At 71.2% G+C, this 55,336-nt stretch carries 57 protein-coding genes and 1 riboswitch (1 of these 58 running past the window's edge); of the genes, 32 read left to right on the top strand and 25 right to left on the bottom strand.

Translation table 11 applies throughout. The features are described from left to right. Positions 1–289, top strand: partial view of an NUDIX hydrolase gene (locus ABZ818_RS09675; RefSeq protein WP_361412662.1) — the 3' portion only. It extends 245 nt beyond the left edge of the window; only the last 289 of its 534 coding nucleotides appear in the window; its start codon lies beyond the left edge, outside the window; the stop codon is at positions 287–289. Here the strand turns inward: ABZ818_RS09675 and ABZ818_RS09680 are convergent. Further along, a complete protein-coding gene (locus ABZ818_RS09680) occupies positions 267–1,607 on the bottom strand; it encodes a helix-turn-helix transcriptional regulator (RefSeq protein WP_361412663.1) in 1,341 nt (446 codons plus the stop codon). The two genes, ABZ818_RS09675 and ABZ818_RS09680, sit on opposite strands and share 23 nt — an antisense overlap. 125 nt (positions 1,608–1,732) lie before the next feature. Between ABZ818_RS09680 and ABZ818_RS09685 the strand changes: the two genes are divergently transcribed. The 3 genes from ABZ818_RS09685 (at position 1,733) to ABZ818_RS09695 (ending at position 3,565) form a co-directional block, all read left to right on the top strand. After that, positions 1,733–1,963 (top strand): hypothetical protein, encoded by a 231-nt coding sequence (locus ABZ818_RS09685; protein WP_361412664.1) that lies wholly within the window; start codon positions 1,733–1,735, stop codon positions 1,961–1,963. A gap of 251 nt (positions 1,964–2,214) precedes the next feature. Then, positions 2,215–2,658 (top strand): hypothetical protein, encoded by a 444-nt coding sequence (locus ABZ818_RS09690; protein ID WP_361412665.1) that lies wholly within the window; start codon positions 2,215–2,217, stop codon positions 2,656–2,658. Positions 2,659–2,728: 70 nt separating this feature from the next. Then, the gene (locus ABZ818_RS09695; RefSeq protein ID WP_361412666.1) at positions 2,729–3,565 is read left to right on the top strand and encodes a protein kinase; all 837 of its coding nucleotides are present in this window, start codon (positions 2,729–2,731) and stop codon (positions 3,563–3,565) included. A 931-nt stretch (positions 3,566–4,496) separates the two neighbouring features. On the opposite strand, the gene ABZ818_RS09700 is transcribed toward ABZ818_RS09695, so the two are convergent. Beyond that, positions 4,497–4,982 (bottom strand): GntR family transcriptional regulator, encoded by a 486-nt coding sequence (locus ABZ818_RS09700; protein ID WP_361412667.1) that lies wholly within the window; start codon positions 4,980–4,982, stop codon positions 4,497–4,499. Positions 4,983–5,152: 170 nt separating this feature from the next. Between ABZ818_RS09700 and ABZ818_RS09705 the strand changes: the two genes are divergently transcribed. From ABZ818_RS09705 to ABZ818_RS09730, 6 genes are all read left to right on the top strand, one after another. Then, positions 5,153–5,500, top strand: a complete 348-nt coding sequence (locus ABZ818_RS09705) for a hypothetical protein (RefSeq protein ID WP_361412668.1) — start codon at positions 5,153–5,155, stop codon at positions 5,498–5,500. Between the two features lie 83 nt (positions 5,501–5,583). After that, complete coding sequence (locus ABZ818_RS09710; RefSeq protein ID WP_361412669.1) at positions 5,584–5,709, top strand: hypothetical protein; 126 nt, start codon at positions 5,584–5,586, stop codon at positions 5,707–5,709. After that, entirely contained in the window at positions 5,706–7,121 is a 1,416-nt protein-coding gene (locus ABZ818_RS09715; protein WP_361412670.1) for an FtsK/SpoIIIE domain-containing protein, read from the top strand. Before ABZ818_RS09710 ends, ABZ818_RS09715 begins: the two co-directional genes overlap by 4 nt. Before the next feature lie 48 nt (positions 7,122–7,169). Continuing rightward, positions 7,170–7,862: a DUF2637 domain-containing protein gene (locus ABZ818_RS09720; protein ID WP_361412671.1), complete on the top strand. Its 693-nt coding sequence runs from the start codon at positions 7,170–7,172 to the stop codon at positions 7,860–7,862. A 149-nt stretch (positions 7,863–8,011) separates the two neighbouring features. Continuing rightward, positions 8,012–9,469 carry a replication initiator gene (locus tag ABZ818_RS09725; RefSeq protein WP_361412672.1) on the top strand — a complete coding sequence of 486 codons (1,458 nt, stop codon included), beginning with the start codon at positions 8,012–8,014 and terminating at the stop codon, positions 9,467–9,469. Beyond that, a complete protein-coding gene (locus ABZ818_RS09730; protein ID WP_361412673.1) occupies positions 9,466–9,975 on the top strand; it encodes a hypothetical protein in 510 nt (169 codons plus the stop codon). Before ABZ818_RS09725 ends, ABZ818_RS09730 begins: the two co-directional genes overlap by 4 nt. Before the next feature lie 72 nt (positions 9,976–10,047). Here the strand turns inward: ABZ818_RS09730 and ABZ818_RS09735 are convergent, their stop codons facing one another. Then, positions 10,048–11,688, bottom strand: coding sequence for a recombinase family protein (locus ABZ818_RS09735; protein ID WP_361412674.1), 1,641 nt, complete (start codon positions 11,686–11,688; stop codon positions 10,048–10,050). A 27-nt stretch (positions 11,689–11,715) separates the two neighbouring features. Here ABZ818_RS09735 and ABZ818_RS09740 point away from each other — a divergent pair, with 27 nt between their 5' ends. Beyond that, positions 11,716–13,359, top strand: a complete 1,644-nt coding sequence (locus tag ABZ818_RS09740; RefSeq protein ID WP_361412675.1) for a DNA repair helicase XPB — start codon at positions 11,716–11,718, stop codon at positions 13,357–13,359. Here the strand turns inward: ABZ818_RS09740 and ABZ818_RS09745 are convergent. Further along, positions 13,314–14,504 carry a glycosyltransferase 87 family protein gene (locus tag ABZ818_RS09745; protein WP_361412676.1) on the bottom strand — a complete coding sequence of 397 codons (1,191 nt, stop codon included), beginning with the start codon at positions 14,502–14,504 and terminating at the stop codon, positions 13,314–13,316. The genes ABZ818_RS09740 and ABZ818_RS09745 overlap by 46 nt on opposite strands. A gap of 17 nt (positions 14,505–14,521) precedes the next feature. Then, positions 14,522–14,707 carry a hypothetical protein gene (locus ABZ818_RS09750; protein WP_361412677.1) on the bottom strand — a complete coding sequence of 62 codons (186 nt, stop codon included), beginning with the start codon at positions 14,705–14,707 and terminating at the stop codon, positions 14,522–14,524. Between the two features lie 455 nt (positions 14,708–15,162). Between ABZ818_RS09750 and ABZ818_RS09755 the strand changes: the two genes are divergently transcribed. Beyond that, entirely contained in the window at positions 15,163–17,136 is a 1,974-nt protein-coding gene (locus ABZ818_RS09755; RefSeq protein WP_361412720.1) for a UvrD-helicase domain-containing protein, read from the top strand. Here the strand turns inward: ABZ818_RS09755 and ABZ818_RS09760 are convergent. The 3 genes from ABZ818_RS09760 to ABZ818_RS09770 form a co-directional block, all read right to left on the bottom strand. Continuing rightward, positions 17,124–18,731, bottom strand: coding sequence for a CPBP family glutamic-type intramembrane protease (locus tag ABZ818_RS09760; protein WP_361412678.1), 1,608 nt, complete (start codon positions 18,729–18,731; stop codon positions 17,124–17,126). The genes ABZ818_RS09755 and ABZ818_RS09760 overlap by 13 nt on opposite strands. A gap of 94 nt (positions 18,732–18,825) precedes the next feature. After that, a complete protein-coding gene (locus ABZ818_RS09765) occupies positions 18,826–19,548 on the bottom strand; it encodes a copper homeostasis protein CutC (RefSeq protein WP_361412679.1) in 723 nt (240 codons plus the stop codon). Between the two features lie 89 nt (positions 19,549–19,637). Beyond that, entirely contained in the window at positions 19,638–20,318 is a 681-nt protein-coding gene (locus ABZ818_RS09770) for a maleylpyruvate isomerase family mycothiol-dependent enzyme (RefSeq protein ID WP_361412680.1), read from the bottom strand. Between the two features lie 70 nt (positions 20,319–20,388). Here ABZ818_RS09770 and ABZ818_RS09775 point away from each other — a divergent pair, with 70 nt between their 5' ends. Then, on the top strand, positions 20,389–21,033 hold the full coding sequence (locus tag ABZ818_RS09775) for a hypothetical protein (RefSeq protein WP_361412681.1): 645 nt from the start codon (positions 20,389–20,391) through the stop codon (positions 21,031–21,033). Between the two features lie 27 nt (positions 21,034–21,060). Then, complete coding sequence (locus ABZ818_RS09780) at positions 21,061–22,128, top strand: GNAT family N-acetyltransferase (RefSeq protein ID WP_361412682.1); 1,068 nt, start codon at positions 21,061–21,063, stop codon at positions 22,126–22,128. Here the strand turns inward: ABZ818_RS09780 and ABZ818_RS09785 are convergent. Together ABZ818_RS09785 and ABZ818_RS09790 are read right to left on the bottom strand one after the other, a co-directional pair. Next, positions 22,110–22,388: a DUF4031 domain-containing protein gene (locus ABZ818_RS09785; RefSeq protein ID WP_225074587.1), complete on the bottom strand. Its 279-nt coding sequence runs from the start codon at positions 22,386–22,388 to the stop codon at positions 22,110–22,112. The genes ABZ818_RS09780 and ABZ818_RS09785 overlap by 19 nt on opposite strands. 25 nt (positions 22,389–22,413) lie before the next feature. After that, positions 22,414–22,797, bottom strand: coding sequence for a hypothetical protein (locus ABZ818_RS09790; protein WP_361412683.1), 384 nt, complete (start codon positions 22,795–22,797; stop codon positions 22,414–22,416). 195 nt (positions 22,798–22,992) lie between these two features. On the opposite strand from ABZ818_RS09790, the gene ABZ818_RS09795 reads away from it, so the two are divergent. From ABZ818_RS09795 to murQ, 6 genes are all read left to right on the top strand, one after another. Then, positions 22,993–23,619 (top strand): DUF3887 domain-containing protein, encoded by a 627-nt coding sequence (locus ABZ818_RS09795; RefSeq protein ID WP_361412684.1) that lies wholly within the window; start codon positions 22,993–22,995, stop codon positions 23,617–23,619. 37 nt (positions 23,620–23,656) lie between these two features. Beyond that, entirely contained in the window at positions 23,657–23,875 is a 219-nt protein-coding gene (locus ABZ818_RS09800; RefSeq protein ID WP_361412685.1) for a PLD nuclease N-terminal domain-containing protein, read from the top strand. Further along, a complete protein-coding gene (locus ABZ818_RS09805; protein WP_361412686.1) occupies positions 23,872–24,879 on the top strand; it encodes an ABC transporter ATP-binding protein in 1,008 nt (335 codons plus the stop codon). Before ABZ818_RS09800 ends, ABZ818_RS09805 begins: the two co-directional genes overlap by 4 nt. Continuing rightward, on the top strand, positions 24,876–25,643 hold the full coding sequence (locus ABZ818_RS09810) for a hypothetical protein (RefSeq protein ID WP_361412687.1): 768 nt from the start codon (positions 24,876–24,878) through the stop codon (positions 25,641–25,643). The genes ABZ818_RS09805 and ABZ818_RS09810 overlap by 4 nt, the downstream gene beginning before the upstream one ends. Before the next feature lie 74 nt (positions 25,644–25,717). Next, the gene (locus ABZ818_RS09815; RefSeq protein ID WP_361412688.1) at positions 25,718–26,662 is read left to right on the top strand and encodes a MurR/RpiR family transcriptional regulator; all 945 of its coding nucleotides are present in this window, start codon (positions 25,718–25,720) and stop codon (positions 26,660–26,662) included. A gap of 96 nt (positions 26,663–26,758) precedes the next feature. Continuing rightward, positions 26,759–27,694: an N-acetylmuramic acid 6-phosphate etherase gene (gene murQ, locus ABZ818_RS09820; RefSeq protein ID WP_361412689.1), complete on the top strand. Its 936-nt coding sequence runs from the start codon at positions 26,759–26,761 to the stop codon at positions 27,692–27,694. 156 nt (positions 27,695–27,850) lie between these two features. Here the strand turns inward: murQ and ABZ818_RS09825 are convergent, their stop codons facing one another. Beyond that, positions 27,851–28,378, bottom strand: a complete 528-nt coding sequence (locus ABZ818_RS09825; protein WP_361412690.1) for a DUF6584 family protein — start codon at positions 28,376–28,378, stop codon at positions 27,851–27,853. Between the two features lie 139 nt (positions 28,379–28,517). Between ABZ818_RS09825 and ABZ818_RS09830 the strand changes: the two genes are divergently transcribed. After that, complete coding sequence (locus ABZ818_RS09830; protein ID WP_361412691.1) at positions 28,518–29,102, top strand: hypothetical protein; 585 nt, start codon at positions 28,518–28,520, stop codon at positions 29,100–29,102. A gap of 3 nt (positions 29,103–29,105) precedes the next feature. Here the strand turns inward: ABZ818_RS09830 and ABZ818_RS09835 are convergent, their stop codons facing one another. The 6 genes from ABZ818_RS09835 to thrC all read right to left on the bottom strand — a co-directional run bounded on the left by ABZ818_RS09835 (position 29,106) and on the right by thrC (position 36,335). Continuing rightward, complete coding sequence (locus ABZ818_RS09835) at positions 29,106–30,581, bottom strand: MFS transporter (RefSeq protein WP_361412692.1); 1,476 nt, start codon at positions 30,579–30,581, stop codon at positions 29,106–29,108. 225 nt (positions 30,582–30,806) lie between these two features. Next, a complete protein-coding gene (locus ABZ818_RS09840) occupies positions 30,807–31,949 on the bottom strand; it encodes an NADH:flavin oxidoreductase (protein ID WP_361412693.1) in 1,143 nt (380 codons plus the stop codon). A gap of 199 nt (positions 31,950–32,148) precedes the next feature. Further along, the gene (groL, locus tag ABZ818_RS09845) at positions 32,149–33,771 is read right to left on the bottom strand and encodes a chaperonin GroEL (protein ID WP_141360141.1); all 1,623 of its coding nucleotides are present in this window, start codon (positions 33,769–33,771) and stop codon (positions 32,149–32,151) included. 374 nt (positions 33,772–34,145) lie between these two features. Beyond that, positions 34,146–34,349 carry a cold-shock protein gene (locus tag ABZ818_RS09850; protein ID WP_004986573.1) on the bottom strand — a complete coding sequence of 68 codons (204 nt, stop codon included), beginning with the start codon at positions 34,347–34,349 and terminating at the stop codon, positions 34,146–34,148. 430 nt (positions 34,350–34,779) lie between these two features. Beyond that, positions 34,780–35,055: a MoaD/ThiS family protein gene (locus tag ABZ818_RS09855; protein ID WP_361412694.1), complete on the bottom strand. Its 276-nt coding sequence runs from the start codon at positions 35,053–35,055 to the stop codon at positions 34,780–34,782. Then, complete coding sequence (gene thrC, locus ABZ818_RS09860; protein WP_361412695.1) at positions 35,052–36,335, bottom strand: threonine synthase; 1,284 nt, start codon at positions 36,333–36,335, stop codon at positions 35,052–35,054. Before thrC ends, ABZ818_RS09855 begins: the two co-directional genes overlap by 4 nt. Positions 36,336–36,353: 18 nt before the next feature. After that, a riboswitch (SAM riboswitch) is annotated at positions 36,354–36,524 on the bottom strand. 130 nt (positions 36,525–36,654) lie between these two features. Here thrC and ABZ818_RS09865 point away from each other — a divergent pair. Next, the gene (locus ABZ818_RS09865; protein WP_361412696.1) at positions 36,655–37,662 is read left to right on the top strand and encodes a glucosyl-3-phosphoglycerate synthase; all 1,008 of its coding nucleotides are present in this window, start codon (positions 36,655–36,657) and stop codon (positions 37,660–37,662) included. A gap of 83 nt (positions 37,663–37,745) precedes the next feature. Next, positions 37,746–39,176, top strand: coding sequence for a trehalose-6-phosphate synthase (locus ABZ818_RS09870; RefSeq protein ID WP_361412697.1), 1,431 nt, complete (start codon positions 37,746–37,748; stop codon positions 39,174–39,176). 238 nt (positions 39,177–39,414) lie between these two features. Here ABZ818_RS09870 and otsB read toward each other — a convergent pair whose 3' ends face one another. Continuing rightward, positions 39,415–40,290: a trehalose-phosphatase gene (gene otsB / locus ABZ818_RS09875; protein WP_361412698.1), complete on the bottom strand. Its 876-nt coding sequence runs from the start codon at positions 40,288–40,290 to the stop codon at positions 39,415–39,417. A 53-nt stretch (positions 40,291–40,343) separates the two neighbouring features. Continuing rightward, positions 40,344–40,586 carry a DUF3263 domain-containing protein gene (locus tag ABZ818_RS09880; protein ID WP_361412699.1) on the bottom strand — a complete coding sequence of 81 codons (243 nt, stop codon included), beginning with the start codon at positions 40,584–40,586 and terminating at the stop codon, positions 40,344–40,346. 181 nt (positions 40,587–40,767) lie between these two features. Between ABZ818_RS09880 and ABZ818_RS09885 the strand changes: the two genes are divergently transcribed. The 3 genes from ABZ818_RS09885 to ABZ818_RS09895 all read left to right on the top strand — a co-directional run bounded on the left by ABZ818_RS09885 (position 40,768) and on the right by ABZ818_RS09895 (position 43,907). Then, complete coding sequence (locus ABZ818_RS09885) at positions 40,768–41,712, top strand: ROK family protein (RefSeq protein ID WP_361412700.1); 945 nt, start codon at positions 40,768–40,770, stop codon at positions 41,710–41,712. Next, on the top strand, positions 41,712–42,854 hold the full coding sequence (gene nagA / locus ABZ818_RS09890; RefSeq protein WP_361412701.1) for an N-acetylglucosamine-6-phosphate deacetylase: 1,143 nt from the start codon (positions 41,712–41,714) through the stop codon (positions 42,852–42,854). The genes ABZ818_RS09885 and nagA overlap by 1 nt, the downstream gene beginning before the upstream one ends. A 120-nt stretch (positions 42,855–42,974) precedes the next feature. Next, positions 42,975–43,907, top strand: coding sequence for a 1-phosphofructokinase family hexose kinase (locus ABZ818_RS09895; protein WP_361412721.1), 933 nt, complete (start codon positions 42,975–42,977; stop codon positions 43,905–43,907). Between the two features lie 3 nt (positions 43,908–43,910). Here the strand turns inward: ABZ818_RS09895 and ABZ818_RS09900 are convergent, their stop codons facing one another. Then, a complete protein-coding gene (locus ABZ818_RS09900; protein WP_361412702.1) occupies positions 43,911–44,819 on the bottom strand; it encodes a carbohydrate-binding protein in 909 nt (302 codons plus the stop codon). 117 nt (positions 44,820–44,936) lie between these two features. Further along, complete coding sequence (cdgB, locus tag ABZ818_RS09905) at positions 44,937–46,595, bottom strand: diguanylate cyclase CdgB (RefSeq protein ID WP_361412703.1); 1,659 nt, start codon at positions 46,593–46,595, stop codon at positions 44,937–44,939. A 417-nt stretch (positions 46,596–47,012) separates the two neighbouring features. On the opposite strand from cdgB, the gene ABZ818_RS09910 reads away from it, so the two are divergent. Beyond that, complete coding sequence (locus tag ABZ818_RS09910) at positions 47,013–47,531, top strand: flavin reductase family protein (protein WP_361412704.1); 519 nt, start codon at positions 47,013–47,015, stop codon at positions 47,529–47,531. A gap of 42 nt (positions 47,532–47,573) precedes the next feature. Here the strand turns inward: ABZ818_RS09910 and arfB are convergent, their stop codons facing one another. Next, complete coding sequence (gene arfB / locus ABZ818_RS09915) at positions 47,574–48,011, bottom strand: alternative ribosome rescue aminoacyl-tRNA hydrolase ArfB (RefSeq protein WP_361412705.1); 438 nt, start codon at positions 48,009–48,011, stop codon at positions 47,574–47,576. Positions 48,012–48,177: 166 nt separating this feature from the next. On the opposite strand from arfB, the gene ABZ818_RS09920 reads away from it, so the two are divergent. Further along, positions 48,178–48,753, top strand: a complete 576-nt coding sequence (locus tag ABZ818_RS09920; protein WP_361412706.1) for a TerD family protein — start codon at positions 48,178–48,180, stop codon at positions 48,751–48,753. A 133-nt stretch (positions 48,754–48,886) separates the two neighbouring features. Next, entirely contained in the window at positions 48,887–49,402 is a 516-nt protein-coding gene (locus tag ABZ818_RS09925; protein ID WP_361412707.1) for a GNAT family N-acetyltransferase, read from the top strand. A 36-nt stretch (positions 49,403–49,438) separates the two neighbouring features. On the opposite strand, the gene ABZ818_RS09930 is transcribed toward ABZ818_RS09925, so the two are convergent. Beyond that, positions 49,439–50,854, bottom strand: a complete 1,416-nt coding sequence (locus ABZ818_RS09930) for a M1 family metallopeptidase (RefSeq protein WP_361412708.1) — start codon at positions 50,852–50,854, stop codon at positions 49,439–49,441. A gap of 40 nt (positions 50,855–50,894) precedes the next feature. Here ABZ818_RS09930 and ABZ818_RS09935 point away from each other — a divergent pair, with 40 nt between their 5' ends. Continuing rightward, complete coding sequence (locus tag ABZ818_RS09935) at positions 50,895–51,395, top strand: hypothetical protein (protein WP_225074566.1); 501 nt, start codon at positions 50,895–50,897, stop codon at positions 51,393–51,395. A gap of 43 nt (positions 51,396–51,438) precedes the next feature. Here the strand turns inward: ABZ818_RS09935 and ABZ818_RS09940 are convergent, their stop codons facing one another. Further along, the gene (locus tag ABZ818_RS09940) at positions 51,439–52,116 is read right to left on the bottom strand and encodes a pentapeptide repeat-containing protein (protein WP_361412709.1); all 678 of its coding nucleotides are present in this window, start codon (positions 52,114–52,116) and stop codon (positions 51,439–51,441) included. 103 nt (positions 52,117–52,219) lie between these two features. Here ABZ818_RS09940 and ABZ818_RS09945 point away from each other — a divergent pair, with 103 nt between their 5' ends. Continuing rightward, positions 52,220–53,719 (top strand): MFS transporter, encoded by a 1,500-nt coding sequence (locus ABZ818_RS09945; RefSeq protein ID WP_361412710.1) that lies wholly within the window; start codon positions 52,220–52,222, stop codon positions 53,717–53,719. A 24-nt stretch (positions 53,720–53,743) separates the two neighbouring features. On the opposite strand, the gene ABZ818_RS09950 is transcribed toward ABZ818_RS09945, so the two are convergent. After that, entirely contained in the window at positions 53,744–54,397 is a 654-nt protein-coding gene (locus tag ABZ818_RS09950; RefSeq protein ID WP_361412722.1) for a rhomboid-like protein, read from the bottom strand. Between ABZ818_RS09950 and ABZ818_RS09955 the strand changes: the two genes are divergently transcribed. Further along, positions 54,396–55,310, top strand: a complete 915-nt coding sequence (locus tag ABZ818_RS09955) for an aminoglycoside phosphotransferase family protein (protein WP_361412711.1) — start codon at positions 54,396–54,398, stop codon at positions 55,308–55,310. The two genes, ABZ818_RS09950 and ABZ818_RS09955, sit on opposite strands and share 2 nt — an antisense overlap. Positions 55,311–55,336 lie beyond the last annotated feature (26 nt).

The following is a 55,336-nucleotide window of genomic DNA, read 5'->3' on the forward strand; positions in this document are numbered from 1 at the left end:
GGAAGAGGCAGCGGCCCGCGAGGTCCTGGAAGAGACGGGCTGGCGCCCTGGTCCCATCAAGCCCCTGATCTACGCCGAGCCGGCCAACGGCATCACCGATTCACAGCACCACGTCTTCCGCGCGGATGGCGCCACCTACGCCGGGCCGCCCACGGAAAAGAACGAGTCCGACCGCATCGAGTGGATCCCCCTCTCGGAGGTGCGAGGGATGATCGACCGCCGGGAGATCGTGAGCAGTGGATCGCTCGTGGGTCTGCTGTACCTGCTCATGGATGAAGCGATCCGCTGACCGGTGGGAGGAGGGCCCGTAGCCTCGCCTCGAAGGCCAGGGCTACGGGCTCTTGCCTGTGTGGTGCCAACTGGTCGTAGAACTCCCTGAGATGGCCGGACACCCGCTCGGAGGCCACCGCCGACGCAGGCTCCAGCGCTTGCGTGGCGGTGTGGCACGCCTGATCAAGCTTGCCTTGGTCCAACTGCGTACGAGCAAGCCAGAACGCGTGAAACGCGCGGCCGCGCTGGTTGGTGCGGTCCTCCCGCCGCAGAGCATCCGCGATCAATGGTTCGGCAGTTGCTGCTTCGCCCAGTCTGCCGTGGGCGATGCCCGTGTCCACGATGAGCTTCGGCTCGTCGAAGTAGGCCACCCATGACGGGTCCGGGTCTCTCGCGTGGATCTGCTCGAAATGGCGGTGTGCTTCCCCGATAGCCCGGTGCGTGGAATCCCGGTTGCCGAGGGTGGCATGAGCGAAGGCTTCGCGCATGGACAGCATGGACAGGACGCGTGGGGTGGTGCCGAGGGCTGAGCGGGCCTGGTCCTGGGCGGCGGTCACGAGTGCGAGTGAGTCCGCGGGCTTGTCCTGGTACGTGGCCTGCAAACTCATGCAGGCAAGGACGTTGGCCATGAACTGACGGTCGTCGATTTCCTTGGCCAGGTGCAGGGCTTCGGTGAAGTACGCACGGGCCTGGTTGTACTGACGGGCGTCGAAGTAGGTCCAGCCGGTGAGGCGCGCCAGCTCGGCCGCGATTCCGTACAACCCGTTCTGGATGGACGGCGGTCGGCTCTCCTTCAGTAGCCCGACCACATATCGGAGCTGGCCGACGATGGCCGGCCTCAGAGCCTCACCGCCGTGCTGGTTGTCGCGTCGCCAGTAGTCCTCGATAGACGACCGGAAGGCCTCGAGTGTGGCTGCGCTCAAGCTCGTTCGGGTGGCCAGCGCCAGGATGCTGTCCACGTCCGGACCTGGCAAAGAGTCCGGGGTCTGTTTCTCCGGCTCCGGCTGCTGAGGCGCCTCGCGCTCGGTGACTACGAGAGCCTGGGGAGTCTCCCAAGGCCGCCGGGCGAGCCCAAGCATGTCCCCTGGGATGCGCAAGCCATCCGCGATGCGCTCAATGACATCCATGTGGAGTAACTGGCGTCGGCCTGCGATGACTTCGCCGACTCGGCTGGGCGTCAAATCGCACCGTCTGGCGATCATTGATGGGTAGATGCCCGCCCTGGTCTTCACCAGCCGGAAGACTTGGGCGAAGTCCCGTCCCCGGCATGCGTTGATCATCTCGGGATCCGTGAGCAGCCTGGCTGGCAGTTCCTGCGGCCGGTCGGCGTCGGGCATCGGGCAAGCTCCCACACTGCGAGGGCTACGCAACGTCGCTGGTTCTCTACTTGCCGCGATGTTACCCAAGTTGGGTAATCAGCCTGACCTTTCGGCGCCGGTCTCCGGATCGCGATGCTCCTTGCATGGCGAGCAAACAGCAGACCAGACCAGGCATCGGTGAACTGGCGAAGGACAGCGCCAGGGGACGTATCGGCGTCGTCATGGGTGAGGTCGGCGGCCGTGTGCAGATAAGGCCGATTGGTGGCGGCACGGAGTGGGATGCCGTGCCGGACAACGTGGTGGCGCTGAGTGCGCGGGAGGAACTGAGCGCACGCCTGGCCGTCAAGAACGGCAACAGTCGGGGTGGGCTGTGATGCGCGCCATCGGCCGGTACGCGGGTGTCCTGTTCATCATCATGATCAGCGGGTCCTGCGGCCTGGTGATCGGCATGGCTCTCGCCATCGGCCAGTAGACCGGCCGCCCCGACCGGGTGCCAGTTTCCCGGCTTCCCCGTCCCCGTTCGGGACTGGCCATCCAAGCCCGCGTCCTAGTCGTCCATGAGCCGGGCTCGGCGACCCATGCGGGCGGTAAGTGCCACGCACCGCTACACACGAGGAGTACTCGCATGACGGCAACAGCGAACGATCAGAGGACCGGTCGCGCGGTGGCTGGTGAGGAGCTGTTCGAGAGCCTCGCCCACTTCGTGGTCGTCCACGACGGGCAGTCGGCCGAGCGTGCCGAGCGGATCGCGGATCAGGCGGTCGCCTTCCTGGTGACGGCGGCCACCGCCACCGTCACCATGGTCCCCTCGGACGACGTGGACCTCGGCCTGCACGCGCTCATCCTGCACACGAAGGAGTACGCCGAACTCTGCGAGCAGTACGCGGGCCGCTTCCTGCACCACAACCCGAAGCCGGGTGGCGGTGGCCGCGACCCGGAGAAGGTCGCCGCTTCGGCCCTGGCCATGAAGGCCGCCGGGTTCATGGTCTTCGACGACCTCTGGACCGTGAACGGTGAGACCCTCGCGCAGTGCGACTCGGACTGCGGCCGACCGTACGGCCAGGCGTAGCACACGACAACAGCGACGCGGCCGGCCTCTGCACATGGTCGGCCGCGCTCGCCAGGAGGGAGAAGCGACCTTGTCCGGCCAAACCCCTGAACTGCCGATCGCGGTGCTCGACGCACTCATGCCCACGGCACAGCACCTGGTCATCAACCGCCGAGGCTCCACGGTCTGGGAGGTGGAGAGCCACCGGGGCCGATACGCCGTGAAGCTCGGTTACCCGATCGAAGCCACGGACGACTGGCCTGCGCAGCCCTGGACTGCGCTCGCCCCCGCACGCGAGGGCGCCGTTCTCTATCGCCTCAGCCTTGACGACATCGCCTACGGCGAGTGGGAGCGCGGAACCTGGAATTTCCAGCCGTGGCACGAGGGGCCGGACCTGTACAGGTTGTGGGAACCCTGCCGTAAGCGAGACTCGTCCATCAAGCCGCACACCAGCGTGGCGCTGGGATGCGTCGAAGCGCTGGCAGAACTCCATGCCAAGGGCTGGGCGCACGGTGATGTGCAGCCCGCCCACTTCATCATCGGGCCGGAGCGGACCCATCTCATCGACCTCGCCCTTGCCCGAGGCGGGCACGTACCCGTGGGGTACGACTTCCCGTTCCGCGGCTGCCTCGTCCACTACGAGGCACCGGAGATCGCGCGTAACGTGCTGGCAACCGGAGAAGCCGAGCCGACGCAGGCAGCCGACGTCTACGCACTCGGCGCCTCTCTGCTCATCTCCGCCACAGGTTGGCGAGCGGTCGAGTACCCCGACGACGCACCGCGCCGCGTGCAGAGAGAGGCAGTGGCGAATGGTCGGCAGCGGCCCGTGAGGGTGCCCGGTGAGCTGGGCGAGCTGATCGACGCGATGCTCAGCCACGCCCCGGAGGATCGACCAACGATCTACGAGCTGGGCAAAGCCCTGAGCTGATCCCGAAGCCCCTTCCGCCGAACGTTCCCCGGGCGGCGGAGGCCGACAACAAGAGACCGGACCACCCCTCAGCCTGGACAGCATCCCGGGTGGTCCGGTCGTGGAAGCCCTGATCAGGACCCCGGTGCCGATGGTACCGGGGCGGTCGGCGTGCCCGAATGCGGGTGCGGCTACAACCCTGGCTTTTCGTTGTCGAGTTGGAGAGGAAGACCTTGGACTACGGCCGACGGAACCACAGTTCTGACCTCAACCACCGAAAGTCAGCCACGGCGGCGGGTGCGCCGAACGAGCACCCGTCACGTGTGTCTCCAGCGACCCCATACCGGCCTCAGCCACGCTTCCTGAATTCGTCGCAGACCGCGCCCCTTCTGGCCTGCGCGTTGTCGACGGACGCCCGGCGCTTAGCTCTGCCTCTGGCCTCCGCTTGCAGAACGGAGGGCGGTGGGACGGTGCGGTTGCTCGCCACGCGTCTCGACCTGGTCCTGGTGCTCGGGCTGGCCGGGTTGCTTCCTGCTCTGGCTGTCCGTCTTGGCGGTGTTGCGCGCTGAGTGGCTGGGGGCCGCCGGAGCGGTGGCGGAGACAGGGAGCGGCGGCGGCCCGTGGCCGCCAGCGCGCGCGGACCGCCGCAGGCGGGCCGCCTTGATCCAGTAAAGAAACTCTGAACAGCACGCAGGGCAGGGCGGTGGTCGAGCAGCGAGAGACATCCCAATGCCGTGGACAGGCCCCGGCGGTTGGAGCAAGCGCGGTACGTAACGACGGCACGGCGGCGGGCGGGAAGACATGACCGAGCACATACCGGACAACGAAGAGGGGTTGACCAGCATTCACGTCGGGGATGCGGATCAGGTGGCTGCGCTGATCGAGGAAATGAAGGCCATGGTCGGCCGCCTCACCAGGGAGACCAGAGTGTTGCGAGAGGACGTGGCCCGGCTCAAGACTGCGACTTCGACTGCCGAGACTTCAGCTCCTCGACCTCGCGCCGCAGCTCCTGATGCTCAGCGCTGAGGACACGGATCTCATCACGTAGTGCAGTGAGCATTTCAGCGAGGGTGGCCCTGGCGGCTTCGGTGTCGTCGGGCCTTCCCTCTCCTTGTTCTGCCTGGCTGGGCGTCTTGCCCTCCTTAGCCAGGTACCAAGCCGGCGGGGTATAGCCCACCGAGAACTCGCCAGCGGCGTCGTGGTCTGCGACGAAACTGCCCCGGCCGTGGATCGTGTAGATCAAGCCCTCGTCTCGCAACACGTTGAGCGCGCCCCTCGCGGTCATGTTGGCCACGCCGAAGCGTTCCTGTAGCTCGCGAATGGACGGCATCTGCTCGCCCGGTTTGATCCGCCCCTGCAAGATGTCGCGCCGAAGCTCGTCGGCAGCGTGCTGGTACGGCGGCCGGCGGTCCTGCTTGCTCTCTGGCGCGGGGCTCATGGCCCAAGGGTATCGATCCTTAGCAGCCCTAGCACACCCCACTGACATAGGTGGCCTATCTAAGTTGACACCTAGCTCACCACACTCACTTGACACTGCTAGGTCAGCTATGTTCAATGGTGATCACGCCCCGCCGCCTGGCGGAGCGCAACCGAAAGGAAGCAACTCCCATGGCACGCATTCGTGTTGGCCTGCTCCCCACCTCGTCGTTCATGGTCGGAACCCTGCCGGTGCCGAAGTACGCGGATCAGGAGAAGACGCAGTTCGCCACTGACCGTGAGACCGGCGCGAAGCTCTACACGGTCACCCTCTTCTTCATGGAGGAGGACCGCGCTGAGGCACTGAAGATCACCGTTCCGGAGACGGGTCTCCCCAACGGCCTCCGGCCCGGTATCCCGGTCATGCCGGTGGAGCTGTTCGCCACCCCGTGGGCGCGGATCTTCAACGGATCGCTCTCGGACGGCATCGCCTACCGCGTGGACCGCTTGGACCTGGTGGCCCCGGCCACTGAGGCGTGAGCAGCACATCTCTCCGGTTCGGCGCTGAGCGCAGCTACCCGCTGCCTCACGCCGGACCGGATGCCCGGTTCACCGAATCGCTCGTGAACTCGGTAGCGGCCGTGCTCGTCGGCTACGGCTACCCCCGCCTCGACGCCCCGGCGGATCGGACAGCCCTCGAATCGGCCCTCGCGGCCTTCCTCTACACCCCGATGGAGAACGACATATGAAGGGTCCGAACGACCCGGCAGAAGGGACCTTCGACTACGGCCCTCTCGTGGTCGACCTGGCGCTGGCGGTGCTCGTGGGATGGACCGTGTGGTGGGTAGTCCGCTACCTGCGCGCCGACGCCATGACCCGGCAGTCGATCCGGCAGGCCGTACGTGTGCGGTGGGGCTGGAAGCGGCTCGCGCCGATGCTCAAGCTGTCTGTCACGGACAAGACCCCGACCGCGCTGGCCTCGCTGGCGAACACGAACGGCAAGCCCATCAAGCCCCGGGTACTCATCCCTGCCTTGAAAGTCACACATGACGCTTACGGAGTGATCGCACGGGCGAGCTGCCTGCCCCGCGTGGGTCTGGAACAGTTCCAGAAGGCGGCCCCTCATCTGGCGGACGCCTGGAGGTGTACGCGGGTCGCGGTCACCCAGGACAAGCCGGGGCAGGTCGTCATCCGTGGTGTCCGCCTGGATCCGCTGAAGTTCCCCACCGAGCACCACCCGACGGGTGAAGTACCAGACGAGAAGGCCCGTTGGGACCTCGGCGTAGACGAGTACGCACAGCCGGTGGCCGTGGACCTGACGCAGGTGCCTGGCGTGACCGTGGCCGGCCTGCCTGGCTTCGGCAAGACCAGCCTGATCAATCGGCTTCTGTCAGACTGGGCGCCCTCGTCTGCTGTGCAGTTCGCCTGTGCGGACGGCAAGGTGTCGGCTGCGCACGAAGGCGACTACGCCGACTGGGTACAGCGCATGTTCGCCTTCGTCGGCGATGACCTGGAAGAGGCAAACAAACTCTTCCGGCAGCTGGTGGAGCTGCGTCGCGCCCGCTCGGCCTCGATACGCACGGTGCTCGGGGTGAAGTCCATGTGGGACATCGGCCCCTCCGAGGGCTGGCCCTTGGTCGTGTTGGTGATCGACGAAGCCCACACGTACTTCCGCGACCACAAGGGCAGCGACCCCAAGACGAAGAAGCTCGCCGCGCTCGCCGCCGAGAACGCCCGACTCGTGGAAGACCTCGTGAAGAAGGGCCGCTCGGTGGGGATGCTCGTCATCCTCGCCACGCAGAAGTCCACCGGCGACGCGATCCCCACCTTCATCCGCGACGTGTGCCCCGTGGGCCTGAGCTTCGCGCAGAAGACCGCCGAAGCCGCCGTGGCCGCACTCGGCGAGGAAATCCGGGAGTGGCCGGACGCCAACCCGATCAACCTCCAAGACCCCACCTATATCGGCGTCGCGTCCATGAACCACCAGTCACAGCCCGGCTTCACCCGCGTCCGCACCCCCTACGTGCCGGACGCGGAGGCGGCCCGCCTCGCCGAACAGACCGCGACGCTCACTGCCAACCCCTACGCCCTCCTGGAAGCCGTCCTCGGCCCGCGCATGGGGGAGGTGAACCTGACCAAGCCCGACGCTGACGCGGCCTGAACTGCTGCCCCGCCCGTCCACGACACCCCGGAAGGGAGGTGAAAACCCATGACAGAGGACCGGATCACTCAGCGCACCATCACCGCCGTGATGATCATCATTGCCGCGCTGGCGTTCGTCTTCTCCTTCGGCAACGTCTGGTCCCTCGCCCTCCGCCTGGGCGTGCCCGCCCCGATCGCACCGCTCATCGCGCCGATGGTGGACCTGTCCGTGGTCGGCCTGCTGGTCGCCCTGCGCTACCTCTCCCTGCGCGGCCTGCCCGCCGACCAGATGAAGGCAGCCACCCGACTGATGCACTTCTCCGGACTGCTGACCCTGGCCCTCAACGTCGCCGAACCGATCGTCGCCGGACACTACGGCCGCGCCGCAGTGGACGCCGTGGCCCCACTGCTCCTTCTCGGCTGGGGTGCCGTCGGCCCTCAGCTCCTGCGCGCCTTCCACACCATTGCGCGCCCCGCCGCCGCTGTCTCCCTGCCGAACGACATCGGGTCGGCCCCCGAGACCGTCCCTACCCCGGCCGCCGCTGCGGCACCGAAACCAGCCCTGGCCCCGGTCGCCCCGCTCACCACCCCGGCTCCTGCCTCACCTGCGGTCAAGGTGCCTGAGCCTCTGCTGATCGAAGCGCGCTCCATCGCCACGTCCCACCACGCCGAGCACGGCGAGCCCATCACGGCGGCCCAGCTCAAGACTCGACTCGGCATCGGCCTGCCCATGGCAACCGCACTCCACTCCGCCTTGTAGGACCGCCCCCTCCGCCGGCCGTCCCGGCATCTCCCACTCTCGCCCGTCCCTGGGCTGGACCTTCCATGCCTGCGGGCAGCAGCCCGAGCGCACTGTTCGCTGCTGCCCGCAGGCCCCACCCTCGCGTCAGAAAGGACGTCCCGCCACCCATGCGCCGCCCCGTCGACCTGCGCCACGTGATCAGCCCCGGCCTGCGGGACCTGGTCGAGCTGGCCAACACCCACGACTTCGACCGCGTACAGCAGCAGGTCCGCGACCTGCGGGGTTGCACCAACCCGATCAACCTCCACGGCTGGACAGTCACCACGGACCAAACCACCAAGCAGGTGGTCCGCTCCTACCGCTCCGAGGACGAACCCTCCGGACGTCTCCTCACGACCTGCGGCAACCGCCGGGCCTCCCGCTGCCCCGCCTGCTCCCGCCTCTACGCGGCCGACACCTACCACCTGATCAAGGCCGGACTGTCCGGCGGCAAGAACGTCGCCGAAGCCGTCCGCGACCACCCTCGCGCCTTCGTCACCCTCACGGCCCCGTCGTTCGGTCCCGTCCACAACCGCCCCACGACGGATACGGGTAAGCCCCGCCCCTGCGCGTGTGGCGACAGCCACGCCGAGGACGCTCCCGAACTCGGCACCCCGCTGCACCCGGTGAGCTACGACTACACCGGCGCCGTGCTGTGGAACGCTCATGCCGGGGCCCTGTGGGCGCGCTTCACGACCTACCTGCGCCGCGCCCTCGCCGAACACCTGGGCATGACGCAGAAGGCGCTGAACGCCGCTCTCCGCGTCTCCTTCGCCAAGGTCGCCGAGTACCAACAACGGGGCCTGGTCCACTTCCACGCCGTGATCCGCTTCGACGGACCCGACGGCCACACCACCTCGCCCCCGCCCTGGGCCACCTTCGACGCCCTGAGCGCCGCCGTGGGCCTGGCGGTCGAACGTGCCCGGCTCATCATCGAGTCCGACGCCATCGGCGAACGCGTCATCGCCTGGGGCCGCCGGTACAAGGTCGACCCCATCACCGCCCTGGGCGACGGCGAACTCACCGACGCCAAGGTTGCCGGATACGTCGCCAAGTACGCGACCAAGAACGCCGAAGGCGCGGGCACTGTGGACCGCACCCTGATGTGCCGCCCCTGCGCCGGACGCGGTTACGTACGCGGCCCCGACAGTTTCCACGACCGGTGCCCCGATTGCGACGGCACCGGACAGGCCGAACCAATCAAGACCCTGCCGATCCAGCAGCACGTACGCCAGATGATCCGCACCGCCTGGGCCCTCGGCCACCTGCCGGAATTCGCCGAACTCAAGCTGTGGAAGTGGGCCCACATGCTCGGCTTCCGCGGCCACTTCTCCAGCAAATCCCGCGCCTACTCCACCACCCTCGGCGCACTCCGCGACGTACGCCGAGCCTGGCGCCTCGCCCAGGCCGAAGCCGCCCGCGCCCGCGCCGGCCTCCCCGCCACCGACGAGACGACCCTCGTCACCGCCTCCTCCTGGACCTACCTCAGCAGCGGCTACCGCCCCGGTGAGGAGTTCCTCGCAGCCCAGGTCCGCCACGACATAGCCCACATCCAACGCCTCAAGCAGGAAGGGGATTTCTCATGACCAACCGCAAGACGACGTTCGTCGGCCGCTTCCAGTGCGGCCAAGGCTCCTGGCGTGTCTCCACTGGGACTGAGGAAGTCGCCACGGTCATCGGGCAGCTCTTCGGCAGGCAATCGCCGACCCAGGCCAGCAACGAAGCCGATCACTTCGAAGTGCTGCCCCGATCGACCTCCATGCGGGTCGTCATCTCCGGCCCCGAATCCATCAGGGCCGGCCTGCTGACAGCCGCACCTCGCTATGAACCCCAGCCCAGTACTCGCCTCTCGTTTCGCCTCGCCGACGCGTACACCCTCGGCGGCTTCCGCCTCAGTTCCGCCTCATGGGACCTAGCAGAGTCCGTCCCCACGCTGAGGACAGCACTGTCTGAGACGCACGGGGACGCCCTCTGCGAACTCGTTGCAGAGACAGTCGAGTTCACAACCCGCGACGGCGCGGCGCAGTCGTATTGCCGCCCCTCTATCAAGGTCATCGGCCCTTGGCACAACCCCGACCAGCACGCCGCCTAACCTGAACACAGAAAGCGGCGCCCCCGCCTCGTCCGGTGGGGGCGTCGCTGCGTGTGTCCGGTGACGTCGGCGTCAGCCCTGGCTGTCAGCCGCCTCGGTCTCCTGTTCGCTCTCCTTCGCCGCTGCCGCCCTCCGCATGTGCCCCTCCTCGCCGAAGTGCACCGACAGACGCGACGTGTCCAGCTTCTTGCCGCCACGCCTCGCGGGTGCCACCTCCACGTAGCCGCCCGCGTTCAACAGCAAATCTCGCTTACCGGCCACGTCCGAGCGCTTCCACTGCTCGGCGTGCGTTTCTCCGGTCGGCTCCGCCTTCACGCCGCCCGGCTTCGCCGTTCGCTGCCTCTCCTTCAGGGTCGCCAGTCGCTCCTCCAGCTTGGCGTACTGCTCCGCGTACCGAATCGCTCCGTCGTCGCCCCTGAACAGGCCCCGGTCGTAGCGATCCTTTTGCAGATCGGCCAACGCTTCCTCGGCCTGCCTGATCTGCGGGCGGAAATCCTCGCCCGCTTCCTGGACCATCCGCATCACGGAGAGGTGCCCGTACTTCGCGAGGAACTGCTCGGTGACGTGCTCCTCGGTGGTCACCCCCGCCACGGTCGGCCCGTAGCACTTCACGCCCGGCTTCTCCTCCCCCTTCGCCGCCTGCTGGCGATACTTCAGAGGGCCGATGCACCGGTACCGAAGCTGACCGTTGCGCCCGCTGAAGGTGTACATGCGCTCGCCGCAGACTCCGCAGTGCATGATGCCGCGCAGCAGCGACGTCCCCTCCCGGCGCTTCTCACCGGGATTGGCCCGGCGCTCCAACTCGTCCTGGAGCGCCTGCCAGGTGTCCGTGTCGAGGATTGGCGGGCGGTTGACCAGGGGCAGACCGTCCGTCCGCAGGATCGGCTTTCCGTCCTCGATGACCTGGCCGAGCAACTGGGGGTTGCCCAGCATGCTGCGCAGCGTCGTCGTGTACCACTGCTTGGAGTCGCTGCGCTTGCCCGTGGTCTGGCGTGAGGAGTGGCCGGGCGACGGGACGCCCTCCTTGTTGAGGTCGTTGATGATCTGCATGAGCGAGTCCTTGGTCAGGACCCGCTCCACGATCCGCTTGATCGTCTTGGCCTCGTCCTCGTTGATCGCAAGGACCTTGCCCGCCCCGTTGGGGTTGGGGACGACTATGTACCCGTACGGGACCCGACCGCCGGTGTAGCGGCCCTCGCGGCGCAGGTGCTCGTGCGCGCTGGACACCCGCATCCCGATGGTGTCGGACTCCAGCTCAGCGAAGACCGCGATCACCTTCGCCATGGCCCGGCCCATGGACGACGTGAGGTCGAGCGGCTCCGTCGCCGATGCGAGCGCAACGCTCTGGTGCTCGGCGAGTCGCATGATCTCCGCGAAGTCGACCGTCGAGCGCGCAAGCCGGTCGATCTTGAAGAACACGATCACGTCCAGCTCGGCGAGCCTGGTCAGGATGCGTTGCAGTCCCGGCCGGTCGAGCCCGCGCGAGAAGCCCGAGACGTCGATGTCTTCCTCGGCGGCTACGACCTCCCAGCCGCGTGCCTCGCACAACGCTTCACAGGCCGCGCGCTGGCGTTCGGGCGAAGTCGTCTCGTCGGTTTCGCGCGATAGGCGAACATAGATAGCGGCGCGCATCCCCGGCGCGCTGGCCGGGACGCCCTTCCGGCGTCGGGCACGGGGCATAGCCCGTGCTGTGACAGGCGTTGTTTCTGTCATGAGACGACCTTATCTCCGGAGGTATGTGTGTCCTGCCTAATCGTCCAGTCGGACAAGACCCTGCTTCTCGAAGTCGACCACGAGCAGGCCGACGACTGCCGCCGGGCCATCGCGCCGTTCGCCGAGCTGGAGCGGGCACCCGAGCACATCCACACCTACCGGGTCACCCCGCTCGGCCTGTGGAACGCGCGCGCCGCCGGGCACGACGCCGAGCAGGTCGTCGACGCCCTCGTGCAGTACAGCCGCTACCCCGTGCCGCACGCGCTGCTCGTCGACATCGCCGAGACGATGGACCGCTACGGGCGGCTGACCCTCAGCAAGCACCCTGCGCACGGCCTGGTCCTGACCACCACCGACCGGCCGGTCCTGGAGGAGGTGCTGAAGTCCAAGCGGATCGCCCCGCTGGTCGGCGCCCGCATCGACCCGGACACGGTGGCCGTGCACCCCTCCGAGCGCGGGCAGATCAAGCAGACCCTGCTGAAGCTGGGCTGGCCCGCCGAGGACCTCGCCGGGTACGTCGACGGCGAGGCCCACCCGATCGAGCTGCGCGAGGACGGCTGGGCGCTGCGGCCCTACCAGAAGCAGGCCGTGGAGAACTTCTGGCACGGCGGGAGCGGTGTCGTCGTCCTGCCCTGCGGGGCCGGCAAGACGCTGGTCGGCGCCGGCTCGATGGCGCAGGCGAAGTCCACGACGCTGATCCTCGTCACGAACACCGTCTCGGCCCGGCAGTGGAAGCACGAGCTGGTGAAGCGGACCTCGCTGACCGAGGACGAGATCGGGGAGTACAGCGGGACCAGGAAGGAGGTCCGCCCGGTCACCATCGCCACCTATCAGGTGCTGACGACCCGGCGGAAGGGGATCTACCCCCACCTGGAGCTGTTCGACTCCCGGGACTGGGGACTGATCGTCTACGACGAGGTGCACCTGCTGCCCGCGCCGGTCTTCAAGTTCACCGCGGACCTCCAGGCCCGGCGGCGGCTGGGACTGACCGCGACCCTGGTGCGCGAGGACGGCCGCGAGTCGGACGTGTTCTCCCTGATCGGCCCCAAGCGGTTCGACGCGCCCTGGAAGGAGATCGAGGCGCAGGGCCACATCGCGCCCGCGGACTGCGTCGAGGTCCGGGTGAACCTGACCGACTCCGAGCGGCTGGCGTACGCGACGGCCGAGACGGAGGAGAAGTACCGCTTCTGCGCGACCACCGCCACCAAGCGGAAGGTCACGGAGGCGATCGTCCGCCGCTTCGCCGGGCAGCAGATCCTCGTCATCGGCCAGTACATCGACCAACTCGACGAGCTGGGCGAGCACCTGAACGCGCCGGTGATCAAGGGCGAGACGTCCAACGCACAGCGCGAGAAGCTCTTCGACGCCTTCCGCGAGGGCGAGATCAGCGTGCTGGTGGTCTCCAAGGTGGCGAACTTCTCCATCGACCTGCCGGAGGCCACGGTCGCCATCCAGGTCTCGGGCACCTTCGGCTCCCGCCAGGAGGAGGCCCAGCGCCTAGGGCGGGTGCTGCGCCCGAAGGCCGACGGCCACCAGGCCCACTTCTACTCGGTGGTCGCCCGCGACACCATCGACCAGGACTTCGCCGCCCACCGCCAGCGCTTCCTGGCCGAACAGGGCTACGCCTACCGGATCATGGACGCCGACGAACTGCTGGCGGAGGAGGCCTGACCCTCCCGGGTCCGGCCGGATCGCTGTCTGCGGAACTCCAGCGCCACCGCCATGAGCAGGACCAGCCCCAGCAGGGGGTAGGGCGAGGCCAGGGGCTGCTGCCACCAGGACAGGTGCAGTTCCATGTCCTTGTTGGGGACCATCCACAGGGTGCGGGCCGTGAACAGGACCACGGTGACCGCCGCCCAGACGCGGCGGCCCTCGGCCAGGAGTACGGCGATCAGCGGGACGCACCACACCCAGTGGTGGGACCAGCTGATCGGTGAGACGAGCAGCGCGGTCAGGCCGGTCAGCAGCACGCCCCACCGCTCCCGCCGCACCCGGCACGCGAGCCACAGTCCGGCGACGGCCACCGCGACGGCGGGCAGCATCCAGGCGAGTCCGGGCGACGGCTCCCCCAGCAGCCGGGCGATCAGGCCCTGAAGCGACTGGTTGGCGATGATCCACGGCTTGCCCACCCGGTTGGTCTCGAACAGGCGGCGCGTCCAGTAGTCGACGCCGGCCGCGGGCAGCACGAGTGCCCCGACGGCGACGGTCCCGGCGAACCCGGCCACCGCCGCGGCCGCCTCGCGGCGCCGCCCCCGCAGCAGCAGGTACACGATGAAGAGGCCCGGGGTGAGCTTGATGCCGGTCGCGACACCGATCAGGAGACACTTGCCGCGGGCTCCGGGCGGCCGGGTCAGGTCCCACAGGACCAGGCAGACGATCGCGAGGTTGATCTGCCCGTACACGAAGGTCTGGAAGACCGGTTCGAGCCAGACGGCGAGCGCCGTCGCGGCACACACCAGCGGGAGTCCGGCCCGGTGGCCGGCGAGCCGCGCGGAGAGGTGGACGAGCCAGGCGAGCAGAAGCGCGTTGCCGGCGAAGAACGCCGTCTTCAGGGCCGCGGCGGGAAGCCACACCGTCGGCACGAACAGCAGGGCCGCGAACGGCGGGTACGTGGCCGGCAGCCGTCCCTGCGTGACCGTGAAGCCGTAGAGGTCGCGGCCGTGGACGACCGCCGCGCCCTCGGCCTGGTAGACCACCGCGTCGGGCATCTGCACCCGCTGCACCGCGAACAGGACCGCGAGGGCGGCGAGGGAGACGCCGAGGAGGGCCAGGGCAAGTGCCGCTGGTGACCGGAGTATCACCTTCCGTGCTGTCACGGACCGACCCTAGTTGCTCACTTGTGGCGTACGCCCGCCTCCTCGCCGTATTCGCCGAGGACGACCACGTCGAACAGGGCGCCCGCGAACACCTTGACGGCGTGCAGGGCGTCGCCCAGAACGTGATGACGGGCGCTGTCCTCGACAGCCGTGGCGCCGGCCGGGCGGGCGGCGGGAGCGGGGTGGATGGTTGCTGCGCTCATGTCTTCATGGTGGATCCGGGGGCATGGGACTGGCATCGGTCTGCGGACCGGGCCTTCCTGGCTCCGGGTACCCCCTCTGGAGGGACTTCCGACCCTGCGTCCGGCGGACGCGAACCCCTAGGGGATGGCGATCACGGCACCCAGGCGGGCGCGGCGCGGGGAAAACCGGTTGGCATCCGCGCGCAGCCGCGCCCTAGAATCCACCCTCTTGCCCGCCTCCCTTCACGGAGTGCCGCCGTCCGGACGGAAACCGGTCGGCAGATCCCGCCGCCGCGCGGCGCAGCCACACGGCACCACCCCACGGCACCCGCATGCCCCGAAGGCCTTCCGGAGGCACCCCCTTGTCGTCCCTGTCGTCCTCGTCGTCCTCGTCGCCTTCGTCTTCGTTCAAGCCCGCCGACCCCCTCGCCCGTGAGCGCGCCCACCTGTCCGCCTCCCGCGCCGCACTGCGCGCCATGCGCGAGGACGTGGAGTCGCTCGACATCCGGGACGTCACCGCGAACTGGGTCAACGCCGAGGTCCTCGCCCGCCAGATCGACGAGCGCATCAAGGCGCTGGCCGACCTCAGCGACACCCCGCTGTTCTTCGGACGGCTCGACTACCTGGACGCCCCGGGCGCGGACCGGGCGGAGGGCGCCGAGGGCGAACGCTTCTACATCGGGCGCCGGCACGTGCACGACGGCGAGGGCGACCCCATGGTCATCGACTGGCGCGCGCCGGTCTCGCAGCCGTTCTACCGGGCCGCCAGAAAAGACCCGATGAACGTCGCGCTGCGCCGCCGCTTCGGCTACACCGGCGGCGACCTCACCGCGTACGAGGACGAGCACCTGTCCGACCCGGCCGAGCCGTCGGGGGCCGCCACCACCAGCAAGCTGCTCCAGCAGGAGATCGAACGCCCGCGTGTGGGCCCGATGCGCGACATCGTGGCGACCATCCAGCCCGAGCAGGACGAGATCGTGCGGTCCGGGCTGTCCGGCACCGTCTGCGTCCAGGGAGGTCCCGGCACCGGAAAGACCGCCGTGGGCCTGCACCGGGTCGCCTACCTCCTCTACGCCCACCGCGAGCGGCTCGCCCGCACCGGCACCCTCGTGATCGGACCGAACCGGTCCTTCCTGCACTACATCGAGCAAGTACTGCCCGCCCTCGGCGAGTTGACCGTCCAGCAGGCCACCGTCGGCGATCTGGTGGCGCATGTGGAGGTGCGAGGCGCGGACGACGCGGCGACCGCGATCGTCAAGGGCGACGCACGGATGGCGGAGGTGCTCCGCAGGGCGCTGTACTCCCACGTGACCATGCCCACCGAACCGGTCGTGGTGGTGCGCGGCTCGCGGCGCTGGCGCGTACCGGCGTACGAGCTGGAGGACATCGTCCGGGAGTTGCTGGACCGCGGCATCCGCTACGGCGCCGCCCGTGAGGCCCTGCCGCAGCGGATCGCGCACGCCGTGCTGGTGCAGATGGAGCGGGCGGGCGAGGCCCCCGACGACCGCGTGCAGGACGCGGTGGCCCGCAACGCGGCGGTCAAGGCCGCCGTCAAGGCGGTCTGGCCCCCGGTCGACCCGGCGAAACTGGTGCTGCGGCTGCTGACCGACGCGGACTTCCTCGTGGAGCACGCGGCCGGGATCCTCACCGAGGAGGAGCGCAAGACACTCCTGTGGGCCAGGCCCGTACGGTCGGTGAAGTCGGCCAAGTGGTCCGCCGCCGACGCCGTACTGGTCGACGAGGCCGCCGACCTGGTGGAGCGCACCCACTCCCTCGGGCATGTCGTCCTGGACGAGGCACAGGACCTCTCCCCCATGCAGTACCGGGCGGTCGGCCGGCGCTGCACCACCGGCTCCGCGACCGTCCTCGGCGACCTGGCCCAGGGCACCACGCCGTGGGCCACCCGCACCTGGGAGGAGGCCCTGGCCCACCTCGGCAAGTCCGACGGCCTGATCGAGGAGCTGACGGCGGGCTTCCGCGTGCCGACGGACGTCATCACGTACGCCTCCCGGCTGCTGCCGCACATCGCCCCTGGGCTCACCCCCGTCGCGTCGGTGCGCGAGAACCCCGGCTTCTTCGAGATCCGTACGGCCGCCGGGGACACCGAAGTGGTCTCCGCGTGCGAGGAGTTGCTGCGCAACGAGGGCTCGGTCGGCCTGATCGCCGCCGACGCTCGCGTCCCGGTCGTGGCCGAGGCGCTGACGGCGGCCGGCCTGCCGTACCTCGCCCCCGGCGAGGAGACGACGGCCGAGACCCGCCTCACCCTGGTCCCGGCCTCGCTCGCCAAGGGCCTGGAGTACGACTACGTCGTCCTGGACGAACCCCAGGCCGTCGTCGACGGCGAACCCGACGAACGCACCGGCCTGCGCCGCCTGTACGTGGCCCTGACCCGAGCGGTCTCAGGCCTGATCGTCACCCACACGGCCCCGCTGCCGGGTCAGCTTTCCTGAGGCCCACTGGGCCGCCGGGAGGGCGGGTCGGCAGGGGCGGGGACGGCGGGGCCGGCCCCATCGGGGCTGGGTGCGTCACCGGGCGCGGCGAGGCGGGGCGCCGCGGGGCTGGGTTCGGCGGGACTGGGTGCGTCACCGGGCGCGGCGGGACTGGACGCGGCGGGACTGGATGCGTCACCGGGCGCGGCGGGGCGCGGCGTGGCCGAACTGGGCGCGGCCGATTCGGACGCGGCAGGGCTGGACCCATCAGAGCCGGGTGCGTCGACGGGCAAGAAGGGGCCGGACGCGGTAGACCCGAGTGCGGCGGACCCGGGCCCATCGGGGCCGGACGGCGCGGCGGGACCGGGCACATCGGCGCCGAATGCGGCAGACCCGGGCCCGTCAGGGCCGGACGGCGCGGCGGCCGGGCCGGGGACGGCCCCGTTCGAGGGCGGCGGCGCGTACGGACCATAACCGCCCTGCGGTGACGCGTACGGCCACACCGCGCCCGGCGGCGGAGCGTACGCCCCGTGTGCGCCCGGCGGCGGGTACGCCCCAGGCGACCCGGGCGGCTGCGGGTACGGCCCGTACATGCCCTGCGGCTGCCGGTACGGCCCGTACGCGCCCGGCGCCTGCGCGTACGGCCAATACGCGCCCTGCGGCGGTACGTACGGCAGGAGGTGCGGTGGGATCGGCTCGGGGACCGGGGCTGACAGGTGCTGCGGATGGCGCCGCCGTGCCAGCCACAGCACGATCGCGGCGAAGAGCAGCACCGAGGCCATGTCGACGAGTGCCAGTTGCCAGGGGGCGTCCGCCGCCGTCTCGTCGGACGCCAGTCCGTCCACGTACATGGCGGACAGACCGAAGGCCAGCAGGTTGTTCAGCGCGTGCAGGGCGATGGACGCCTCGAGGCCGCCCGTGCGGATGGTCAGCAACCCCGCCACCACACCGAAGACCAGGAGGTCGGCGAATCCCCAGGGCGTGCCCCAGCCGTGCGCGGCCGCGAAGAGCACCGCCTGCGGCAGCACCGCGAGCCACGGGGATCGGAGGAAGGCCCCGGCCGCCTGGAGCAGCCAGCCGCGGAAGACGTACTCCTCCGCCGCCGACTGCAACGGCACGAGGACAACCAGCATGGCCAGGGAGAGGAGGAACGTCTGCCACCCGACCCACACGTCGGACCCGCCACCGTCGCCCTGGTCGTCCGGCAGGAAGATCGCGACCATCGGCAGCAGCACCATGGGGGGCACGGCGGCCAGCAGGCACCAGGCCAGCCATCGCCAACGCGGCCGTCCGGTGACGGAGGCCACCGTGCCGGCCGGACGCCGGCCCAGCCAGAGCACGGCCAGCAGGACCAGCGGCAGGTCTACGGCTATGAACGCCAGGTCCAGCCCCGTGCCCAGAACCGGACCGAAGTCGGCGCCGCCGTCCGGCAGTTCCGGATAACCGGCGGCCGTGCCGATCACGTCGGTGAGGATGTAGAGGAACACGGTGGCCAGGACCGACCCGAAGACCAGCACCACAGTGCCGAGCAGCGGCCGCCACCAGCGGTGGTGAGGTGAGTACCGGGCCATACGGTGATACGGAAGCCCGGTGGGGTCAGGGGAGGTTGCTGTCATGAACGACATCGTGCCCGGTCGGAATGAACCAGGCGTACGAATTACTCGGGCCGGCCCCAACCCACCCCACCCCAGCCCGGTCAGGCACCGTGTCTCAGCCCGCGGGCTGCCGAACGGCCACCCCGTCCAGCACGGCGCGCCACTCCGCTACCGCCGCGACGGAGACCGGTCCGTCCCAGCCGCCGGGGCGGGCCGCACCGCCGATGTGGAAGGCGTCGATCCCCTCCGCGAGCAGCGCGGGCACATGGTTCAGCCGCAGGCCGCCGCCGACCATGATCTGTTGCTCGTAGCCGGGCTCGCCGCCGCGCGCGGCCTCCGCGATCAGCGTGGGCAGCCCCTCGTCCACGCCCGAGGCGGCGCCCGCCGTCAGATACGTGTCGAGCCCCGCCAGCCCGTCCAGCCGCTTGCGCAGCACGTCCCGGTCGGCGGCACGGTCGATCGCCCGGTGGAAGGTCCACGGGCAGCCGTCCAGCGCGGCGACCACCCGCTCGACAGCCCCCAGGTCCACCCCGCCCTCCTCGTCCAGGAACCCCAGTACGAACTCCTCGGCGCCGGCCGCCCGCATCTCACCCGCGACCTCCGCCAGCCGGTCCAGCCCCCGGGCACCCCCCGCGCCGAACCCGTCCGCGAGCCGCAGCATCACGCGCAGCGGAATGTCCACGGCGGCACGGATCCCGGCGACGGTACGGGTCGGCGGGGTGAGCCCATCGGCCGCGATGTCGGTGACCAGCTCGAGGCGGTCCGCGCCTCCGGCCTGAGCGGCGACCGCGTCCTCGACGTCGAGGGCGATCACCTCCAGGACTGCACGCATGCTCATAGGAGCCCTTCCCTCGGTTTCCCCTGAAGCGGACAGGTCTAGTCCAATATCAGGGTACGCCGGTCGGGGGACCCGCTGCCGGGAACCGGTCACCCGAAGATGTTCAGCTCCGCCTTCCCGGCGCCCGCCAGCTCGTACCCCGCCCCGGTCACCGGCACGGGACGCCCGGCGTAGAGCCGTACGAGGGTGGCGGCGTCGCCGATGTACCGCGCCGGAGTCCGCTCCCCGCTCACCTCCCCGAACCTCAGCGGCTCGTCCACGTCGTCGAGGTCGGCGTGCAGCGGCAGATGCCCCTTCTCGCGGGTCACGTACGCCAGCAGGCTGAGCGCGTACGGCAGCCTGTCCCCCGCGTACGCCCCCGGCTCGCCCAGGGTCTCGCGCACGTCGCCGGCGTGTACCCACTCGCCCAGCGCGAGCACGTCCAGCGCCCCGCCCGCCCGCGCGATCAGCGGCCCGGCCTCGGTCATGCCGCGCTCCAGCTCGTCCACCACTCGGGCGTTGGTCCACTCGCCCCGTTCGGCGATGTCCCGCTTGTTGGACTCGGGCGAGAACACGCCCTCCTCGAACCGGCGCTCCACCACTCGCATCAGCGCGGCGGAACAGTGTGCGAGCACATCCCGCACCGTCCACCCCGGACAGGCCGCGGTCGGCAGCGCGAAGTCCGCGTCCGGCCGGGCCCGCAGCAACGGGATCAGCACGTCCCGCTCCATGGTGAGCAGCCGTCCGGGCAGCTCCGGATCCCGTACCTCGTGCACATCAGCAGAAGTCATGCCCACCACGCTAGTGCCGCTCGACGGCCCGCCGGCAGAACGGCCGGGGCGCGGTGGGGACAATGGCCGTATGGCCGATCTCGACGCCCTGCGCTCCCGCTGGACCCGTGCTCTCGAAGGTGCCCGTGGCCCCGGCGGCGGCCCCGACCCCGTGCCGTACGCCGACAACCTGCTCGCCCGCTGGCAGGAGCCGCAGCGGCACTACCACACGCTCACGCACCTGACCGCGGTCCTCGATCACATCGATGTACTGGCTGAATACGCCGCCGACCCGGACGTGGTGCGGCTGGCCGCCTGGTTTCACGATGCCGTCTACCTGCCCGAGCGCTCCGAGAACGAGGAGCGGTCCGCCCGCATCGCCGAGCGCGCGCTCCCCGAGGCCGGGGTCGCCGACGCGAAGACCGCCGAGGTCGCACGGCTGGTCCGGCTCACCGTCACCCACGATCCGGCCGACGACGACCGCGACGGCCGGGTCCTGTGCGACGCCGACCTGGCGATCCTGGCCGCCTCCCCGTCGGCGTACGCCGCCTACGCGGCCGGCGTACGCGAGGAGTACCACTTCGTCCCGAGCGACGCATTCCGCGAGGGCCGTGCCGCCGTCCTGCGGCAGCTCCTCGACCTGCCCCGGCTGTTCCGCACCCCGTACGGGGCGGAGCACTGGGAGGCGACCGCCCGCTACAACGTCACCTCCGAGCTGGAAATGCTGTCGCTCTGAGGCCTCGCCGCGCCTACCCTGCGCCGTATGCGTACATGGGGCGGGGAGCAGGTGGAGCAGGCCGTCGCGGGCGCCGTGGCGCTGCTGCGGACGGCGACGGACCGGGACTGGGACGGGGTGATGGCCGGACGGCTGGAGTGGAGCTGCCGGCGGACGGCCGAGCACATCGCGGGCGATCTCATCGCGTACGCCGGGCAGTTGGCCGGGCGGGCGCAGAGCGCCTACGTGCCCTTCGAGATCACCCTCGACGAGGGCACCAAAAACGCCGACGTCCTGGACGTGATCGAGACGACCGGCGCCCTGCTCGCCGCCGCCGTCCGCACCACCCCGCGCAAGGTCCGGGCCTTCCACCCGTACCCCTTCCGCAGCGCGAACCGCGAGGGATTCGCCGCTATGGGCGTCGCCGAGGTGCTGCTGCACACGCATGACATCGCGACCGGCCTGCACCTGGCCTACGAGCCGCCCGCCGAGCTGTGCGAGGACGTGCTGACCCGGCTCTTCCCGCACGTCCGGCCGGGCTCCGCACCCTGGCCGACGCTGCTGTGGGCCACCGGCCGCGGCAACCTCCCCGGTCGGCCGCCGGTCACCGAGTGGCGCTGGAGCAACCCGCCGGCCATACCCGCCGACCGGCTCACCCTGGAGGGCGTCACCCCCGCCGCCGCCCGCGATCTCAACGACGGCGGTGACGGCGGGTTCCCGTGGGTCGAGGGCGGGCCCAACGAGGGCACGCAGGGCGCCGCCGGGATGACGGTGAAGGCGTACGAGGGCGGGGCGTACCGGCCCGAGTGGGGGATGTTCGTGCTGGTGCGGCAGGAGGACGGGCGCGCGGTCGGCGGGATGGGCTTCCACGGTGTGCCCGACGAGGAGGGGCGCGCGGAGGTCGGTTACGACCTCGCCGTGTCCGCCCGCGGACACGGCTACGCGACCGAGGCCCTGCGCGCGCTGTCGGGCTGGGCGCTGGCCCGGGACGACGTACGGCTGCTGGTCGCAACCGTGGACCGCGCCAACCTTCCCTCCCAACGCGTCGTCACCCGCGCCGGTTTCGTCGCCGTGCGGGAGGGCGAGGAGGAGATCTTCTACGAACTCCGCCCCTGAACACGGCGCTTGGGGCGGCGCAGCCCCGCCGCGTACAGCAGCCGCACCACCTCGCGGCTGCTGACCTCGACCGCGCCGGCCGCCACCGCGTCGGCGTACCGGTGGGAGGGCAGGTCGTAGTGGTCCCGCTCGAAGGCCCGGCGAGGCACGCCCAACCCCTCGGCGAAGGTGTGGAGTTCGTCGTACGAGACATCGCTGACCAGGTGGGACCACATGCGGCCGTGACCCGGCCAGGACGGCGGGTCGATGTAGAGGGTCATGGTGCGACCGCCGGGCGCGGCGCCGTCACGACGTCGTGCTCCGGCCGGTGGCCTCCGCCAGCGCGCCCACCGGCGCCACCTTCACACCCGCCTTGGAGCACACCCAGTGCGGGTCCGGCCCGAGTTCCGGCTCGACGTCCAGCGCGTGCGGGTCGCCGTAGCCGCACACCGGGCACAGCGGCCAGCGGCCGGACCGCTCCAGAAGCGCGTCCTGGACGTCCTGCGCGACCAGGCCCGCCACGTACTGCGCGCCTTCCGGCCACTGCTCCACCCACCAGCGGCGCTGGGCGACGGAGTCCTCCACGAGCGAGACCACGTCCGCGTCGGCGACCTCGCCGGCGACCAGATCGGCGAGCACCAGGGCGCGGGCGGCATGCAGGGCCTGCTCCAGAGGGCTGAGGGGTTCCATGCCTCCCATTGTCACCCGGAAGTCACGGACCGGACACCGGTGACGGATCACGCACCGGCGGGTTCCGCGCCGCCCGGGACCCGTTCTCTCCATCTCCCGTGCACCGCCGGGCTGTTCACGGGGGCCCGGGCCGGATCCACCGGGGCTGTAAAGAGTTCCTTGACACACCCCTGGATGTAAAGGCACCCTTTACATGTGACCGATTCCCTCCCCCTCGCTTCCCTGAGTGCCCGGCTCGCCGAGCGCTCCGCGGCCCTGGCCTCGGCGGTGGGCAGCCCGTTGGCCCCACCGGCCTACCTCGACCTGATCCGACGCGCCCAGGACGTCGACGTCTTGGCGGAACAGGTGCTCAAGCTCTGCGTGCAGCAGTGCCGGGACGCGGGCCACACCTGGCAGGAGGTCGGGGACCTGCTCGGAGTCACCCGCCAGGCCGCCTTCCAGCGGTTCGGCAAGCCCATCGACCCCCGAACGGGAGAACCCATGGACAAGACAGTGCGCATGACCGACGCCCCGGAGCGCGCCCTCGAGATCGTCACGGCCGTCCTCGAAGGCCGCATGGACGACGCCAGGCCGTCCTTCAACGCCGAGGTCCTCGCGGCCTTCACCGACAAGGTGCGGGGCGACGCGCTGGCCGGCGTCGCCGGACTCGTCGGCGCGTTCGAGGGCTTCGGCGAGGGCGATCCCTTCGTCCGGCGCATCGGCGATCACACCGTGGTGGACATCCCGCTGCGCTACGAGGCCGGTGAGATGAAGGCCCGGGTCGCGTTCGACACGGACGAGAAGGTCGCCGGATTCTTCGTCCTCCCGCCCGAGACGCCGTGATCCGGCCGATCCGACACCCCCACAGAGAGTCCGTCCCGTGATTGCCCCCTCCCTCAACGCCTCGGCGGTCCCCTGGGCCGCGATCGCGCCTCTGCTGGTCGCCGAGCTCGCTCTGCTCGTCTACTGCCTCGTCGACGTCGCACGGCACCGGAACACCCGTCATCTGCCCCGCTGGGCCTGGGTGCTGATATGCCTGTTCGTGAACCCCGTGGGTCCGATCGCCTACCTGGTGGCGGGGCGGAGCGAGGACCGGTGAGCGGGGGGCCGGCCGTGGTGACCGCGGGCCTGGTGCGCGACTACGGACACGGCGCGGGGCTGCACGGCGTGGACCTGGAGGTGCCGCGCGGCGGTGTCTACGGTCTGGTGGGCCCGAACGGCGCCGGGAAGACCACGCTTCTGTCCATCGTGGCCGGTCTGCGCCGCTTCGAGGCGGGCGAGGTCCGGTTGTCGGTCGACGCGGGACGGATCGGGGTCTGCCCCGACACCCCCGAGTTCGAACCCTGGCTCACCGCGGCGGAGGTGGTGCGCCAGTCCCGCGGCCTGGCCGCACGCGGCGGGCACCGGCGCCGCGGCGGCACGGCGTCCGACACCGGCGGGTCCCCCGCCGACCCGGTCGCGGCCGTACTCGCCGAGGTCGGCCTGACCGAGGCGGCCGGCCGGCGCACGGGCGGCTTCTCCCGCGGCATGAAGCAACGGCTGGGCCTCGCCGTGGCGTTGGCGCTGGACCCCGAGCTGCTCATCCTCGACGAACCGTCCAGCGCGCTCGACCCGTCCGGGCGTGCGGAGGTGCTGTCCCTGGTCGCCGGGCTCGGCCGGACCCGCACCGTGATCTTCTCCAGCCATGTCCTGGCGGACGTCCAGCGGGTCGCCGACACGGTGGGCGTCCTCGACCGGGGCAGGCTCCTGTTCCAGGGGCCGGTACGCGACCTGATCGACCGGTTCCTCCAGCCGGCCTGGGAGGTGCGCCTGCGCACGGGCGGCGAGCAGCGGCTGGCCGAACTGCTGCGGCAGCAGGAATGGGTCACCTCGGTGGTGGTGAACTCCGACGGATCCGTGCGTGTCGAAGCGTCGAGCACAGAGGTCGGTGAACGCCGGCTGCCGCAGGCGATCGCTGCGGCGGACGCCGCTCTGATCAGCCTTCACCCGGTCGACGCCGACCTGGAGGCCGCGTTCCTGGCACTGACCGGCGGACGCCACGGACGGGACGGACAGCAGGTACAGCACGAACAGCGGGAAGCGGATCGGACGGGTGCGGCGTGAACGAGCTTTCGCTGTGGCGGGTGGAGTGGCTTCGGCTGCTGCGCACCAAGAGGCTGATCGCGCTGCTGGGCGTCTTCGTGCTCTTCGGGTTCACCGGGCCGCTGCTCGCCCGGTACTCCGGGCAGTTGCTCGACCACGCCGGCGGCTCGGCCCAGCGAGTGAAGATCGTCTTTCCGCCCCCGGTCCCGGCGGACGGTGTCGCCCAGTACGTGAACAACGCGTTCGGGATCGGCCTGATCGTGGCGGTCGTCGTGGCGGCGTACGCGTGCTCGATCGACGCCAGGCCCGCGCTCGCGGTCTTCTACCGGACTCGCGCCCGGCGCTTCGGCGATCTGCTGGTGCCGAGGTTCGCGGTCAGCGCCGCCGGGGCCGTGGGCGGCTACCTGGCCGGGCTGCTCGCCGCCTGGTACGAGACGGCGGTCCTGCTGGGGAATCCCGGTACGGCGGCCATGGGCTGGACCGCGCTCACCGGCTCGGTGTTCCTGGTGTTCGCCGTGGCGGTCACGGCACTGGCCGCGACACTGACCCGCAGCATGCTCGGCACCGTCGGGTACGCGCTGCTCGCGCTGTTCACGCTCCCGCTGCTCGGAGCGCTGCCGGGGGTGTCGCGCTGGCTCCCGACCGAGCTGACGAAGGCGCCGGACGCGTTCCTGCGGCACACGGCGGCCGACCACGCGCAGCGAGCCCTGGCCGTCGCCGTGGTGCTCGCGCTCGGCTGCCTGTCGGCAGCGATCCTGCGGGGCGCGCGCAAGGAGGTACGTTGACGTCCGCGCCGAGGAGCACGGGCCTTGGCGCGCGGCCTTGACCACGTGACCGTACGGAAAATATCTTTCACAGTGTGACCCAGGACGTGAAGGAAATTTTCGCAGGCGTGGGCGCCCCGGGCCTCACGCCCCCCGCACCCGCCGCCCTCGCGGCCAAGGTACGCACGCTCGCGCCCTCGATGACCCGCTCCATGCAGCGGGTCGCCGAGGCCGTCGCCGGCGACCCGGCCGGCTGTGCGGCCCTCACGGTCACCGGCCTCGCCGAACTCACCGGCACCAGCGAGGCGACCGTCGTACGCACCGCCCGCCTGCTGGGCTATCCGGGTTACCGGGACCTGCGCCTGGCCCTCGCGGGCCTGGCCGCCCAGCAGCAGTCGGGGCGCGCGCCCGCCATCACGACCGACATCGCGGTGGACGACCCCATCGCCGACGTCGTCGCCAAACTCGCCTACGACGAGCAGCAGACCCTGGCCGACACCGCCGCCGGTCTCGACACGATCCAGCTCGGCGCGGCCGTCACCGCGCTGGCCACCGCCCGCCGCACCGACGTCTACGGCATCGGCGCCTCCGGTCTGGTCGCACAGGACCTCACGCAGAAGCTGCTGCGCATAGGTCTGGTGGCGCACGCGCACAGCGACCCGCACCTCGCCGTCACCAACGCGGTGCAGCTGCGCGCGGGGGACGTGGCGATCGCCATCACCCACTCGGGTTCGACCGGGGACGTGATCGAGCCGCTGCGGGTGGCCTTCGAGCGCGGCGCGACCACCGTGGCCATCACCGGCCGGCCCGCCGCGCCCGTCACGCAGTACGCCGACCACGTCCTGACCACCTCCACGGCCCGCGAGAGCGAGCTGCGCCCGGCGGCGATGTCCTCCCGGACCAGCCAACTGCTCGTGGTGGACTGCCTGTTCGTCGGAGTGGCACAGCGGACGTACGAGACGGCGGCGCCCGCGCTCGCCGCGTCCTACGAGGCGCTCGCCCACCGGCACAGCCCGCGGGGCGGGACCCACCGCTCGTAGCACTCGCAGCGCTCGCAGTACTCGTAGCCGAGAACCGAACAAGCCCGGATCCGCACGGTCAGCCGTACCGCCACGCACGAAGAGAGCCGCCCCCTCATGACCTCCACGCCCCACTACCGCGAGCTGCGCACCGAGTTGGAGTCACTGACGACCGAGGCGTTCCGCCCCGAGCTGGCGGAGATCGACCGGCTGCCGACGCTGGAGATCGCGCGGCTGATGAACGCCGAGGACAGCACCGTGCCCGCCGCCGTGGCCGAGCGGCTGCCGCAGATCGCCGCCGCGATCGACGCGGTGGCCGAGCGGATGGCGCGCGGCGGCCGGCTGGTCTACGCCGGCGCGGGCACGGCCGGACGGCTGGGGGTGCTGGACGCCTCGGAGTGCCCCCCGACCTTCAACACGCGCCCCTCCCAGGTCGTCGGACTGATCGCGGGTGGCCCGCCGGCCATGGTGACCTCGGTCGAGGGCGCGGAGGACTCGAAGGAGCTGGCGGCCGAAGCGCTCGACGGCCTCGGCCTCACGCCGGACGACACGGTGGTGGGCGTCTCCGCCTCCGGCCGCACCCCCTACGCCATCGGCGCGGTGGAGCACGCCCGCGCCCTGGGCGCCCTGACCATCGGCCTGTCCTGCAACGCGAACAGCGCGCTGGCGGCCGCCGCCGAGCACGGCATCGAGGTCGTCGTCGGCCCCGAGCTGCTGACCGGCTCCACCCGCCTGAAGGCCGGCACGGCGCAGAAACTGGTCCTCAACATGCTCTCGACGATCACGATGATCCGCCTGGGCAAGACCTACGGAAACCTGATGGTCGACGTGCGGGCCTCCAACGACAAGCTCCGCGCCCGCTCCCGCCGTATCGTCGCCCTGGCCACGGGAGCGGCGGACGACGAGATCGAACGGGCCCTGACGGCCGCGGACGGCGAGGTGAAGACCGCCATCCTCACCCTCCTCGCCGACACCGACGCCCCCACGGCAACCCGACTCCTGAACCAGTCCGACGGCCACCTGCGCATCGCACTGGAGCGGGCGGGGGACTGAGGCCGGCGGACCCGGGAGCGAGCGGGCAGGCCGGGGGATCCCTTACCGGTCGCAGCACTTAAGGCTTGTCCCGTAAAGATCTTCGATTCAGTGGGGCTGTGATCGGCTGCTGTTCGTGCCTTGAGCGGGGCTCCTCGCCGGCCCCGGTGACCTGGGTCAGTCGAAGAGGGCCAGGACGCCGATCACCCAGACCGCAAGGAACGCAAGGGCCCCCACCAGGCAGCCGACGCCTGCCAGCACACCGCTGACCGACCAGGGTTCGGAAGGCGCCTCGTACTTCTCCTCCAGGTCGTCCCGGTAGGAGGCGGGGTCGTCCCAGTCGACGGGGTGCCCCAGCTCCTCGGCGCAGGCGGTCCGCACCGCGACCAACTGCCCCTTCGCGAAGGAGGTGGCAGCCATCGCCTCCGGGCCGCGCCAGGCGATGGCCTTCATCCGCCACCCGGGAGACCCGTACCGCGCCTCGAAGGCGGCGGTCTCGTCGGCGTCGCGGTCCTCTTCGAGGTACATCCAGCGTCCGGCCTCGGCGGCATCGCCGTAGAGCCGGTACACCTCGGCCAGACGCCGGCGGAGCATCAGGTCGTACGGGAAGGACGAGACGAGACCGCGCAAACGCTGGCGCGCGACGGGAACCCGGCCAGCGGCCAGGTCTGCATCGACTCGGGAAAGGGTCTCTCTCAGGGGCATGAACGCATGATCGAATGCTGTGGTGACCAGTGTCGAACCGGTTTTCCCGCTCAGCACGCACTCGCTCTCGACAGTGTCGGCTGAGCCTCACTGACAGGACACCGCCATTTACGGGACAGCCCTTAGGCTGGAGGACACCATGAACCACGCCCAGCTCACCGCCCTGGGACGGGCTCTGCGTCTGCTCGGCGAGCATGGCGAGGCGCTGTCCGCGGAGACGCCCGACGCCAGGCTGCACGAGATGAAGGCGGATCTCCGGCGGGCTCTCGACCTGCTGGACGAGACCGTCACGACGGCCGCGCCCGCCACCCGCTGCCCCGAGCATCCGAACGGGCCCGTCGACGAGAGCGCCCCCGACCTGTGCCTCCTGTGCGAGACCCGGCGCCGGGCCGCCCGCCGCTCCGAGGTCGACGGGGCGTACGCCTCGTACGCGCGCCGCGCCGCCGAGCCCGCCGTCCCCGCCCCGTCCCGCTACGGCGTCCGCGAGGACCGGCCGCAGCCCCAGCAGCGATGGCTGCCGGAGCTGTGGAACGGGCGGGAGTGGCAGTTGTGCGGGTCCCCGCGCCGGGACCGGCGCGAGGCCGAGCTGTTCATCGCCGCCCAGCGCCGGACACCGCGCGCCGCGCCCGCCTACCGGCTCGTGCACGAGTTCACCGACTACGAGGTGGTCCGGGTCTGGGGCCATCCCGCGCGGACCGACATCGAGCCCATGGGCAACCCGTAGGGCCTACTGCACCTTCGCCCCGGCGGGCGCGGGCTCACCGGCCGCCGACGGCTCCCCCAGGGCCGTGGTGCGCGGGCGCGGGATGAAGGACGCGACCAGGAAGCCGAGCAGGGCGGCGCCTGCGCCGACGGCGAGGACCGTGCGGAAGCCGTTCTCGGAGGGCAGCTGGTAGGGGCCGAACGCGGTGGTCATATGGGCCAGGACCACGCCCGCCACCGCGCTGGCGACCGACGTGCCGATCGAGCGCATCAGGGTGTTGAGGCTGTTCGCCGCGCCCGTCTCGGACGCGGGGACGGCGCTCATGATGAGCGCGGGCATCGAGCCGTAGGTGAAGCCGATGCCGGCGCCGATCACGCAGGACGTCAGGACGAAGTGCCAGACCTGGCTCATCAGGACGATGTTGAGGCCGTAGCCGGCGGCCACGATCAGCGCGCCGATCATCAGCGTCACCTTGGGGCCCCTGGTCCGCGAGACGATCGCCGACACCGGGGCGACGGCCATCATCACCAGGCCTGAGGGGGCCATGACCAGGCCGGAGGCCAGCAGCGACTTGCCGAGGCCGTAGCCGGTCTGCGCGGGCAGTTGCAGCAGCTGCGGGATGACCAGGGACATCGAGAACATCGCGAAGCCGATCGCCACCGAGGCGAGGTTGGTCACCAACACCTGGCGGCGGGCCGTGGTGCGCAGGTCCACCAGGGGCGCCTCGACACGCAGTTCGAACAGGCCCCAGGCGACCAGGACCACGACCGCCGCCGCGAACAGGCCCAGGGTCGTGCCGCTGCCCCAGCCCCAGTCGGCGCCCTTGGAGATCGCCAGGAGCAGGCAGACCAGGCCCACCGCCATACCGACCGCGCCGGGAAGGTCGAAGCGCCCGCCGGTGCGCACCGCCGACTCGGGCACGAAGCCCAGCACCAGCACCGCCGCCGCGACGCCCAGGCCGGCCGAGGCCCAGAACAGCATGTGCCAGTTGAGGTTCTCGGCGATCAGCGCGGCGGCGGGCAGCCCGAGGGCACCGCCGACGCCGAGCGAGGCGCTGATCATCGCGGTCGCCGAACCGAGCCGCTCGGCGGGCAGTTCGTCGCGCATGATGCTGATGCCGAGCGGGATGACACCTGAGGCGAGGCCCTGCAGGGCGCGGCCGACGATCATCGGCGTGAGGGAGTCGCTCAGCGCGGCCGTGACCGAGCCGGCCACCAGCATGGCGAGGCTCAGCAGGAGCATGCGGCGCTTGCCGTACATGTCGCCGAGGCGGCCCATGACCGGGGTGGCCACGGCCGCGGCGAGCAGCGTGGCGGTGACGGCCCAGACGGTGTCCGACGCCGAGGCGTGCAGGAGCTTGGGCAGCTCGGGAATGATCGGGATCACGAGGGTCTGCATCAGCGAGACCACGATGCCGCCGAAGGCGAGTACGGCCACGACGGCGTTGGGCCGGGGCGCGGATTGCCCGGCCGTGGCGGGCCGGGCGAGTGCGTCGGACATGAAGGAAGGTCTCCGTCGGAGAAGGGATGTACTTGACTCAGGCAACTTTAATTGGAATTGTTTGACTCAAGCAAGCGAAATCCCGCCGGGGAGACCAAGAAGCGAAGACCCACCGGACGAAGACGAAGGCCCGGCAGGCAGAGGGGCGGCGCCCGCCCTCCGGCAGCCACCGCCCCCACATCCGGGCCCGAGCCCCCCGGGCCCGGCCCGGCTCAGCTCAGCAGCTCAGCTCAGCGTCTTCAGCGCCGCCGCGTCGTACGGCTTCAGCTCCTCGAAGCGGCCGCCGAGGACCTTCGCCGCCCACTCGGGGTCCTGGAGCAGCGCGCGGCCCACGGCCACCAGGTCGAACTCGTCACGCTCCAGCCGGTCCAGCAGGTTGTCGAGGCTGCCGAGCTCCGCGCCCTCGCCCTGGAACGCCTTGATGAAGTCGCCGTCCAGACCCACCGAGCCGACGCTGATGACCTGCTTGCCCGTCAGCTTCTTCGTCCAGCCCGCGAGGTTGAGGTCCGAGCCCTCGAACTCCGGCCGCCAGTAGCGGCGCGTGGAGGCGTGGAAGACGTCCACTCCGGCCGCCGCCAGCGGCGACAGGATCGCCTCCAGCTCCTCGGGGGTCTCGGCCAGGCGGGCGTCGTAGGCCTCCTGCTTCCACTGCGAGTACCGGAAGAGGACCGGGAAGCCGGGCGAGACGGACTCGCGCACCGCCGCCACGATCTCGGCCGCGAACTTCGTACGGGCCACCGGATCGCCGCCGTAGGCGTCGGTACGGCGGTTGGTGCCCGTCCAGAGGAACTGGTCGAGCAGGTAGCCGTGGGCGCCGTGCAACTCCACGCCGTCGAAGCCGATGCGCTCCGCGGCGGCGGCCGCCTCGGCGAACGCGCCGATGACGTCGTCCAGGTCCGTCCGCGTCATCGCCCTGCCGGTGACCTCGGACTCGCCGATGCGCAGCCCGGAGGGGCCCACCGCGGGCGCGTCCGGGAACGGCTGCTGGCCCGGCCGGCGCACCATACCGATGTGCCACAGCTGCGGCACGATCGTGCCGCCCGCCGCGTGTACGGCCTCGGCCACCTTGGCCCAGCCCGCGAGCTGCTCCTCGCCGTGGAAGCGGGGCACGCGGTCGCTCTGCCCGGCCGAGTCGTGCCCCACGTAGGTGCCCTCGGTGACGATCAGGCCGACGCCCGCGGCGGCGCGGCGGGCGTAGTACGACAGCACGTCCTCGCCGGGGACGCCGCCCGGCGAGAACATCCGGGTCATCGGCGCCATCACGATCCGGTTGGGGACGGTGAGGCCGTTCAGAGTGACGGGGCGGGAGAGGACCTCGGCCGCGCGGGACGCGGACCCGGAAGCGGACTCGGAGGCGGTGACGGTCACGTGGGGGGCTCCTCGGAATCGTGGTCGGTACCGGCCGGCGCGCACGCGCGTCAGCCGGGCACCGGCGTCAACTGCCCTGCCTGCCACGGCATTCCACCGAGCCACTCCTGTGACCCGGAACACGCCCGAGGGCGGCACCCCCTGTCTCCAGGGAGTGCCGCCCTCGGTACGTGAAGGACGGATCCGATCCTCGAGGGGATCAGAAGTCCATGTCACCGCCCGGCATGCCGCCGCCGGCCGGCGCGGCGGCCTTCTCCGGCTTGTCGGCGATGACGGCCTCGGTGGTGAGGAACAGCGCGGCGATGGAGGCGGCGTTCTGCAGCGCGGAACGGGTCACCTTCGCCGGGTCAATGATGCCCTCGGCGACCAGGTCGACGTACTCACCGGTCGCGGCGTTCAGGCCGTGGCCCGGGGTGAGGTTGCGGACCTTCTCCACCACGACGCCGCCCTCAAGACCGGCGTTGACGGCGATCTGCTTGAGCGGGGCCTCCAGGGCGAGCTTCACGGCCTGCGCGCCGGTCGCCTCGTCACCGTCGAGCTCCAGCTTCTCGAAGACGTTGGTGGTCTGGAGCAGGGCCACGCCACCACCGGCGACGATGCCCTCCTCGACGGCCGCCTTGGCGTTGCGCACGGCGTCCTCGATGCGGTGCTTGCGCTCCTTGAGCTCCACCTCGGTGGCGGCACCGGCCTTGATGACCGCGACACCGCCGGCGAGCTTCGCCAGGCGCTCCTGGAGCTTCTCGCGGTCGTAGTCGGAGTCGCTGTTCTCGATCTCGGCGCGGATCTGGTTGACCCGGCCGTTGACCTGGTCGGAGGAGCCGGCACCGTCGACGATGGTGGTCTCGTCCTTGGTGATGACGACCTTGCGGGCGCGGCCCAGGAGGTCCAGGGTCGCGTTCTCCAGCTTGAGGCCGACCTCCTCGGAGATGACCTCGCCGCCCGTGAGGATGGCGATGTCGCCGAGCATGGCCTTGCGGCGGTCGCCGAAGCCCGGGGCCTTGACGGCGACGGACTTGAAGGTGCCGCGGATCTTGTTGACGACCAGGGTCGACAGGGCCTCGCCCTCGACGTCCTCGGCGATGATCAGCAGCGGCTTGCCCGACTGCATGACCTTCTCCAGGAGCGGGAGCAGGTCCTTGACCGAGGAGATCTTGGAGTTGGCGATGAGGATGTACGGGTCCTCGAGCGACGCCTCCATGCGCTCCATGTCGGTCGCAAAGTAGGCGGAGATGTAGCCCTTGTCGAAGCGCATGCCCTCGGTGAGCTCGAGCTCCAGACCGAAGGTCTGCGACTCCTCGACGGTGATGACGCCTTCCTTGCCGACCTTGTCCATGGCCTCGGCGATGAGTTCGCCGATCTGGGTGTCGGCGGCGGAGATGGAGGCGGTGGAGGCGATCTGCTCCTTGGTCTCGACCTCCTTGGCCTGGTCGAGCAGGGCGGCGGAGACGGCCTCGACGGCCTTCTCGATACCGCGCTTCAGAGCCATCGGGTTGGCACCGGCGGCGACGTTGCGCAGGCCTTCCTTGACCAGGGCCTGGGCGAGCACGGTCGCGGTGGTCGTACCGTCACCGGCGACGTCGTCCGTCTTCTTGGCGACTTCCTTGACCAGCTCGGCGCCGATCTTCTCGTACGGGTCCTCGAGCTCGATCTCCTTGGCGATGGAGACACCGTCGTTGGTGATCGTGGGGGCACCCCACTTCTTCTCGAGGACGACGTTGCGGCCCTTGGGGCCGAGGGTCACCTTGACGGCGTCCGCGAGCTGGTTCATGCCGCGCTCGAGGCCTCGCCGCGCCTCCTCGTCGAACGCGATGATCTTGGCCATGTGAAGTGGTCCTCCCAGGACTGGGGGTGATTACTTCGGACCGCGCCCGCGCCCGCGACGGACGGCCCCGACCGGTGGTTCCTTGCCCCACCCGGCCCGTGGCCTCACCGACCCGGTCCTTCGTTGTCACTCTCACCTTCAGAGTGCTAACGCCAATGATTAGCACTCGACCCCTTCGAGTGCAAGCGCCTTGGGGGGTCGGCGGGGCACTCAGCCGGGCGCGAACACGGGTGTGCCGGGCCGTGCGAGCGCGCGGACCCGGGCGTGCCGACCGCCGGACGGGGCGGTGCGCCGGCACAGCGAAGGGCCCGCACCCCGGCAGCGGAGGTGCGGGCCCTTCCGAAGAAGAACGTCGCTTGCGGTGGTCGCGCGATTCAGGCCGTGACACGGACCATGTCGGCCTGCGGACCCTTCTGGCCCTGCGAGATCTCGAACTCGACCCGCTGGCCCTCTTCCAGCGTGCGGTAGCCGTCCATCTGGATCGCGCTGTAGTGGACGAAGACGTCCGCACCACCGTCGACCGCGATGAAGCCGTACCCCTTCTCCGCGTTGAACCACTTGACGGTGCCCTGAGCCATGCCTAACTCCCCTATTACTGGCCCTTGCACAGATCCACACTTCGCGGACCCGGGTCAGACCTCACCCCCCGTGGATCGGGGGCGTGCGCCGGAACGCGTCGACCGCGGCTGAATGTATCTGTCCAACTGCCGTCTGCAACAGGTCAATCGGACGAGAAATCTGGACGTACGCGGTCCGGAATATAGGAAGAATTCACGCGAATTCAGGGCAAGTCGGGCCCCGCAGACAAGGCAAATGCCGCAAAAGGCCCGCAGACTTTGGCTACTTCTTGCCGGGCTCGCGGCAGGAATCCATGGCCCCGGATTCGGAGTTCGAGGGCGCGTTCCCCAACTGTACCGCGCTCAATCACACAGAATTGCCCCCTCCGCTTCTCTCACGGAGGGGGCAATTCGATGAACTCTGCGTAACCGGGATTACCGAAGGTAATGATCAGCCGCCGGCGACCGCCGGGATGATCGAGACGCCCGCGCCGTCCGGGGTGGCCGTCTCGAGGCCCTGCTCGAACCGGACGTCGTCGTCGTTGACGTACACGTTGACGAAGCGGCGCAGCTTGCCCTGGTCGTCCAGGACCCGTGCCGCGATGCCCGTGTGGTTCTTCTCCAGGTCCGAGATGACCTCGGACAGGGTCGCGCCCTCGGCGTTCACCTCGGCCCGGCCGCCGGTGTAGGTGCGCAGGATGGTGGGGATGCGAACGGTCACGCTCATGCCAGGCCAGCCTCTCGGAAGGAGTCCAGGGTCGGACGGATCGTCGCGGTCAGGCCGGTGCCGGCCACCGCGTCCAGCGTCTTCAGCCCGTCGCCGGTGTTGAGGACGACGGTGGTCTTCGTCGGGTCGAGGACGCCGTCCTCGACCAGCTTCTTCGTCACGCCGACCGTCACACCGCCCGCGGTCTCGGCGAAGATGCCCTCGGTCCGCGCCAGCAGCTTGATGGCGTCGACGACCTGCTCGTCGGTCACGTCCTCCACCGCGCCACCGGTGCGGCGCGCGATGTCCAGGACGTACGGGCCGTCGGCCGGGTTGCCGATGGCCAGTGACTTGGCGATCGTGTTCGGCTTCTGCGGCCGCACGACCTCGTGGCCGGCCTTGAAGGCGGTGGACACCGGCGAGCAGCCCTCGGCCTGGGCACCGAAGATCTTGTACGGCTTGTCCTCGACCAGCCCCAGCTCGATCAGCTCCCGCAGGCCCTTGTCGACCTTGGTGAGCTGGGAGCCCGAGGCGATCGGGACGACGATCTGGTCCGGCAGCCGCCAGCCGAGCTGCTCGCAGATCTCGTACGCCAGCGTCTTGGAGCCCTCGGCGTAGTACGGCCGCAGGTTGACGTTGACGAAGCCCCAGCCCTCGCCGGCCGGATCGCCGATCAGCTCGGAGCAGAAGCGGTTCACGTCGTCGTAGTTGCCCTCGATGCCGACGAGTTCGCCGCCGTAGATCGCGGCCATCACGACCTTGCCCTGCTCCAGGTCGTGCGGGATGAACACGCAGGAGCGCAGCCCGGCGCGGGCGGCCGCGGCGCCGACGGCGCCGGCGAGGTTGCCGGTCGAGGAGCAGGAGAGGGTCGTGAAGCCGAAGGCGCGGGCCGCCTCCAGCGCCTGGGCGACCACGCGGTCCTTGAAGGAGTGCGTCGGGTTGCCGGAGTCGTCCTTCACGTACAGCCCGCCGGTCACCCCCAGTTCGCGGGCGAGGCGGTCGACCCGGACGAGCTTGGTCCAGCCCGGGTTCAGGTTCGGCTTGCCGGCGACGTCCGCGGGGACGGGCAGCAGCGGCGCGTAGCGCCAGATGTTCGCGGGGCCCGCTTCGATCCTCTTGCGCAGCTCCTCGGTGTCGTAGGCCGAGAAGTCGTAGGCGATCTCCAGCGGGCCGAAACACTCCTCGCAGGCGAAGACCGGGCCGAGGGGGACGCGGTGACCGCACTCGCGGCAGCTCAGCGCCGCTGCGGGGCCGAGGTCCACGGTGGAGTCGGTGCTGCTTACAACGGTCTGCACAGCCATGTGAGGCGAGGCCCTTTCTCCTCATCTTCCTCACGACGCATCTCGCCGTGAGACGGATTTGGCACCTTCCCTAGCCGGGAGCCTCGCGAAGACGATCGGCTGTGCACGCACAGCAGTCGATACGAGAAACCGGCTGGAGGGTTGCCGGGGCTTCATCGGGCCGTGTCCCTCTGCCCCTCTGGATGAGCTGTATTCGGTTGTGACGCGGAGGTGACCCCCGGCATGGGATGGTCGTCCGCGTTGTTCAGACTGTAACGGAAGGCCAGGACGGCTGAGTCAGTCGTCCGAAGCGCGAGACAACAGTGAGGAGCCGCTGACCGTGCTGGAAGAAGTCGAGCGCTGGCTGGCCACCCGCTCCTGGTCCGTGGCCGACCGGCCGCTCCACCAGATCCTGGCGGCCAAGCAGCGCACCGGCCAGTCGGTCTCCGTGGTGCTGCCCGCGCTGAACGAGGAGGCGACGGTCGGCGACATCGTCGCGGTGATCCGCCGCGACCTCGTGGAACGGGCACCGCTCGTCGACGAGATCGTCGTCGTCGACTCGGGCTCCACCGACCGCACCTCCGAGGTGGCCGCCGCCGCGGGTGCCCGCGTGGTGCACCGCGACGAGATCCTGCCACGCCTGCCGGCCGTGCCGGGCAAGGGCGAGGTCCTGTGGCGCTCCCTGCTCGTCACCCGCGGGGACGTCATCTGCTTCGTCGACGCCGATCTGCGGGAGTTCTCCTCCGACTTCGTCACCGGCATCGTGGGCCCGCTGCTCACCGAACGCGACGTCGACCTGGTCAAGGCGATGTACGACCGGCCCTTCACCGTGCCCGGCGGGCACACCTCCGAACCGGCCGCGGCCGGGCAGGCCAGGCAGGCCGGGCAGGGCGGGCAGGCCGGGCAGGGCGGGCGGGTCACCGAGCTGATGGCACGCCCGCTGCTCAACATGCACTGGCCGCAGCTGGCCGGCTTCGTGCAGCCGCTCGGCGGCGAGTACGCGGCCCGCCGCTCACTCCTCGAACAACTGCCCTTCCCGGTCGGCTACGGCGTCGAGTTGGGCATGCTGGTCGACGCGCTGCACCTGGTGGGCCTGGACGCCCTCGCCCAGGTCGACGTCGGCGTGCGCAGGCACCGGCACCAGGACGGACAGGCGCTCGGCCGGATGGCCGCCGCGATCTACCGCACCGCGCAGCTGCGCCTGGCCCGCGGCCACCTCGTGCGCCCCTGCCTCACCCAGTTCGTCCGCGGCCAGAACGGCTTCGAGCCGCGGACGTACGACGTGGACACGGAGGAGCGTCCGCCGATGGCCGAGATCGCGGAGTACGCGGCCCGGCAGGTGGCGTGAAACACCGGTCCCGCCCGCCGTCCGCCGGCTACGAAGCGGAACCGTACGTTTGAGCGTTTCGGGGCCGGGCTAAGTTGAGGCGTATGGCTTCTACGCACGGTGCCGAGGTACTGGTCGCGTCCAATCGCGGCCCGGTTTCGTACGAGGTGCGCGAGAACGGCACGCTCCACTCCCGGCGCGGAGGCGGAGGGCTGGTGTCCGGGCTCTCCGCGATCGGTCCGGAGGCGGGCGCGGTGTGGGTGTGCGCCGCGCTGAGCGACGCCGACCGGGAGGCGACGGTCCGCTTCGAGAGCGGGCGCCGGCTGCCGTCGGAGGCGACCGGCGGGCAGCAGGTGCGGATGCTCGACATCGACGCGAAGGTCTTCTCCGACGCCTACAACGGCATCGCCAACTCGGTGCTGTGGTTCGTCCACCACATGCTGTACCAGACCCCGCTGGAGCCGGTCTTCGACGCGGACTTCCGACGCCGCTGGAAGTCCTACGAGGCCTACAACCTGGCCTTCGCCGAGGCGCTGGCGGAGGAGGCGGCCGAGGGGGCGGCCGTGGTGGTGCAGGACTACCACCTGGCGCTCGTGCCGGGGATGCTGCGCGACTTCCGGCCCGATGTGCGCATCGGGCACTTCTCGCACACGCCGTGGGCGCCGGCGGACTACTTCCGGATCCTCCCCGACGACATCGCCGAGCAGGTGCTGCGCGGGATGCTGGGCGCGGACCGGCTGGGCTTCCTCACCCAGCGGTGGGCGGACGCGTTCGCCGGCTGCTGCGACGCGCTCGTCGGCGGGCTCGGGGGCACCCGGATCGGGGTGCACGGGCTGGGCGCGGACGCGGAGTTCCTGCGGGAGCGGTCGCGCCGTGCCGACGTCGAGGAGCGGATGGCGGCGCTGCGCGAGGAGGTCGGCACCGGACCGGACGGGGGCCCGCGCCGGACGGTCGTGCGGGTGGACCGGACCGAGCTGTCCAAGAACATCGTGCGGGGGCTGCACGCGTACCGGCAGCTGCTGGAGGACCGCCCCGAGTGGCGCGAGCGGGTGGTGCACGTGGCGTTCGCCTACCCCTCACGGCAGGACCTCGCGGTGTACCGGAAGTACACGGAGGAGGTGCGGCGGGTGGCCGAGGAGATCAACGCGCGCTACGGGACGCCCGGCTGGACCCCGGTCCTGCTGCACGTGGAGGACGACTTCGCGCGCTCGCTCGCGGCGTACCGGATCGCCGACGTGGCGCTGGTCAACCCCATCCGGGACGGGATGAACCTGGTCGCCAAGGAGGTGCCGGTCGTCTCCGACTCGGGGTGTGCGCTGGTGCTGTCGCGGGAGGCGGGCGCGTACGCGGAGCTGGGGGAGGACGCGGTCGTCGTCAACCCGTACGACGTGATCGGGACGGCCGGGGCGCTGCACCGGGCGCTGAGCATGCCGGAGCACGAGCGGGCGGAGCGGACGAAGCGGCTGGCCGCCGCCGCGACCGCGCTGCCGCCCGCTCAGTGGTTCCTGGACCAGTTGGAGGAACTGGGCGGCTGAGCGGCCGAGCGGCTGGTGCTGTGACCGGAAAGGTTCACCGGCTCGCGACGCCCGGCACGGCACTCCCCCAGCCTCCGGCCGGGGGGTACCCCCACGCCGCATTATCGCATCACCCGAGTACATCCAGTACGCGGGCGACGCTCCGCCTTGCGATGCTCCCCCACAGCCTGAACGGCGCGGGAGGTACCCCCAGCACCGGACGCCGCGAGCTTCCCGGCAAACCTTTCCGGTCACAGCACTAGGCGAGGTGGTCCGCCAGGTTCCTCAGCAGTGCCACCACCCCGGCCGGGCCGTCCACCACCAGGTCGGCCCTCTCCGACACCTCCGTGACCTCCGTGCTGCCGCTGCAGACCAGGACGCCCGGAATTCCGTCCGAGCGGAGTTTGTCGACCGCGGCGAAGGCCGGCAGGTCGCCCAGGTCGTCCCCCGCGTACAGGACCGACGTGGCGCCCAGGTCGCGGGCGCAGTCCAGGAGGGCGACCCCCTTGTCCATGCCCGGAGGGCGCAGTTCGAGGACCATGCGGCCTGGCTCGACGATCAGCGCGTGGCGGCGGGCCAGGTCGGCGAGGGGCTCGCGCAGCGCCTCGAACGCGGCCTGCGGGTCGTCCGCACGGCGGGTGTGGACGGCGACCGAGCGGCCCTTCTCCTCGATCCAGGTGCCGTGCCAGGCGCCGATCCGGTCGAGCAGGCCGGGCAGTTCGGCGCGGACCGCGGCGACACCGGGGTGCGGGGGCGGGGCGGTGACCGTGCCCGTGGCGGCGTCCCAGCGCTCGGCGCCGTAGTGGCCGAGGACGACCAGGTGTTCCAGGCCGGGTACGCCCGCGAAGCCGCCGTGGCGCACCGCGACGCCGGGCGGGCGGCCGGTGACCACCGCGACGGCGACCACCTTCGGGGCGAGCGCGGAGAGCGCGGGCACGGCGTCCGGGTGGGCGCGGGCCTGGTCGGGGTCGGGGACGATCGGGGCGAGCGTCCCGTCGAAGTCGAGCGCGATCAGCGCGTGCTCCGGCCGGGCGAGGATCGCGGCGAGCCCGTCCCGGCCCGCCGGAGTGGCGGGCGTCGGGAGGGAGGAGACGGGGGCGGTCGAGTCGGTGGCGTGACTGTCCTGGCTTCCCATAGGGCGAACCTATCCCTCCACGGCCGCGGGCACTCCTCCGTTCCGGGCGGGTCTCAGCGCTCTGCGCGCCGGGCCTCGCGCACCCGGCGCAGCCGGTTCACCGTGACCGGGTCGTGGGCGAGGGCGCGGGTGTCGTCGAGGAGGGCGTTGAGGAGCTGGTAGTAGCGGACGGGCGAGAGGCCCAGTTCCTCCCGTATCGCGCGCTCCTTCGCGCCGGGGCCGGTGAAGCCGCGGCGCTCCAGGGCGAGGATGTCCCGCTCCCTGCGGCCGAGCCCCTGCTCCACGTCGTCGTCCATACCAGGCACCGTAGCCTCCACCACCGACAGCGGCCCTCGTCGGATCCGACTGGCCCGACTGGCACGGCTGGGCCGGCGCCGCGCCGTTCCGGCCGTACCGGCGTCACCATGTGGACACAATTGGTCTGCACCAAGCAAGTGGACTAGACCTCTCCCGGTCGACGGGTCCACACTGTTCCACGTGAAACACGTCATCGCCCTCGATGTGGGCGGCACCGGGATGAAGGCCGCCCTGGTCGCCGCCGACGGCTCGCTGCTGCACCGGGCCCGCCGGGCGACCGGCCGCGAGCGCGGACCGGACGCCGTCGTCGAGGGCATCCTCGACTTCGCCGCCGAGCTGCGGGCGCACGGCGTCCGGCACCTCGGGGAGGAGGCGGCCGCGGCCGGTGTCGCCGTCCCCGGCATCGTCGACGAGGCGCGAGGCGTCGCCGCCTACGCGGCCAACCTCGGCTGGCGTGACGTACCCCTGCGTGACCTGCTCGCCGAGCGGCTCGGCGCCCCCGTGGCCCTGGGCCACGACGTGCGCACCGGCGGGCTGGCCGAGGGCCGGATCGGGGCGGGCAAGGGCACCGACCGGTACCTCTTCGTGCCGCTGGGCACCGGGATCGCAGGCGCCATCGGCATCGACGGCCGGGTGGAGGCGGGCGCGCACGGCTTCGCGGGCGAGATCGGCCACATCGTCGTACGCCCCGGGGGCCTGGCCTGTCCGTGCGGGCAGCGCGGCTGTCTGGAGCGGTTCGCCTCCGCGTCGGCGGTCAGCCAGGCATGGGCCGAGGCGGGCGGGGACCCGGACGCTGACGCGGCGGACTGCGCCAAGGCCGTGGAGTCCGGGGACGCGCGGGCGCGGGCGGTCTGGCAGGAGGCGGTGGACGCGCTCGCCGACGGGCTGGTCACCGCGCTCACCCTGCTGGACCCGCGCACGCTGATCATCGGCGGCGGGCTCGCCGAGGCGGGCGAGACGCTGTTCGCGCCGCTGCGCGAGGCGGTCCGGCGGCGCGTCACCTTCCAGAAGCTGCCGTCGATCGTCCCCGCGGCCCTCGGGGACACCGCCGGATGCCTGGGCGCGGGGCTCCTGGCCTGGGACCTGCTCAACACTTCTACGACTTTTCCGGAGGTAGCCACCTGATGGCCCCCAGCAAGGTTCTGACCGGAGCCCGGGTGGTGTTGCCCACCGGGATCGTGGACGGCGGCCGTGTGATCGTCGACGGTACGCGGATCGCCGACAACGCCCGGGAGGACGCCGAGATCCTCGACGTACGCGGGCACTGGCTGGTCCCCGGCTTCGTCGACATCCACAACCACGGCGGAGGCGGCGCCTCCTTCTCCGGCACGGCCGACGACGTGCTGACCGCCGTCCGCACCCACCGGGAGCACGGCACCACCACCCTGGTCGCCTCGACCGTCACCGACGACATGGGCCTCCTCGTCAAGCAGGCGGGCCTGCTGTCGGAACTCGCCGAGCAGGGCGAGATCGCGGGCGTCCACTTCGAGGGGCCGTTCATCTCGCCGTGCCGCAAGGGAGCGCACTCCGAGGAGTTGCTGCGCGACCCGGACCCCGCCGAGGTGCGCAAGCTGATCGACGCCGCCCGCGGCCGGGCCAGGATGATGACCCTGGCCACCGAACTGCCCGGCGGCATCGACTCCGTACGGCTGCTCGCGGAGCACGGCGTGATCGCTGCGATCGGGCACACGGACGCGACGTACGAGCAGACGGTGGAGGCGATCGACGCCGGAGCCACCGTCGCCACCCACCTGTTCAACGCGATGCCGCCGCTCGGCCACCGCGCCCCCGGCCCGATCGCGGCCCTGCTGGAGGACGAGCGGATCACGGTCGAGCTGATCAACGACGGTGTGCACCTGCACCCCGCCGCCTTGGAGATGGCGTTCCATCACGCGGGCGCCGGGCGGGTCGCGTTCATCACCGACGCCATGGACGCCGCCGGGATCGGCGACGGCCGCTACCTGCTGGGCCCGCTCCAGGTCGAGGTCGACGGCGGGGTGGCGCGGCTGGTGGAGGGCGGCTCGATCGCGGGCTCGACCCTGACCCTGGACCGGGCGTTCCGGCGGGCGGTCACGGTCGACCGGCTGCCGGTCACGGACGTGGTCGCCGCGCTGTCCGCCAATCCGGCCCGGCTGCTCGGGATGGACGACCGGGCGGGCTCCCTGGAACCCGGCAAGGACGCCGATCTCGTCCTGCTGGACGAGGACTTCGCCCTGAAGGGCGTAATGCGGCGGGGCGCATGGGTGGTTGAGCCCCAACTGGGCTGATCCGTCCCCCCGTCCGGCCGCGGTGGCCGGTCCGAGGGGTGGGCGGTGGGCCGGGTCTTTGGCATGATCGAGTCTCCGGAACTTCGCGGCGGACGCGCTTACTCGGGGGAGGTCGGCCCGGTGATCCTCACGGTCACGCTGAACACCGCTCTCGACATCACCTATCGGGTACCTTCCCTGCGGCAGCACGCCTCCCACCGGGTGTCCGAGGTGACCGAGCGGCCCGGCGGCAAGGGCGTGAACGTGGCCCGCGTGCTGGCGGCCCTCGGTCACGAGGTGACGGTCACCGGCTTCGCGGGCGGGGCCACCGGGCACGAGGTGCGCGACCTCCTCGCGTCCGAGGCACCTGGCGTGGTGGACGCGCTGGTCCCGGTGGCCGGTGCGACCCGGCGCACGATAGCCGTGGTGGACCAGCGCACCGGCGACACCACCCAGCTCAACGAGCCCGGCCCGGTCGTCACCCCGGCCGAGTGGTCCGCCTTCCAGGACGTCTACGAGGACCTGCTCGGCTCGGTGTCGGCGGTGGCGCTGTGCGGCAGTCTGCCGCCGGGGCTGCCGGTGGGCGCGTACGCCGGTCTGGTGCGCACCGCGCGCGCCGCGAACGTGCCGGTGCTGCTGGACACCAGCGGCGAGGCGCTGCGCCGGGCCGTGGCCGCCCGCCCCGACATCGTCAAGCCGAACGCCGACGAACTGGCCGAACTCACCGGCTCTCACGAGCCGCTGCGCGCCACCCAGGACGCCCGCCGGCGCGGCGCCCGCGCGGTGGTCGCCTCCCTGGGCGCGGAGGGCCTGCTCGCGCACACCTCCGACGGCCTGTGGCGGGCCGCCCCGCCGTCCCGCGTCAAGGGCAACCCGACCGGCGCCGGCGACTCCGCGGTCGCGGGCCTGCTCTCCGGTCTCGCCCAGCACCTGCCCTGGCCGGACCGCCTGAGCCGCGCGGTCGCCCTGTCCACGGCCACGGTCCTGTCCCCGGTGGCCGGCGAGTTCGACCGCGCGGCCTACGAGAAGCTGCTGGGGCAGGTGGCGGTGACCGGGGAGGTCAGCGCGGCGTGAGCGTCAGCCCGACTCGACCCAGCCCTTGGCCAGCCACACCTGGTCAAGGTTCGCATCACACTGGTTACCCTGCTCGCACGAGATCCTGATGGTGTTCGTGCCCTTGTTGAGCTGGATCCAGTTGTAGGTCTTCGTCCAGCCCTTCTCGTAGTCGCCCTCGGCTGCGTGCGCCCAGTTCTTCAGGTTGATCGGCCTGCTGGACACGGTGCCGTTGACCGTCAGAGTGGCGGTGCCGTCCTTGCCCGGGACGCCGTAACCGACGAACACGGTGTACTTGCCGTCTTCGGGGATGCCGTCGACGCTCCAGGTGGCCGAGGCGCCGACGTTGTTGAAGTTCGCCACATAGACGCCACCGGCCGCCTGGGCGCCCTTGATGTCCGAGGCTTTGGTGGCGCCGCCGTCCAGCTGCAGCGCCTCGGCGTCGGTCTTCGGCAACTCGCCGTCGCTCGGTGCGCTGTTGCTCGCCGACGGGCTCGGCTCGGTGCTCTGCGTGGCCGTCGGGGGCGTACCGCCGGCCTGGCTGTCGTCCTTCTTGCCCGAGTCGTCGCTGATCATCGCCACGCCGATGCCGATGACGACCGCGGCTACCACCGCGATGGCGCCGATCAGCAGGCCCTTGGTGTTCGGACCGCGGCCACGGCCGCCACCACCCTGGGGCTGCTGCCGCGCCGGGGCGCCGCCGGGGAGGGTCTCGGGTGCGGCGTAATGGGCGCTCGGCTGGCCGTACGCGCCTTGCTGCTGCGGGACCTGGCCGTACTGCCGCTGACCGACCGCGCGGACACGGTTGACCGAGTTCGGGTAGCCGTAACCGCCGGAGGGCGGCTGAGCTCCGTTGGCCTGGCCGTCGGCGTACAGGTAGCCGAACGGGTCGTCGTCCTCGGGCGTGCTCGCGCCGCTGTTGCCGGGCGTCATCCCTTGGTACTCCTCAACAGGTGCGGGTGGTGCGGTACGTCGTGAGAAAGGCGAGCCTACCCGCTTCACGGGGCCCAAACGGGTGACTCATGCCGCATAGGGTGGCTGACCTGCGGATCATCCGGCACGGCGATGCTGTTTGGGACGAGATCGTTTCTCGACGTACATCCGTTCGTCGGCTGATTTCAGCACTTCGTCCGCCGTCATGCCGCAGTGGGCCCACCCGATGCCGAAGCTCGCCCCGACCCGGACAGCCCGGCCCTCGGCGCGGATCGGCTGGATGATCTCGTTGCGCAGCCGTACGGCGAGGTCCTGGGCGTCGGCCCGGCCGAGGCCGTCGGCGAGGATCACGAACTCGTCGCCACCGAGCCGGGCCACGGTGTCGCCGTCGCGCACGCCGTTGCTCAGCCGCCGGGCCACCTCGATGAGCACCGCGTCGCCCGCGTTGTGCCCGAACCGGTCGTTGATCGACTTGAAACCGTCGAGGTCGCAGAAGAGGACCGCGAGGCCCTTGGCGCCGTCGTCGTGGTCGCCCTCGGGGGCGACGGTGTGCACGTGGTGGTCGTAGGCGTCGTAGGCCCGGGTGCCCGGCCGGAAGTCGAAGCCGTGGTCGCCGACGTCGTAGCCGGGGTGACCGTAGGCGGTGTCCTGCGACTCGGCGTCACCCGTGTGCGCGGCCTGGGGCCGCCGGCACAGCCGGGCGGACAGGCGGGCGCGCAGCTCGGCGGAGTTCGGCAGGCCGGTGAGGGAGTCGTGGGAGGCGCGATGGGCGAGCTGGAGCTCGCGGCGCTTGCGCTCCTCTATGTCCTCGACGTGGGTGAGCAGGAAGCGGGGCCCGTCGGCGGCGTCCGCGACGACGGAGTTGCGCAGGGACACCCACACGTACGAGCCGTCGCGGCGGCCCAGGCGCAGCTCCGCCCGGCCGCCCTCGGCCGAGGTCCGCAGCAGGGTGCCTATGTCCTCGGGGTGGACGAGGTCGGAGAAGGAGTAGCGGCGCATGGCGGAGGCGGGGCGGCCCAGCAGGCGGCACAGGGCGTCGTTGGTGCGCAGGATCCGGCCGTGCTGGTCGCCGCCCATCTCGGCGATGGCCATGCCGGAGGGCGCGTACTCGAAGGCCTGGCGGAAACTCTCCTCGCTGGCGCGCAGGGCCTGCTGCTCGCGCTCCAGGCGTATGAGGGCGCGCTGCATGTTGGAGCGCAGCCGGGCGTTGCTGATCGCGATGGCCGCCTGGAAGGCGTACATCTGGAGGGCCTCACGGCCCCAGGCGCCGGGTCGGCGGCCGTTGCGCGGGCGGTCCACGGAGATCACGCCGAGCAGCTCGCCGGAGGAGCCGCCGGACCCGCCGGGGACGTCCATGGGCGCGAAGAGCCGGTCGGCGGGGTGCCACTCGCCATCGAAGCGCGGCGCGGGCCCGTCGGTGTACCACGTCGGGACGTCGTCGTCGTCGAGGACCCAGCCCTCGGTGTGGGGTATGAAGACCAGGCCGCCCCACTGCTCGCCCATGGCCAGCCGGCGGTCCCAGGACTCCCGGGAGCCGACGCGGCCGGTGATCAGCGCCTCCGCGGCGGAGTTCCCGGCGAAGGCGGCGACCACGAGGTCACCGTCGGCACGCACGAGGTTGACACAGGCCAGCTCGTAGCCGAGGCCCTGCACGACGCCGTCGGCGACGGTCTGCAGTGTGTCCGCCAGACTCCTCGCGGTGTTCATGTCCGCCATGACCTGGTGTAGTTGCCGCAGGGACGCCAGGCGGACGTACGGCTCCGAGTCGGTCTCCATGCTCGCCCTCCCCCCGAGACCTCGCCAGCGAATCAAGGGTGCTGTTCGGCGTTCGTCTGCGCATTCTCCGCCACTGAATCACAGCGCGAAGCCCACTCGGTACACAGGGTCAACAATTCACAGCTCTTGTGACTCAAGTCACAGACGAACGTGAACAATTGAGTGCGGTTTCTGTCTTTTCCCTGTGCGTTTGGTGAACGCGGGCCACGCGGCCGTGGGGACATGATGCACGACATACTCGTCCGCTGGTCCTAGGTCCGGCTTCGGGCGGAGGCCCGATGCGGCGGCCGCGGACCGGTGGTTAGCGTTCCGTGTGTGTTGAAGACTTCCTCCGTACCGCCCTCCTCCCCCACCGCCTCCGCCGAGCTCCGGGCTCCGCTCGGGCAGGGGGGACCCCTGCCCGGGCATGCTGAGGGGGTGACCAACGAGGAGTTCCGTGCCGCGATGTCCAGGCTGGCCGCCGGTGTGGTCCTGGTGACCGCGCAGGAGCCGCCGCTCGACCCGGACGACCCGCAGGCGCCGGCCGGCGAGGACGCGGGCATGACGGCGACGGCGTTCATGTCGGTGTCCCTGGACCCGCCGCTGGCCCTGGTCAGCCTGCGCGAGGGCTCCCGCATGGACGACCTGCTCGCCGAACAGCCCCTGTGGGCGGTATCGGTCCTCACCGACAGCCAGCACACCGCCGCCGGCCGCTTCGCCATGAAGGGCCGGGTCAGCGACCGCCTGCTGTTCAGGGACCTCCCCCACACCCGCGGCGAGGTCTCCGGCGCCCCCCTGCTGACCGACGCCCTGGCCACCTTGGAACTGCGCACCGAGCAGCGGGTGCCGGCGGGCGACCACACCCTGGTCATCGGCCGGGTCCTGACGGCCCGCCTGCCCGGCACGGGCGGCGAACCGCTGCTGTACTACCGCGGCCGCTACCGTCGGCTGGGCTGACGCCCCGCCCGCGTCCGGCGTCCCGCCGGCGCCGTACCCGGGCTACCCCCAGTCCTTCCCGGAGCGCCCCCGCTTCGTCTCGGAGCGCTGCTTCTTCTCGCGCAGCCGCCGCTCGTTGATGCCGCGCGGGATCCGGGTGGGCCTGCGCGGCCTGGGCGGGGGCGCGGTCGCCTCGGCGAGGATCGCGGCGAGGCGCACGGCGGCGGCCTCGCGGTTGCGCCACTGGGAGCGGTGCTCGGAGGCGCGCACGCTGATGACGCCGTCGACGAGCCGGTCCGCGAGGCGCTCCAGCGCACGCTGCTTCCACACCTCGGGCAGCGCCTCGGTGCCGGCGAGGTCGAAACGCAACTCCACCTGGGAGTCCGTGGTGTTGACGTGCTGGCCGCCCGGCCCGGAGGACCGCGAGAAGCGCCAGGCCAGTTCGGCCTCGGGGAGCGCGACGGAGCCGCGGATGAGATGGGGACCGGACATGTCGTCCATGTTCCCCTTCCTCACCGCGTCACGTCATCATGTTTTCGCCGCGGACGTGTTCGATCGGGGTGGGTAAAAAAGGTAAAGGGACGCGGAACCCGCAGGACCCCCTCGACGTTCCTATGGGTGGCGGTAGCTTCGTCCGCACACGCAACGAGGGAAGGGACTCCCAACAATGGCTGTAAGCCTGTCCAAGGGTGGCAACGTCTCGCTCACCAAGGAGGCTCCGGGCCTGACCGCCGTCACCGTGGGCCTCGGCTGGGACGTCCGCACCACCACCGGCACGGACTTCGACCTGGACGCGTCCGCGATCGCGGTCAACGCGCAGGGCAAGGTCTACTCGGACCAGCACTTCGTCTTCTTCAACAACAAGCAGACCCCGGACAACTCCATCGTCCACACCGGCGACAACGTCACCGGCGAGGGCGAGGGAGACGACGAGGCGATCAACGTCAACCTCGCCGGGCTCCCCGCCGACGTCGACAAGGTCGTCTTCCCGGTCTCCATCTACGACGCCGAGAACCGCGGCCAGAACTTCGGCCAGGTCCGCAACGCCTACATCCGCATCGTCAACCAGGCCGGCGGCACCGAGATCGCCCGCTACGACCTGTCGGAGGACGCGGCCACCGAGACGGCCATGGTCTTCGGCGAGCTGTACCGCAACGGCGCGGAGTGGAAGTTCCGCGCCGTCGGCCAGGGCTACGCCTCGGGCCTGGTCGGCATCGCCCAGGACTTCGGCGTCAACGTCTGACGGACACGGTCCACCGTACGCAGCCCCGGCCCGCGAAGGGCCGGGGCTGCGGGCGCTGCTCCCCACCGCTCCGGCCGGCCGTCCTCCGCGCCCGAGGGCACCCGGGGCGTGTGGTGCGCGGTACGTTGCCCGGGTGTTCCTCGAGCCCCTGACCCTCCCGCCGGACCGCGGCCTCCCTGGCGAGCTGCTGACCGAGCTCACCGCGCTCTACGCCTCCCAGCGCGACTTCCACGCCCTCAGCGGCGACTTCCCCGACCCGGACGACATCCGCCCGGAACAGGTGGCGACCGCGCTGGCGGACGAACTGGCCGCCCCGGACGCGGAGGTGCTGCTCGCCCGCAGCGAGGGACGGCTCGTCGGGATCGCGATCACGCTCGCCCACCATCCCGACCCGGCCGACCCGGACCCGTGGATCGGACTGCTGATGATCGACGCGGGCGCACAACGGCACGGCTACGGAGGCCGGTTGGCATCCCTCGTCGAGGGCCGCTTCCGTGCCGCGGGCCGCACCGCCGTGCGCCTGGCCGTTCTCGGGAACAACCCCGGGGGCCTGGCGTTCTGGACCGCCCTCGGCTACCGGCACCTCGCCCACCGCCGGGACCGGCGCATGGGCCGCCCGTGCCTGGTGCTGCGCAAGCGGCTGGACTGAGGGAACGGGCCGGCTGATCGGACCGGCCGACCGCGGTCAGGGACCCGTCGGCTTGCCGTCCCCGTACAGCCAGTCGGCCCATATCCCGCCGAAGTCCGTGCCCGGGGCCTTCTTCTCCACGTAGGCGGTGAAGTCGGCGGTGTCCGCGTTGCCGTGGCGGTGGGCCGCGGCCCAGCCTCGGACGATGTCGTCGAAGGCGTGGTCACCGACCGCCTGGCGGATCCTGTGCAGAACCATCGCGCCGCGTTCGTAGACGGGCCGTTCGGAGATGTGCGCGGCGTCGACCGGCTTGGCGGGTGGAAAGGACCACAAGGCCCTGTTCTGGGCGTCGTCGGCGAAGTAGTCGCCGCGTTGGAGCGCGTCGAAGGCCTGCTGCGCGGTCCGGCCGCCGTGGTCCTCGTCCCACAGCCACCGCGCGTACGTCGCGAAGGCCTCGCTCAGCCACATGTCCCGCCAGCTCTTCGGGGTGACGGAGTCGCCGTACCACTGGTGGACGAGTTCGTGGACGAGGGTTCCGATGTCGGGGGCGCCGGGGAAGACGGGCCGGTTCTGGGTCTCCAGGGCGTAACCGGCGTCCTCGCGGCGGCCGACGATCGCGCCGGTGGACGAGAAGGGGTACGGGCCGAAGCGGCGCTCCGCCCACTCGACGACCTCGGGAATCCTGGCCGTCACGGCCCCGCTCTCCCGCACCTGGGACGGCTCCACGGCGACGTACACCGGCAGACCGCTCCTCGTGGTGGAGCGGGTGATCTCGAAGCGGCCGATCGCGACGGTGGCCAGATAGCTCGCCATCGGCTCGGCGGTGCGCCACCGGAACGTCGTACGCCCCCCGCTGGTCGTCTCGCTCCTCAACTCGCCGTTGGAGACGGCCCGCAGCCCCTCGGGCACGGTGACCGAGATGTCGTACGCGGCCTTGTCGGACGGATGGTGGTTCCCCGGGAACCACGCCATCGAGCCGACCGGCTCACCGAGGGCGAGAGCGCCGTCGGCGGTGGGCAGCCATCCCTCCCGCGCCCCGTCGGGGTCGACGACGACCTGCGGCCGCCCCGAGTAGCGCACCGTCGTGGTGAACGTCTTCCCCTTCACCAGATCGTCGTGCGGGCGCACGGTGAGTTCCTGCCCGGCCCGGCTGAACCAGGCGGCTCTCCCCTCCACCGTGACGCTCCGGACGTCGAGCCCCACGAGATCGAGGTCGAAGGCGGACAGGTCCTTGGCGGCCCGGGCGGTGATCACCGCCGTACCCGTGAGGTGACGCCGGTCCGGGTCGTAGTCGAGGGTCAGGCCGTAGTGGCTGACGTCGTACCCGCCGTTGCCCGCCCTGGGGAAGTACGGATCGTGCACCCCGGCCCCGCCCGGGGTGCCCCGGACACCGCCGTCGCACCCGGTCAGCGTCAGCGCGAGCAGGGCGCAGCCGGCTGCGGCGGTCCGGACAAGCAGGGCAGATCGATGCACGCGCGCGATCCTATGCGGGGCACATGACACCATCGCCTACGTGCTCGACATCGGCTACGCCCTCTCCAACCGCTTCCCCGACCCGCCGCAGACGGACTACCGCCGCGCGGACGTGCGGGCGCTGCGGCACGACCTGTTCTGCGGCGACGTCTACCTGGCCGACACCGAGTCGGACCGCGAACTGGCCACGGCCTGGGGCTGGGTGCCCGTGCTCGACTTCGCCTGGGCCCTGTGCGACATCGTCGAGCGGCTGGACCGGGACCCGGCCGGCTCCCGCGCCTCCCGTCCCCAGCGGGCGGAGCTGGACTTCACCGAGTCCACGGACCGCATGCTCTTCGAGCGCCGCTTCGGCTGGGTCGACATCGAGTCCGACTGGATGCCCGTCGAGGAGTCCCCGCTGACCTTCTCGCACTCGGCGCTGCGCCGCGAGGCCCGTGACTTCCTGCACGACCTCGTCGCCGACCTGTGCGACCTGCACGAGGACCTGGCGGAGAACCCGGCGATCTGGACCCTCCAGGCCCGCTACCCCCGCGTCTCCTGACCCCTCTCTCGGCCGGAAGCCCCTTTCAGCCCTTTCAGTCCCCTCACCCCTCCACCCTGATCCCCAGTTCCGCCGCCAGCACCGGCGCCAGGTCCAAGAGCTGACCGGTGCTGATCACCGCGCCCGCCAGCCGGTCCAGCCCGCGCGCGATCTCCAGGGACGCGGCGCCCCGCAGGTCCACGTCCGAGAGCGTCGCCGCGCTGAAGTCGACGCCCTTGACCACGCAGTCCACGAACTCCACCCGCTCAAGCCGGGCGCCCCCGAAGTCCGGCTCGACGAGGACGCAGCCCTCGAAGACGACGTCGCGCAGCCGGGCCCTGCGCAGGTTCAGGTAGTCGATCTTGCCGCCGCGGATCCACACGCGCTCCAGGACCGCACCGTGGCACTGCACACCGCCGAGGCGGGCGTCGACCACCTCCACATCACGCAGGGTCGCCTCGGCGAGGTCGGTGCCGACACCCCGTATGCCGGTGAGGACCGAGTCCAGGAAGCGGGCGTGCCGCAGCGACGCGTCGTCCAGCGCGCAGCCTCCGAGCGCGCAGTCCAGGAACCGGGCCCCCGCCCCGTCCTGCCCGGCGAAGTCCTCCTCCCGGAACTCCAGCCCGTCGTAGTCCCCGTCCGGCGCCAGTCCCCCGCCGCCGTACGTCTCCAGCGCCGGCAACCGCACCTCGGGCCGCCGCGCGCTCTTCACACCGGCCCTACCGCTCGCTCCGCTCACCATGCCCCTCATGCTGCACCCCGCCACTGACAATCCCCCTCCCGACCGCGGGGCGCCCTGCGCACACGAGGATGCGGTACCTCCCGATTCATGGTCTTCTGGCCAGATGAGCGTCGCCCGTCCAGGTCAGTCCTCGTCCCGGGAGACCGACCGGCACCGCTGGTGGGCACTGGTCGTCATCGCGCTCGCGCAGCTGATAGTGGTCCTGGACGCGACGATCGTGAACATCGCGCTCCCCTCCGCTCAGCACGCCCTGCACATGTCCGACGGCAACCGGCAGTGGGTCATCACCGCCTACTCCCTCGGCTTCGGCGGGCTGCTCCTGCTGGGCGGGCGGATCGCCGACCTGGTGGGCCGCAAGCGCACGTTCCTCGTCGGGCTGGCCGGGTTCGCCGCCGCCTCCGCGTTCGGTGGCGCGGCCACCTCCTCGGGCATGCTCTACGGCGCCCGCGCCCTTCAGGGCGCCTTCGCCGCCGTCCTCGCCCCCTCCGCGCTCAGCCTGCTGACCACGACCTTCACCCACCCCAGGGAGCGCGGGAAGGCGTTCGGCATCTACGGCGCCCTGGCGGGCAGCGGCTCGGCGATCGGCTTCATCGTCGGCGGCGTGCTGACGGAGTTTCTGAACTGGCGCTGGTGCCTGTACGTCAACGTGCCCATCGCCGTCGTCGCGGTCCTCGGCGCCCTGGCCCTGCTGCGCGACAGGCCGGGCCGGGCGGGCGCCCGGCTGGACCTGCCCGGGGCGGCGCTGGGCTGCGGCGGCCTGGTCGCCGTCGTCTACGGCTTCAGCGAGGCCCAGCCGCGCGGCTGGAGCGACCCGCTGGTGCTGAGCCTGTTCGCCTTCGGTGCGGCGCTGCTCCTGACGTTCGTGTGGTGGCAGAGCCGGGCGCCGGTGCCCCTGCTGCCGTTGCACGTCCTGCGGGACCGCGTCCGGGCGGGCTGCCTCCTGACCATGCTGCTGGCGGTGATCGGCATGTTCGGGCTGTACCTGTTCATGACGTACTACCTGCAGGAGATCCTCGGCTACTCGCCGCTGCGCACCGGGCTCGCCTTCCTGCCGATGACCGCCGCGGTCATCACCGGTTCGACGCAGATCTCGGCCCGGCTGCTGCGGCACGTGGCGCCGCGCGTGCTCATGGTCCCCGGCATGCTCCTCGCCGCGGGCGGGCTACTGCTCCTGACCCGGCTCACGGTCGACTCGCGCTACCCGAGCGAGGTGCTGCCCGCGCTGGTGCTGATGGGCCTCGGCATGGGCCTGACCTTCATGCCGGTGTTCGCCACCGCCACCGCGGGCGTCGCCCCGCAGGACTCGGGGGTGACCTCCGCGACCGTGAACACCTCGCAGCAGGTCGGCGGTTCCATCGGCACCGCTCTGCTCAACACGGTCGCCACGACCAGCGGCGCCGCCTACGTCACCGCCCATCTGCACGGCCGGGCGGACCGGGCCCGGGTGGTGCCGGAGGGCATCGTCCACGGCTACACGGTCGCCCTCTGGTGGGCGGCCGCCGTCATGCTGGTGGCCGGTCTGATCGCGGGCCTGATGGTGACGGGCAGGGCCCCCGAGCACGGGGCCCCGACGGAGGCGCCCGTATCGGAACCAGTGGCATAAGGCACGGGGCCCGAGGGCCGGGCGCTAACGCCTCACCACGAACAGCGCTTCCATCGGGTTCCACGGCCCTCCCCGGCCCCTGACCAGCGGATAGCAGCCCAGGCCGATCAGGACGGCGGCGAAGTGCCCCAGATCGGTGAAGGTGTGCCTGGTCACCAGCGACACGGCGTAGAAGGCGAGGACGGCGGCCAGGTACAGGTACCGCCAGGGCGGGGCGATCCGGTACGCCAGCGCCCCCATCACCCCGGCCAGGGCGTAACTCACACCGACGTCCAGAGTGTTGACGGCCGACTCGGGCACCATGTGCCGCTGGATCGCCCACAGCACGGCGCCCTCGCTGATCAGCGTCGCCAGCACGTGCGCGGTCAAGCACACCAGCAGCCAGCGCAGGGTGCCCAGCCAGCGCTCGCCCTGGGCGTGGAAGACCGTGTAGAGGACCGCGTACGGCAGCCAGTGGCCGCTGTCGATCCACATGGCGCTGGAGAAGAGCACCCGCACCGGATCGTTCGACAGCCCGCGCAGGTTCGTCGAGCGGTGGCGCAGGAAGTGCTCCTCGAACTGCGGCGACATGTGGTGCAGGGCGACGGTGGTCAGGAACAGGATCAGCAGCCAGACGTACGTCCCCGGAGCGCTGCGGACGTACGCCGTCGCCGCCCGGAGCCCACGCCGCATCCGCATGACCCAGCTCACATGCGCAAGTATGGTCGTCGGTGTGATCGAGGTGCCCGGCGCGCTGGCCGCTTCCCAGGAGAAATTCAACGGGGCGGCGGGCCGCGCGTTCGTCGCCGGTCTGCCCCGGCAGGTGGCCGGATTCCTCGACCGGTGGCGGCTGCGGATCGACGGGCCGGCGATGCACGGCGTGTGCGCGCTGGTCCTTCCGGTCGTCCGCGCCGACCGCCTGCCCGCCGTCCTGAAGCTCCAACTGCCCGACGAGGAGAGTGCGGGAGAGGCACCGGCGCTGCGCGTGTGGGACGGTGCGGGAGCCGTACGGCTGCTGGAACACGACGAGCCGACCGGCACGCTGCTGCTGGAACGGCTCGACTCCGCCCGCCCGCTGACGCGCCTGCCGGACACCCGTGAGGCCGTCCTGGTGATCGCCGGCCTGCTGGACCGCCTGACCTCCGTACCGGCCCCGGCGGGGATACGGCGGCTGGGCGACATCGCGGGTGCCCTGCTGGAGCGGACTCCGAGCGCGTTGCGGCGACTGCCCGGCGGGGACGACCGCCGGCTGCTCGCGGACTGCGCCGCCGCCGTGCGCGAGGTCGCCGGCGAAAGCGGCGACCGGCTGCTGCACTGGGACCTGCACTACGACAACGTCCTCGGCGCCGACCGCGAGCCCTGGCTGGCCATCGATCCCAAGCCGCTCGCCGGGGACCCCGGCTTCGAGCTGTTCCCGGCGCTGTTCAACCGCTTCGAGCCCGCCGAGGTCGTCCCGCGCTTCGAGGCCATGACCGGGGCGCTGGGCCTCGACCGCGACCGGGCCCGCGCCTGGACGCTCGGCCGTGTGCTGCAGAACGCCCTGTGGGACCTGGAGGACGGTCGCCCCCTCTCCCCCGAACAGCTGTGGATCGGCCGCGCCCTGCGCCGGTGACACGCCGCCGGACGGCCCATCGGGCG

Origin of the sequence: Streptomyces sp. NPDC047453 (assembly GCF_040643155.1) — a bacterium.
In the GTDB taxonomy this organism is placed as follows: Bacteria; Actinomycetota; Actinomycetes; order Streptomycetales; family Streptomycetaceae; genus Streptomyces.

Coding starts and splice junctions, on each gene's coding strand:
- nagA (WP_361412701.1), top strand. CDS start 41,712: ATGGCCCCCAGCAAGGTTCTGACCGGAGCCCGGGTGGTGTTGCCCACC.
- ABZ818_RS09775 (WP_361412681.1), top strand. CDS start 20,389: ATGGCCGATCTCGACGCCCTGCGCTCCCGCTGGACCCGTGCTCTCGAA.
- ABZ818_RS09765 (WP_361412679.1), bottom strand. CDS start 19,548: ATGAGCATGCGTGCAGTCCTGGAGGTGATCGCCCTCGACGTCGAGGAC.
- ABZ818_RS09750 (WP_361412677.1), bottom strand. CDS start 14,707: ATGAGCGCAGCAACCATCCACCCCGCTCCCGCCGCCCGCCCGGCCGGC.
- ABZ818_RS09770 (WP_361412680.1), bottom strand. CDS start 20,318: ATGACTTCTGCTGATGTGCACGAGGTACGGGATCCGGAGCTGCCCGGA.
- ABZ818_RS09940 (WP_361412709.1), bottom strand. CDS start 52,116: ATGGTGAGCGGAGCGAGCGGTAGGGCCGGTGTGAAGAGCGCGCGGCGG.
- ABZ818_RS09715 (WP_361412670.1), top strand. CDS start 5,706: ATGAAGGGTCCGAACGACCCGGCAGAAGGGACCTTCGACTACGGCCCT.
- ABZ818_RS09830 (WP_361412691.1), top strand. CDS start 28,518: ATGAACCACGCCCAGCTCACCGCCCTGGGACGGGCTCTGCGTCTGCTC.
- ABZ818_RS09720 (WP_361412671.1), top strand. CDS start 7,170: ATGACAGAGGACCGGATCACTCAGCGCACCATCACCGCCGTGATGATC.
- ABZ818_RS09685 (WP_361412664.1), top strand. CDS start 1,733: ATGGCGAGCAAACAGCAGACCAGACCAGGCATCGGTGAACTGGCGAAG.
- ABZ818_RS09760 (WP_361412678.1), bottom strand. CDS start 18,731: ATGACAGCAACCTCCCCTGACCCCACCGGGCTTCCGTATCACCGTATG.
- ABZ818_RS09680 (WP_361412663.1), bottom strand. CDS start 1,607: ATGCCCGACGCCGACCGGCCGCAGGAACTGCCAGCCAGGCTGCTCACG.
- ABZ818_RS09785 (WP_225074587.1), bottom strand. CDS start 22,388: ATGACCCTCTACATCGACCCGCCGTCCTGGCCGGGTCACGGCCGCATG.
- ABZ818_RS09700 (WP_361412667.1), bottom strand. CDS start 4,982: ATGAGCCCCGCGCCAGAGAGCAAGCAGGACCGCCGGCCGCCGTACCAG.
- ABZ818_RS09855 (WP_361412694.1), bottom strand. CDS start 35,055: ATGAGCGTGACCGTTCGCATCCCCACCATCCTGCGCACCTACACCGGC.
- ABZ818_RS09835 (WP_361412692.1), bottom strand. CDS start 30,581: ATGTCCGACGCACTCGCCCGGCCCGCCACGGCCGGGCAATCCGCGCCC.
- murQ (WP_361412689.1), top strand. CDS start 26,759: ATGACCTCCACGCCCCACTACCGCGAGCTGCGCACCGAGTTGGAGTCA.
- ABZ818_RS09735 (WP_361412674.1), bottom strand. CDS start 11,688: ATGACAGAAACAACGCCTGTCACAGCACGGGCTATGCCCCGTGCCCGA.
- ABZ818_RS09900 (WP_361412702.1), bottom strand. CDS start 44,819: ATGACGCCCGGCAACAGCGGCGCGAGCACGCCCGAGGACGACGACCCG.
- ABZ818_RS09850 (WP_004986573.1), bottom strand. CDS start 34,349: ATGGCTCAGGGCACCGTCAAGTGGTTCAACGCGGAGAAGGGGTACGGC.
- ABZ818_RS09880 (WP_361412699.1), bottom strand. CDS start 40,586: ATGGACGACGACGTGGAGCAGGGGCTCGGCCGCAGGGAGCGGGACATC.
- groL (WP_141360141.1), bottom strand. CDS start 33,771: ATGGCCAAGATCATCGCGTTCGACGAGGAGGCGCGGCGAGGCCTCGAG.
- ABZ818_RS09690 (WP_361412665.1), top strand. CDS start 2,215: ATGACGGCAACAGCGAACGATCAGAGGACCGGTCGCGCGGTGGCTGGT.
- arfB (WP_361412705.1), bottom strand. CDS start 48,011: ATGGACGACATGTCCGGTCCCCATCTCATCCGCGGCTCCGTCGCGCTC.
- ABZ818_RS09730 (WP_361412673.1), top strand. CDS start 9,466: ATGACCAACCGCAAGACGACGTTCGTCGGCCGCTTCCAGTGCGGCCAA.
- ABZ818_RS09725 (WP_361412672.1), top strand. CDS start 8,012: ATGCGCCGCCCCGTCGACCTGCGCCACGTGATCAGCCCCGGCCTGCGG.
- ABZ818_RS09790 (WP_361412683.1), bottom strand. CDS start 22,797: ATGGAACCCCTCAGCCCTCTGGAGCAGGCCCTGCATGCCGCCCGCGCC.
- ABZ818_RS09825 (WP_361412690.1), bottom strand. CDS start 28,378: ATGCCCCTGAGAGAGACCCTTTCCCGAGTCGATGCAGACCTGGCCGCT.
- thrC (WP_361412695.1), bottom strand. CDS start 36,335: ATGGCTGTGCAGACCGTTGTAAGCAGCACCGACTCCACCGTGGACCTC.
- ABZ818_RS09870 (WP_361412697.1), top strand. CDS start 37,746: ATGGCTTCTACGCACGGTGCCGAGGTACTGGTCGCGTCCAATCGCGGC.
- ABZ818_RS09945 (WP_361412710.1), top strand. CDS start 52,220: ATGAGCGTCGCCCGTCCAGGTCAGTCCTCGTCCCGGGAGACCGACCGG.
- ABZ818_RS09780 (WP_361412682.1), top strand. CDS start 21,061: ATGCGTACATGGGGCGGGGAGCAGGTGGAGCAGGCCGTCGCGGGCGCC.
- ABZ818_RS09950 (WP_361412722.1), bottom strand. CDS start 54,397: ATGCGGATGCGGCGTGGGCTCCGGGCGGCGACGGCGTACGTCCGCAGC.
- ABZ818_RS09705 (WP_361412668.1), top strand. CDS start 5,153: ATGGCACGCATTCGTGTTGGCCTGCTCCCCACCTCGTCGTTCATGGTC.
- ABZ818_RS09755 (WP_361412720.1), top strand. CDS start 15,163: ATGCGCGAGGACGTGGAGTCGCTCGACATCCGGGACGTCACCGCGAAC.
- ABZ818_RS09920 (WP_361412706.1), top strand. CDS start 48,178: ATGGCTGTAAGCCTGTCCAAGGGTGGCAACGTCTCGCTCACCAAGGAG.
- cdgB (WP_361412703.1), bottom strand. CDS start 46,595: ATGGAGACCGACTCGGAGCCGTACGTCCGCCTGGCGTCCCTGCGGCAA.
- ABZ818_RS09955 (WP_361412711.1), top strand. CDS start 54,396: ATGACCCAGCTCACATGCGCAAGTATGGTCGTCGGTGTGATCGAGGTG.
- otsB (WP_361412698.1), bottom strand. CDS start 40,290: ATGGGAAGCCAGGACAGTCACGCCACCGACTCGACCGCCCCCGTCTCC.